Origin of the sequence: Pararhizobium sp. (assembly GCF_035497515.1) — a bacterium.
Taxonomy (GTDB): Bacteria; Pseudomonadota; Alphaproteobacteria; order Rhizobiales; family Rhizobiaceae; genus Pararhizobium.
The window spans coordinates 1-56,849 of the sequence record NZ_DATJDJ010000152.1; the positions used below are offsets into that span (position 1 = coordinate 1).

The window sequence follows — 56,849 nt, forward strand, 5'->3', positions numbered from 1 at the left end:
GTGGGAAAGTGGCTCTCGCCAGCGCCCCGTTCGGCGGTTTTTGCCCACGCACTTTTTCCGCTACGGCCTTATCGGCCCTCTGTGCATCGCACGCCCGCAGCAGCAACAGCCTGCGGAGGGGAAATTTCGCCTGGACCCCGACTATGGGGACTTCCGTCCTTTCCCCAAACCCGGCGCCGGCCCCGCCTCGCTGCCACGGCTGGCAGTGTATCCGTGGCGGGACGAGGGAGAGTATGGCATGGTGGATGGGGGCGGGGATGAGCGGGGATGTATCGTTTTTTTGTTCCGAGAGTTCGCGGAATCTAAAGAATTGAACTTCTAAAACACATTCTGGTTGAAGTTGAAAGTTCGTATCAATTATATGATGTAAATATGCTTGGGGATGAGGATTGGGAAATTGAGTGTTCGCATTTGTGGATGAGACCGGGAACACAGGTTCCAATATTTTCGATGAGGCGCAACCGGATTTTTTTACCGGCGCACTCATTACAAAGACTAACTTCGACTTGCTTTACACGAGGGCAATACGCGAAATCTGCCGACGACATAGATTAGATTCTCTGCATGCTTCCGTTCTTGGATTCGGTCCGATCGAAGACTTAGCGCCCGAAATCCTTTCACTTCTGAAAAAAATCGACGCTAGGTTCTTCTTGTCTAGAGTTGAAAAGCGTTATCTTGTTGCAACAAAGCTCTTTGATACGTTTTTTGACTCAGGCGAAAATCCCGCCGCATCGTGGAACGCCTACAATATCAGGCCGCTAAAGCTGATCCTTTGCTTCAAGGTCGCAACATTACTTACCGAGGATATTGCGCGGCAATTCTGGGAAATGTTGATGGCGCGTAATGAACGACAGGCGCGCTTAATGATTCCCGGTATTTGCCATGCAACTCTTGAACGCGTGTCGATGCTGAAAGATCAAAAGTCTCGTCAGATTGTAACTGAGACCTTGTCTTGGGCTCGCGACCATCCGCAAGCTCTCGACATTTTTATTTCTGGCCGGCAAGCGAAAAACGGACACATGCCTAACATGGTTGCTTTTGGAAATTTGCTAGATGGCTTGGAGGGATTTTCAAAACGATGGAATCGCCCACTGAAAGAGATTGTTCATGATCGTCAGTCCCAGTTTGAAGGCTCCTTAGCCGAATGGCATCGGATATTTTCGAATGCCTCAGATGAACCCATCCATCGTCCTGGCGAGACAATCGTTTTTCAAAAAGTCGCTGGTTCAACGTTTAAGGTTTCGACATCGAAAGACAGCGCCGGAATTCAGATCGCCGACCTAGTGCTTTGGCTGTTTCGACAGTATCTTTCTGGAAAAACGCTGCCGAAACACTCTGCTGGCATTTTACGGTATGTTTTCAAAAAGGGCTATCAACACGATTTCTCTTTTGATGGAGTGGGGACGCAACTTGAACAACAATACCGAGAGATAATGGCAAAGGATATTCCTCCCGAAGCTTTGGCAGAGGGACGTCGTATTATCGAAGGGCAGGAAAGGCGGCGGCAGGAGCTTATTACGCTCTACGAAGAGGATGGTTTGATGCCCTATGAACGTCTGCCTGCTACAATCGTATCGCCCACGGACGACTAAACCAGCCGTAAGGTATCCGCTTTAGAAGCCAAGGTTTATGCCAAGTTCCATCGCTTTACCGGCATCCATTCTCAATCAGACGGTCTCATCTCTTTTATAGGTTAGAGCTATCCCCCTCACCAAGTTCGCCTCGCCAATCGGCTTCGCCTCTTGGGGCGAACTATCCTCTCCCACGAGGGGAGAGGTAAGGGCTCCGCGTTTACGGTCGGCTCTTGTTTCAATCTGGGCGTTCGGCGGGCTCCCTTGGTGGGAGAGGAAGCAATTTCAACGCTCAGCTTCAGCTAAGTGTTAGAAATTGCAGGTGAGGGGGTAACGCCGGGGTTTGCCGCCGTTCACTGCCCCGGCCGTCCTGTCTTGCCCTTTGTCCTTCCCTTGCGTTTCTGTTCGCCCGGATCCTCGTAGGAGCCGGCGCCGATCTTGCCGCGGAGGAGGGGGCGGGGGTCGTCGGAGCGGGTGGGGCCCTCATCCGCCCTGCGGGCACCTTCTCCCCGCTGGGGAGAAGAGGAGTCAGTCTGCCCCGCCCTTAAGCTCCTCCTTGCGTCGTCGCTGGCGGGGACCCCGCGTTCCGGCTGGCCTTCCAGCAGCGGCGAGAAGCGTTTGCTGGATTTGGCGGCGTCGGGTTTTTCCGGCAGGCTGCCGCGGGTGTTGAGCGGCTTTTCGGTGCGGCCGACGGTCATTTCGTCGAGGCTGTTCTTGCGGAACAGCGACTGGCTGTCGTCGGTCTTTCGGGCGGGCGTGGCGATGTCGCGGCCCATGGCGTCGAGGGCGGGCTTGGTGAAGGTGGACGGTTTGCGGGCCGGGCGGGTCATGTCGGTGCCCGGTCCCATATTGTCGAGATCGGGCTTGGCGAAGAGGCTGCGCCCGGGTTGATCTCCCCCCTTGTGGGGGAGATGGCCCGAAGGGTCAGAGGGGGGTATGGCGGCAAGTTCGGAGGTCGAGGTGGGCCTACCCCCCTCTGTCCTGTCGGACATCTCCCCCACAAGGGGGGAGATCGACTCGCGGCTGGCTTTGCCGCTCTTCTTTGTACTTCCACCTTCCATCGCCCTGGCCTCTTGCCGTGCCATGGGATCATCCATGACGGCGAGTTCGGCGGCCTTGAGGCGTTTGATTTCGTCGCGGAGCCGAGCGGCGGTTTCGAAGTCGAGGTCGGCGGCGGCGTTGCGCATCTGTTTTTCGAGCGCTTCGAGATGGGCGGCGAGGTTGTTGCCGACCAGGCTGGTGACGCCGCCCTTGACGCCCTTGATGCCGATATCGGCGCGGACATGGTCCTTTTCGTAGACGGAGTCGAGAATGTCGGAAATATGCGCCTTGACCGATTCCGGGGTGATGCCGTTGGCCTCGTTATAGGCCATCTGCTTTTCGCGGCGGCGGGTGGTTTCCTCCATGGCGCGGCTCATCGAGCCGGTGATCTGGTCGGCATAGAGGATGACCTTGCCGTCGACGTTTCGGGCGGCGCGGCCGATGGTCTGGACCAGCGAGGTCTCCGAGCGCAAAAAGCCTTCCTTGTCGGCATCGAGGATGGCGACGAAGCCGCATTCGGGAATGTCGAGGCCTTCGCGCAAGAGGTTGATACCGACGAGCACGTCGAAGGCGCCGAGACGCAGGTCGCGGATGATCTCGATGCGTTCCAGCGTGTCGATGTCCGAGTGCATGTAGCGGACGCGCACCCCCTGTTCGTGCAGGTATTCGGTGAGGTCCTCGGCCATGCGCTTGGTCAGCACGGTGACCAGCGTGCGGTAGCCGGCCTGGGCGGTCTCGCGGATTTCACCCAGGACATCGTCGACCTGGGTTTTTGCCGAGCGAACCTCGACCGGCGGATCGATCAGGCCTGTCGGGCGAATGACCTGTTCGGCGAAGACGCCGCCGGCCTGTTGCATCTCCCAGGCCGCCGGGGTGGCAGAGACGGCGATCGTATCGGGGCGCATGGCGTCCCATTCCTCGAAGCGCAGGGGCCGGTTGTCCATGCAGGAGGGCAGGCGGAAGCCGTATTCGGCCAGCGTCGCCTTGCGCCGAAAGTCGCCCCGGTACATGCCGCCGATCTGGCTGACGGAGACATGGCTTTCGTCGATGAACAGCAGGGCGTTGTCGGGGATATATTCGAACAAAGTCGGCGGCGGCTCGCCGGGCTGGCGGCCGGTGAGGTAGCGCGAATAATTCTCGATGCCGGCGCAGGAGCCGGTCGCTTCCAGCATCTCGACATCATAGCGGACCCGCTGTTCCAGCCGCTGCGCCTCCAGCAGGCGGCCGCCCTTCTCGAGTTCGGCCAGACGGCCCTTCAGCTCCTCCTTGATCGACTTGATCGCCTGGTTGAGCGTCGGGCGCGGGGTGACATAGTGGGAATTGGCGTAGATCTTGACGCTCTTCAGGTCGTCGGTCTTCTGGCCGGTGAGCGGATCGAATTCGGTGATACTGTCGATCTCGTCGCCGAACATCGAGATGCGCCAGGCGGCATCCTCCAGGTGGGCGGGGAAGATTTCAATGGTATCACCGCGCACGCGAAAACTGCCGCGCTGGAAATCCATGTCGCGGCGCTTGTATTGCTGGGCGACGAGGTCGGCGAGCAACTGGCGCTGGTCGAGCGTATCGCCGACCGTCATCTGGAAGGTCATGGCGGTATAGGTCTCGACCGAACCGATACCGTAGATGCAGGAGACGGAGGCGACGATGATGACGTCGTCGCGCTCGATCAGCGAGCGGGTGGCGGAATGGCGCATCCGGTCGATCTGCTCGTTGATCGAGGATTCCTTCTCGATGAACGTGTCCGAGCGGGGGACGTAGGCTTCCGGCTGGTAATAATCGTAGTAGGAGACGAAATATTCCACCGCGTTGTCGGGGAAGAAGTTCTTGAACTCGGAATAGAGCTGTGCGGCCAGCGTCTTGTTGGGCGCCAGGATGACGGCGGGCCGCTGGGTGGCCTCGATCACCTTGGCCATGGTGAACGTCTTGCCCGAACCGGTGACGCCGAGCAGGACCTGGGAACGGTCGCCGTTCGACAGGCCTTCGACGAGGTCCTTGATGGCGGTCGGCTGGTCGCCGGCGGGCTCGAAATCCGACTGCATGCGGATGGCGATGCCGCCTTCGGATTTTTCCGGGCGGGCAGGCCGGTGCGGCGTCCACAGCTTGCCGTCCTTGAACAGGGGATTGCCGCTCTCGATCAGCGCCGACAAAGCCTCGACGGTGGCGGTGACGCTTGAGGACGCCAGGCTGCCGGCCTCCTCGAGCGAGATATCGAGGCCGGAAACCGGGTTGAGCCCGGCGGCGGCGCGGGTTTTCGGGTCAGTGCTGCCGCCCATCGAGGTGCCGCGACCCGAGCGGCTGGCGGTGACCCCATCGCCGGCCTTTGCCGTTTTCGCCTTTTGCGCCTCGATCTCGACTTTCTTGCGGTGCTTGCCGGCCCTGGAGGCGACGTCGTGGCGGGTCTCGATCGTCTCGGCCTCGGCTATGCGCTGCAGTTCCTCGGCCCAGTCGGCGACGTTGGACGATAGAGGGGGCAACGACAGGGGCGCGCCTTCGAACGAGGCCTGCGGGGCTTCCTCGAAGCCGTCGGGGGCGGGGCGGAGGGATTTTTTCGGTGCTTTCGACATGGGCGGAATATGGAGAGAGTCCGGGCGAAAGTGAAGGGGTGGATGAGTACAAAAAGGCAACGAGAGGGCGGCATACTGCCAGTTTTTGACCTGTCGCGGATGCGCGCAGACGGTCCACCGCCCTTCGCCCGCGACGGCCCGACGTCCCGTTCCGGACGCCGTGCCATCATGTTAGCATGAATGCATGGACGGTTCCCGCGAATTTAATCCGCGGGACGGCCGTCCTTGAACAGGAGGTGTGTTCATGAGCGATCAGGCATTCGACGAAGCCAGGGTGGTGCCGGACGAGGCGGCGCTGGTTGCGCTGCGCACGGCGATCGGTGACTACAACGATGCGCGGCCTCGCCTCGAGCGAGCGATGGAATGGCGGCTGACGGTCGTCATGGGCGTCTATGCCGTCGCCGCCGTGACGGTTTTCTTCATGCTGGTCAACGAGATTGGCTGGGGCGAAGGGCTGGGCGCGGTGGTCGCCATCCTGTTCGGCATCGGCTGGGGGCTCTACAATGTCTGCATGAAGCCGGTCCGGGATTTTCAGCAGAACCTGCGCAATCGCATGCTGCCGCTGATCTTCGGCTTCGTCGAGGAGATGCGCTACACCAAGGGCCTTGTTCCGCGCTTCATGGAGAAGTTTCCGAAATGGGCGCTGCTGAAATACGGCGTTGCGGAGCATGACGATGCGATTTCGGGACAGTACGACGGCATGCATTTCATGCTGTCGGAAGCGGAACTGAAGACCGGCGGCAAGAACAAGACGACGCTGTTCGACGGCGTGATCTTCCATTTCTATCTCGACCGGCCGTTTCCCGGTATCCTGGCGGCGGCCAAGCGGCCGACCGGCATGCAGAAATTCGCACAGGAACTGTTCGGAACGGGCGACCTGCGCATCATCGAGAGCCACGACCCGACGATCGACGCGACGCATGAATTCCGCACCGACAACACGATGGCCGCGCGACCCCTGATCGAGGGGCCGCTGGTCAAGGCGCTCGATTATCTCTCCGACGTCTGGCGCGACGATGTCGTGCGCATTGCGCTCTCCAACCACGAATGCTTCCTGCTGGTGCCGACCAAGCGGAACTTCTTCGAACTGCCCGACATTGCGCATGACATCGATTTCGACCGGCATGTATCACCGATGATCCGGGATCTGGTGACACTGCTGGTCACCGCGCGTCTCGTCAGCCGGATCGGGATGGAGGAAGCGGCGAAAGCGCAGCACGACGCGGGGGCGAATTGACAAAGGGCATAACCTGATCCGATCATCGCCCCTGGGAGCGGGCGCGGTATCCGTGACCGATCGTCAAGCTATTCGCGACACGCTTCAGGGACCGGCATCCGGCGCATAGACCACCACCCGATTGCGCCCGTTTTCCTTCGCCCGATACAGCGCCACGTCAGCGCGCTTTTGCAGGCGCTCCGCCGACACGGCCTCGGAATTATGCGCCAGCACCGCCACGCCGATGCTCACGGTCACATACGGGATGACGCTGGAGGCGGGATTGGGAAGCGCCGCGGCTTCAATCTCGCGGCGAATTCTTTCGGCGACGGCTCTCGCCGCCTGTTCATCGGATCCCGGCAACAGGATCAGGAATTCCTCTCCGCCATAGCGGGAAACCTGATCGATCCCATCCCGCAAGCAGGCGCGAATGAGCTTTGCGACCGCGACCAGGCATCGGTCTCCCTCGGCATGTCCGAGACTGTCGTTGAGCCGCTTGAAATGATCGATATCGCACATCAGCATGGCGACGCCCTTTCCGTTCCCGATATTAGCGGTCCAGAAGGCGTGGAGCGATTGTCCCATGGAGCGCCGGTTGGCAACCCCGGTCAGGGGATCGGTTCCGGCGAGACGTTCAAGTTGCGTATTCGCGTCGGTGAGATCGGCGAGGCGATTGCGATCCCGCAATTCCAGCAGGAACGTTTTGTGCGCGAGGATATTGGCGGTTCGCCGCGCGACTACGGTCGCGAGCACGCCGATCGAGAAGAACAGCGTGTCCGAAAGGGCGCTGCCGGTCCCGATTGCCGGATTTTTGAGCTGAAACACGAGACAGAGCCCAATCGAAAAAACGGCTGTCGCCACGGCGAATAGGAGCGGAAGTGGAAATATGATGATGGCCGTCACCGCTACGAAGAGCATGATCGTCAAGTGCCGCTCATGAAATTCCGCACCGGCATCGACGCCCAAGCGGGCCAGGCAAAGGAGGATGACAAACAGGCCCGAAAGAGCCGTAAGTCTTCGCTTCCGAAGAGATGCAGGTCTGGTGAAAGCCACTGCTGTCGCAAGAGCGACCGGCGGAACGATCAATGCGGGAAGAAACATCGACATGACTGTCTCCGCCGGGAGCAGGATGGCATTGATGCCCAGCGTCAGGATATCGATGACGGCGACCCAAATCATCCAGGCGCGGATGATCTTGGAAGCCTGTGGCCACGACCGTTGCCGAAACAGTTCGGCCAGTTCCTTGTTGAGGTGAATATCACGCGTTCGACCGGCGAGTTGTCGCTCGACCTCGGCCGCCAGGGCAGGGCTCAGTTGTTGGGGTGTGTTCAGCGCTGCCACTGCTGCCGGCATGACGAAGTTCGCATTGTTCTTCACGTCCATTGCTTAGAATTAACACATGGAGATAGGTCTGGGCGACTTCTGTTCCACTAACGTAATTGCATTCTTTTTCCTGTTGCAATCTGAAACACCATAAGGGCACCAGAAAGCCGTTAGCGTGACTGCCCACCGGCGGCGCAAGTCACGGCATCGACCGACGTTCCGGGCACCGCGCCGGGATCGCTGGCCATTCGCTGGTCATGGCATGCAATTGGCTGGCAATCCCCCACGAATCCATCTTGAACTCGCGGCTGACGGAGGTACATGCTTCGCGCCGTTCACCTCGTCTCCAAGGATTCGCCCAATGCCATTTTCGCTGAATGCGGCCGCCGTCTGGCCGGTCCTGCTGTTGCTGCTGTCCAACGTCTTCATGACCTTCGCGTGGTACGGGCATCTGAAATACACGTCCTCGCCGCTCTACATGGCCATCATCGCCAGCTGGGGAATCGCGTTTTTCGAATATTGCCTTGCCGTGCCGGCCAACCGGATCGGCCACACCGTCTATTCGGCGGCGCAACTGAAGACGATGCAGGAAGTCATCACGCTTGTGGTCTTTGCCGGTTTCTCGGTGTTCTGGCTGAAGGAATCGTTGACCTGGAACCATGCCATCGGTTTCTGCCTGATCGCCGGCGGCGCGGCCTTCGTCTTCAAAGGTTAAATTTCCGCAAGGTTTCGGTTGATCCGCAGAATTGCCACAAGCATTCTCTATTCCTGACCGGGATGAAAGGGGCAAGGGCCGATGAGTCTGACGTTTTCAACCATGGCGGCGATACGCTTCGGCACGGGTTTTCGGCCGGGGCAGGTGCCACCTGAGAATGTCGAGGACATCCTCATGCAGCTCGATGCCGGGCTTCGCGCGCCTCCCGTTTTTCCGGCGGGCGGACTTGCCGCCGGGCGGCAGCGGATTTCCGATGCGGTCGCCGAACTGGCAGCCCTGCGAGAGTTCAACAAGACCGTCGACGATGTCACCAAACGCCAATATCGTGTTCGCTTCCTGACTGGCCTGAACAACACGCTGGCGAAGGACGAGCATGCCCGCTTCATGCAGGCCGTATTGTCGCCGAACGGCTTCAACGAGCGGCTGGCTTCCTTCTGGCTCAATCATTTCAGCGTCAGTTCCCGCAAGGAAGACTTTGCGCGGCTGCTGGTGTCGGTCTACGAGGCCGAGGCGATCCGGCCCCATATGGCCGGCCGCTTTGCCGATCTGGTCAAGGCGGCGGTGCTGCATCCGGCCATGCTGATCTATCTCGATCAGGTGAAATCCTTCGGGCCGTCCTCGCCGCTGGGGATGAAGCGCAAGACCGGACTCAACGAGAATCTCGGCCGCGAACTGCTGGAACTGCATACGCTCGGCGCCGGCAGCGGCTATGACCAGTCGGACGTGCGCAATGCCGCCTTCATCCTCACCGGCATGACCGTCGATCGCAGGACGTATCGGGCGCGGTATGCGGTAAACATGGCGGAACCCGGCGAGCGCACGGTGTTCGGCAAGACATATGGTGGCGATGGGCGCGGCCAGCGCGAAATCGGCGGCATGATCGAGGATCTTGTCGCGGCGCCTGAGACGCGCAGACATATCTGTCACAAGATCGCCCGGCATTTCCTCGCCGACGTGCCGCCCAGGGAAGTCGTGGATGCGATGACGACGGCCTGGGAGCGCAACGATGGCGATCTGACCGCCGTCTATGCCGCCATGCTGAAGCATCCGGCAAGCTGGCATGATGAGGGGCAGAAGGCCAAGCTGCCGTTCGATTATGTTGTGTCCGGCCTGCGGGCGCTGGGGGCGGACGAGGATGCCATGCGTGATCTGGGCCTTACCAAACCGCGGTCGGCGAATCCTGCCATGGATGAGGGGATGAAGCCGGCGCAGGCGGAGAATGTCGATCCGATGCCGGCCGATCCATCGATCCGCAAGGTGCGGCCCAACCCGCTGACCGTGCAGGCCGTGGCCCGGCTCGGGCAGCCGCTCTGGCGGCCGCCGAGCCCGGCCGGGTTCGACGACGGTTTTGCCGCCTGGATCGCCGGCGGGCCGCTTGCCGACAGGATTGCCTGGGCGCGGCTGGCGGCCACCAGACTGGGTGGCGACCACGATCCGCGCACTTTTCTGCGGGAAGCGCTGCGGGATGCGGCCCGGCAGGATACGATCGATATCGTCTCGAAGGCGCCCAATCGGCAGATGGGGCTGGCACTCGTGCTGGCGTCGCCGGAATTCAACAGGAGATAGGCCCGATGGAGAGCAAAGACCGGATGACGATCAGCCGCCGCGCTTTCCTGACCTCGGCCTGCTGTGCGGCCGCCGCACCGCTGATGACATCGATGACGCTGGCCGCAGCACCCGGCGACAAGCGGCTGATCACCATCATCCTGCGCGGCGCCATGGACGGGCTGCATCTGGTCCAGCCTTACGGCGATCCCTTGTTGCGGCGTTATCGCCCGACACTGGCGATGACGCCGGATACGGGCCTGATCGATCTCGATGGCTTCTATGGGCTCAATCCGCATGCGAAGGACCTGCTGCCTCTGTGGAAGCGCGGTGAACTGAGCTTCGTGCAATCGGTCTCGACGCCCTATCGTGACGCCCGCAGCCATTTCGACGGGCAGGACGTTTTGGAAAATGGCGGCATTAGCGTCGGCGACGAAAAGACCGGCTGGCTGAACCGGGCGCTGTCGACCATCCCTTCCGCCTCGTCGCGAAAAGCCATCGACGTCAACAGTTCGGCCGAGCTTCTCTTGTCGGGCGTGAATGATGTCGAGGTCTGGTCGCCGCGCACCGATTTGGCAATGCAGACGGACGAACGGAACTTCTTCGAGCGGCTTTACCGCAACGATCCCCCGTTCGCGAAGGCAATGGCGGATGCCGGTACCACCGATTTTTCCGCCGATGCACTCTATGCCGACGTCAAGCGCGGCGCACGGGCCGCCGACGTGGCGCGGCTGGCGGCGGGCATGCTGATGCAGGATTACCGCATCGCCAGTTTCTCGATCACCGGATGGGACACCCATGCGGGCCAGAAGAACGCCTTCAGGGCGCCGGCGGCGGAACTGACGACCGCGATCCAGACGATCCGCCAGACCCTGTCGCCGGATGTCTGGCGCCAGACGATCGTCGTCGCCATCACCGAATTCGGCCGCACCGTGCATGAAAACGGCTCCGGCGGCACCGACCACGGCACCGGCGGCATGGCGGTGATCGCCGGCGGCGGCATCGACGGCGGCAAGGTGATCGGCCGCTGGCCGGGGCTGGACGAGGCCAGCCTGCTCAACGGCCGCGACCTGATGCCGACCGGCGACGTGCGCGAATTGGCGGCGGCGATGTTGCACCGTCAGTTCGACATCTCGCCCGGCAGCCTGACCGGCACGATCTTCCCCGGTCTCGATTTCAACCGGTCGTCGATCTATCTCAAGTCGGTGTAGCGGGGCTGTCCGCTCAATCCAAAAGATCGAACGCCCGAAAAATCCAGATGACCTGATAGGTGAGGCCGGCCATCAGGAAGACGGCGTGGAAGCGCCTGTTCGGGATGATCGCGGCGATGATGCACAGGGCGATATAGGCGGCGTTGCGCAGCGGATATTCCAGCCCGTAGGACAGGAAATAAGCCTTGCCCTTCAGCGCGGTGTCGATGAGATCGAGGGTGTAGGCGAGCGCAAGGAACCCGAAGAACCAGGCGCGGCGGGACATGAAATAGTGTTCGTAACCACTGTAATCCTCCATGGTCGTCGGAAACAGGAGGACGCAGAGGAAGAAGAAGATGCAGCAATAGGCGATGACGAACAGATAAACGCTGAAGTCGATCACCGGCACCATGTGCAGCCGGTATTCCCACCACCAGAAATAGATCAGGTACAGGAACATGAAGAGCACCCAGCCGAGGTGCAGCCAGTAGATCCTGGTCTTGCCGGGGTGCTGGACGAAGATGGCGAGCCCGCTCAGAAGCCGCGCCATCGACAGGCTGATGACCATGCCCATGACAACGCGGATATGGGAGAAGATTTGCGGATCGACGGGCTGTTCCATCGCTAGGGTCCCTCGCTATCTGGCTGGGTTCAGGCTTCCGGGGGAACCGGTTTCGGATGGCCGTTCTCGTCGAGCGCCACCATGACGAACAGCGCGTCGGTGACCTTGTCCATGCGGTCGGAGAGATAGCGCTGGGCCCAGGCCTCGACCTTCAGCGTCATCGAGGTGCGGCCGACCTTGACGACATCGGTATAGATACAGAGCGTATCGCCGATCTTCACCGGCATTTCGAAGGCCATTTCCTTGACGGCGGCGGTGACGACGCGCCCGCGGGCGCGCTCGGCGGCGCGGATGCCGCAGGACAGGTCCATCTGCGCCATGACCCAGCCGCCGAAGATATCGCCGGCGGCGTTGGCGTCGGCCGGCATTGCCAGCGTGCGTAAGGTCAGGTCGCCGTTCGGCTTGGTCATGTCCATCATCTCCGTTCGAATCCGATGTAACCCGAGGGGACGGGATCGGAAAAGACCCTACAGCGCCGCGCGGCAAATATGACGCGCGAAGGTCGCTGTAGCACTTTAAATATGCAGCAGGCTGAAATATCCGCCGGCAACGGGCGCCGATGATCATAACGGGCAGGATTTGCATGTTTCGGCCGCCCGGGCGGAGGGGGCGGAAACGATTGCCAGCACTGCCCCCACGAGGATTCCACGGCCAATGACAACTTCTGATATTCGCCGATGGCGGGGAGGATGTATCCCTGGATTGAACCTTAACGGAAGGTAAGCGAAAACACATCAATTTTAGCAGTCATCCGTTAGGAAGTTGGCAAATTCCGGTCCGTATCCTTCGCCTTACGAAGATTTGAGGGGGGATTGGGTTCAATGAAATATTTCCGCATTTCCGTGCGCCTTTATGCGCTGGTGGCTTTGGCGCTTGTGACCATGGCCGCCGTCATGACGCTCGGCCTGTTCCAGGAGCAGGACAAGCTCGTGGCACAGCGCAAGGCCATGCTCGAAGCCATGAACGAGAACGCGGTGACCGTTTTCGAAGCTTATTACAAACAGCAGCAAGCCGGCACGCTCAGTCAAGCGGATGCGCAGGCACGCGCCATCGAGGCCATCAGCGCGATGCGCTACCAGGATAGCGGATATTTCTGGATCAACGACATGCATCCGAAGATGGTGATGCATCCGATCAAGCCGGCGATGAACGGCACCGATCTGACCGAAAACAAGGATCCGAACGGCAAGCATCTGTTCGTCGAATTCGCCAATACGGTGAAGGCTTCCGGCAAGGGCTTTGTTGACTACTACTGGCCGAAGCCCGGCGCCGAGGAGCCGGTCCTGAAATATTCGCATGTGGCCGGCTTTGCGCCCTGGGGCTGGGTGGTCGGTACCGGCGTCTATGCCGATGACCTGGCGGCCATGTTCCGCGAGGGACTGATCCGGGTCGCGGTCATCTGCGCGGTTGCGGCTCTCATCATCCTGCTTGCCGCCCTCTCGATCGTGCGCAGTGTCGTCGGCCCGGTCGAGCGCCTGAAGGCTTCGATGCGCGCCATCGCCGACGAAGATGTTTCCGGCGATGTTCCCGAGACCGACCGCAAGGACGAGATCGGCCAGATGGCCGGCGTGCTGGTGGTTCTGCGCGATTCGGTCAAGGAGCGCATTGGCCTGCGTGAACGTGAAGCCGAGCAGCAGAATCGTCTCGACGACGAGCGCCGCATCAACGAAAATCGCCTGCAATCCGGCGCCCAGGCACAGGCCGATGCCATGGCCACAGTCGGCGGAGCGCTCGAAAAGCTGGCGAGCGGCGACCTGACGGCGGAAATTGGCCGGATCGCGCCGGAATATTCCAAGCTGCGCGACGACTTCAACACGGCGGTCAACGCGCTGCGTGGCGTCATCCAGTCGATCGCCCAGTCGACCGACGTGGTGTACGAAAGCGCCGGTGACATTTCGGAAGCGGCCAACAACCTGTCGCGCCGGACCGAACAGCAGGCCGCTGCACTCGAGGAGACGGCCGCGGCCCTCGACGAAATCACCTCGACGGTCAGGAGCGCCTCCGAACGGGCTTCCGAAGCGCGCGAAATGGTCAACGAGACCAAGGGAAGCGCTGCAAAGTCCGGCGACATCGTGCGCAATGCGGTCGCCGCCATGAGCAGGATCGAAGGTTCGTCGACCAAGATCAGCCAGATCATCGGCGTGATCGACGAGATCGCCTTCCAGACCAACCTTCTGGCGCTGAATGCCGGCGTCGAGGCGGCGCGTGCCGGCGAAGCCGGTCGTGGCTTCGCGGTCGTGGCGCAGGAAGTGCGCGAACTGGCGCAGCGTTCCGCCGGTGCGGCCAAGGAGATCAAGGAACTGATCCGCAATTCCGCCACCGAAGTCGAGACCGGCGTGTCGCTGGTGCGCTCGACCGGCGACGCGCTGATGGAGATCGAGGGCCTGGTCAACCGCGTCAACGAGCATGTCGCGTCCATTGCAACGGCGGCCCGCGAACAGGCGACCGGCCTGGCGGAAGTCAACACCGCCGTCAACAGCATGGATCAGATGACCCAGCAGAACGCCGCGATGGTCGAGGAGACCACGGCGGCGAGCCAGACGCTGGCGCAGGAAAGCCGCGAGCTGAAGAGCCTGCTGCAGACCTTCCGCCTCTCCGGCGACGCAAGCCAGAAGGGCTACAGCCGCGCAGCCTGATCATTCAAAAGACGGAAATGCCGATTGCCCGCGTTCGAAAGGACGCGGGCTTTTTCTTGGGTTCCGACACCTGGCGCTGCCGCATTGTCCCGAAACCGGATCGCGATTTTGCGTTACGCGCCTTGACGCTGCTCCAATTGCCGGGAGAATGGCGCTGTGATTCAAGGAGTTGCGGCGGCCGATCCCATGAAAACGGGAGACGCCTTCATCCAAAGGGAGGACTTTTCATGGTGCCGTTTCAACGCGCCCTTATCCGCATCGGCGCTTTGGCTGCGCTGTCGCTGGCGACACTCACGGCCTGCACGGTTGTCGATGAGGGCGGTGGTGGTCCGCGTCCTCGCCCCGAGCCGTCTTTCCCGCAGATGTGCACGATGGAATATGATCCGGTCTGCGCCAGCGATAACGGACGGCGCCGGACATTCTCCAATTCCTGCCAGGCGCGAGCCGACGGCTATCGCATCGTCGGGCGCGGCGAGTGCCGCCCGGAGCGTCCCGATTTTGGCAATGATCGGCCGCAGGTCTGCACCCGCGAATATGATCCGGTTTGCGCGCGCCAGGGTCGGCGCGAGCAGACATTCTCGAATGCCTGCATGGCTGAAGCGCAAGGGTTCCGGGTGATTTCCAACCGTGAATGCCGAGGTGCGGATACGCGGCCGGTCGATGACAGGGACATGCGCCCACCGGAAAGCCGGCCGGGCCGAAATCCCGAAAGCCGTCCGCAGCGGGCCTGCACGCGGGAATTTGCACCGGTCTGCGCCCGTCAGGGCCGCCAGCGTCAGACCTTCCCGAATGCCTGCACGGCCGAGGCGGAAGGTTTTCGCGTGATCGACAACAATCCCTGCCAGTAAGGCCGGACTTTTGTTGAAGCCAGGCCGTCTTCCATCTCGGGAGGCGGCTTCTTTTCCATGATCTCGGGATCCATGCAATGCGCATCCTTTCGCTGAACACCTGGGGTGGAAGGCTGCATGAGCCGCTGGTCGACTATCTCGCTCGTGTCGATGCGGATGTGCTCTGCCTGCAGGAAGTGGTGCGTACGCCGGACAGGCCGGCTGGCTGGCTCGCCTATCGCGATATCGATGTCGAACTGCCGCAGCGGGCCGCGCTGTTCGAAGAGATCGCCGCCCTGTTGCCTGACCACCAGGCTTTTTTCGCACCCACCGCACGCGGGCTTCTGCATGATGGCGATACACCGGTTTTCTCGGAATTCGGGCTCGCCACCTTCGTGCGCAAATCGCTGGCGGTGATCGGTCAGGCGACGGATTTCGTCCTTGGCGCGTTTTCGCCGGATGGCTGGGGACCACATCCGCGGGCCCGCAACGCGCAGTGCCTGCGGCTGTTCGACTATGACGACGGCTTCGCGATCACCGTCGCGCAGATGCATGGATTGCGGGATCTGGCCGGCAAGGGCGACACGCCGGCACGCGACGCTCAGACCAGGGCTCTGATGGCGCTGATCCGTCGCATCTGGCCGGGCGACGAGCGGCTGGTCGTCTGTGGCGATTTCAACATCCTGCCCGATAGCGCCATGTTTCCCGCCCTTGCAGAACTGGGGCTGACCGATCTCGTCGTGCCGCGCGGCCACACGGATACACGGACATCCTATTATATGAAGCCGGGCCGTTACGCCGATTACATGCTGGTGACGCCGGACGTGGAGGTCATCTCGTTCGATGCCGTGGCGCAGCCGGAAGTGTCCGATCACCGGGCCTTGCTGCTGGAGATGCGGTAGGGGCGGCTTACCGAACCCTCCGAGCATGCCATTGCTGGTACCGGTGCCGAAAGGCTTCGTTTACCCTGTTTGCATAAAATCCTCAGCCATGACGGCCTTTCGCGGCCCGCGCCCGCCTTTCGACACAGGCGGCAAGCAGGCTGGAGAAGGCGTGGGGCGAGTGCGGATGATGCATTTCGATGCATCTTTAGAGGCGGCAATCAGGTATGGCGTATGTTTCCCTTTTCCGTCGGCCGGTACTGGCTGTCGTGCTGTCGCTTTCGATGGCTGGCTGCTCGACCGATGATTTGAGCCCGTCCGCCCGGATCGATTCATCCGCGCGGGTCAGCGCCATTCCTCCGGTGCGCGAGGGGCGGGTGCCGCGCGAAGCCGCCTATCCTGTACAGGAAGCGCCGGTCGCGACCTTCTCGGAAAATTCTGACGATGCCGTGCCTGTCGATTCGCGGGCGCAGGCGACCAGCCAGCGCCTGCCGATGATTGACAGCGAGCCCGACAATGGCGGCCGGCAATCGCTCGGTGCGACGCAGTCGATGACCGTGCCGCCGGAGGGCGTCAACATGGATGCGATGCTGGGTGTCGCGCCGGCATCGCAACCGGTTGTCGGTCTTGCCGAGGAGCAGAACCGTGAAATCGCCGAGGGCAACGCCAGCCAGCCGGTCGTCGGAGGTATCGGCAGTGAGAATGTCGCGCTCCTGAGCGGGCAGCAGGCATCTCAAGGCGCTGTCGATGCCGATCCGGGTTACGATCCCGACCTGCCGCCGCTGAGCCCGGAGAAGATTGCCGCCGAGGAAGCGCGCAAGGCGCAGTTCCTTGACCAGCAGCAACGCGTCATGCTGCAGAAGCGTCAGGTACAGGAGGAGCGGCAGGTCGCTTTCCTGCCGCGCGCCGAAAACCCGGTTTCCGAGCCGGATTTCACCGGCCGCATGCCGGCCTCCGAAGTCGCCTGCCGGCAGCGGCTGAAGAAGCTCAAAGTCGAATTCACCGACATCCCGCGCATTTCCAACGGCAAGGCCTGCGGCATCGATTATCCAGTCGAGCTTACGGGCCTGTCAGGCGGCATCGAGGTCAAGCCGGCGGTCAAGCTCAATTGCGAGGTGACGGAAGCCTTCGCCAAGTGGGTGAAGAACGAATTGGCGCCATCGGCACGCTATCGCTACCTCTCCGGCATCAAGCAGATCAAGCCGCTCGGCGGCTACTCCTGTCGGACGATGAACTCGCGGCGCGGCAATCCGATGTCGGAACACGCCCATGGCAACGCCATCGACGTCGGCAAGTTCGTGCTCAATTCCGGCAAGGAAATCGACGTGCGCAAGCCCGGCTTTTTCGCCTTCCGCGAAAAGGGACTGCTCAAGGCGGTACGCAGCGACAGCTGCAAATATTTCAACACCGTGCTCGGCCCCGGCAGCGATCCGCATCACAAGGACCACTTCCACTTCGACCTCAGAAGCCGCAAGTCCGGCTACCGCCACTGCGACTGACGCCTGGATGCGCAAAAAAATGGCCGGCATCGCGCCGGCCGAAATGAACCTGCCCGAAGGGGGGACTGCGGATCGGTTCGTGCAAATCATACGAGCGTAGAATGTGTTCCACGAAGCGAACATGCGATATGACCGTCACGGTTTGATGACAGATGCGGGGATCGTGGGTGCCTGTGTCGGGTGCGAATTTTTTTTCGATTCTTTCTCATTTTTCAGCTGAAATTCGCTGCGGGACGCCCCATATAAGGCACTCCTTCCGCACCCGTCCCCTCCGGAATCCCGTTTCATGGCCCCCATCGTTTCCGTTTCCAATCTCGTGAAGACCTATGCATCCGGTTTTCAGGCGCTGAAGAATGTCAGCCTGGATATCGAGGAGGGAGAGATTCTCGCGCTGCTCGGGCCGAACGGCGCCGGCAAGACGACGCTGATCTCGATCATCTGCGGCATCGTCAATCCGTCCGGCGGCACGGTGCTGGTCGGCGGCCATGACGTCGTCAGGAATTTTCGCGCGACGCGGTCGATCATCGGCCTTGTGCCGCAGGAACTGACGACGGACCAGTTCGAGACGGTCTGGAACACGGTTTCCTTCTCGCGCGGCCTGCACGGCAAGAAGCCGGATCCGGCGCATATCGAGAAGGTGCTGAAGGATCTGTCGCTCTACGACAAGAAAGACAACATGCTGCGCGAGCTCTCCGGTGGAATGAAGCGCCGCGTGCTGATCGCCAAGGCGCTCTCCCACGAACCACGCATCCTGTTTCTCGACGAGCCGACGGCGGGCGTCGACGTCAACCTGCGCAAGGACATGTGGAAGGTGGTCGAGACGTTGCGCGAGACCGGCGTCACCATCATCCTGACGACCCATTACATCGAAGAGGCCGAGGAGATCGCCGACCGCGTCGGCGTCATCAACGGCGGAAAGATCCTCTTGATCGAGCAGAAAACGGAGTTGATGAAGAAGCTCGGCCGCAAGCAGTTGCGCGTCGATCTCGCCGAGCCGATCGCGGCCATTCCAGAGGCGTTGTCCTCCTACACTCTGACGATCGAGGACGAGGGGCATTCGTTGATCTACGACTACGACACGTCTGGCGAGAGGACCGGCATCACGACGCTTTTGACTGCATTGGCTGAGGCGGGCATCCGGCTCAAGGACATCTCGACGCGACAGAGTTCGCTCGAGGATATTTTCGTGGAACTGGTGGGAGCGCAGGCATGAATCTCGAAGCGGTCAAGTCGATCTATTTCTTCGAGATGGCGCGCACCCGGCGCACGCTTTTGCAGAGCGTTGTTTCCCCGGTCATCTCCACCTCGCTCTATTTCATCGTCTTTGGCGCTGCCGTCGGGTCGCGTATCCAGGAGATCGAAGGAGTGTCCTACGGAGCCTTCATCACGCCAGGCCTGATCATGCTGACGCTCCTGACGCAGTGCATCGGCAACGGTTCCTTCGGTATCTATTTCCCGAAATTCACCGGCACGATCTATGAACTCCTCTCCTCGCCGGTGTCGATGACGGAGATCGTGCTCGGCTATGTCGGGGCGGCGGCGACCAAGGGCATGATGATCGGCCTGATCATCCTCGCAACCGCCTGGTTGTTCGTCGATCTGTCGATCGCCCATCCGTTCGTCATGCTGTTGTTCTTCGTACTGACGGCCGTGACCTTCAGCCTGTTCGGCTTCATCATCGGCATCTGGGCCAAGGATTTCGAGCAGCTGAACCTGATCCCGATGCTGGTCATCCCGCCGCTCGTCTTCCTCGGCGGCAGCTTCTACTCGATCGACATGCTGCCGCCCTTCTGGCAGGCGGTCAGCCATTTCAACCCGGTGCTTTACCTGATCAGCGGCTTCCGCTGGAGCTTCTTCGAAATCGCTGACGTCAATCCGGTGATCAGCCTCGTAATCATCATCGGGTTTCTGGCGGTGCTGATGGGATTGCTGACGTGGATATTTAAGACGGGGTATCGGCTGCGGAACTGATTGGGTGCTTGTTGAAATGTTGAGGTCAGGGACAATCCGGCTTCAGCGGTGTTCGATTCGATAGCTGGATATACCGATGGCCGAGACTGAATTTGCCGTTGCTGAACAGCGGTTGATGGATATCCTCATTGCCGTTTTTTCCATAGCGAGCATCGCCATCCACGATAAGAGCAGTTTGGTCGAGGATGTTTCCGAACTGCACGACCGTCTGATGAGGGCTCGCCGCAATTTTTTGTAAAATCCCGCTCCTTTTCCAAAGAAGGTTTTTTGATCAAATGGATTGAGCCAAAGAGCGGTTTCTCAAGATATACCGTTGATCAATTTGCGGGGGACGGTCATCTGACACTGCGGACGGTGCCTCTCCAGATTTCGGATAAGACCATCTTCAAACTGTCGGTCTCCTATCAAAGTTTTTTTGTCAATTATCACGGCACTCATGTCGGCCCTTCGGACGAATTGAAATTGTTCTACAAGAACCTTGTTAGAGATGCGTCCAAGAAAACCAAAAATACAGAGATCTGGCCGGGCCGATTTATGAGCATTCAAAAGGATTTGCTGGAAGAAAATCCTGCTGTCTTAGAGACAATACTGGCGCCGTTTCGGCGGTCATAGCTAAGCCGGCTAACGCTTCGCGATCATCATCGCGTTTTTGGCGGTGCTTGAGACGCCGTCGATATGGATTTTTCGGGCGGTCTATCGACGGAATTGAGTAGGCCGTGGCCTATCTCCCCCTTGGCGGGGAGAAAGCGATTTCAGCATCTTAGTTTGAGCTAAGTGCTGGAAATTGCAAGAGAGGGGGTAGGTCCGGAAACAGGAACGATCCCCTCACCAACAAAATCTAACACTTAGCCTGCGGCTAAGGTGTTGATTTTGTATCCTCTCCCGCAAGGGGAGAGGACCTCAATCCCGCAACCGCAATTCATCCGTCTGCATCTGCAGGAAATCCAGTGTCGAGAGGAAGCTCATGCCGAGCAGGCTCTGGTCGAGCATCCCGTCCTGCGTGATCATGGCCTTGACGTCCTTACGCACGATCGGGCCGATCGAGACTTCGGCGAGCGTTACCGGTGCTGCAAGAGCAACACCGTTGGCAGTCGTAACGAATTGCGTGAAGGAAAGGTCGCTCTGACTGTAGCCGAGCTTCATGGCGTCTTCCCAGGACAATGCGATACTGCTTGCCCCAGTATCCACCAGCATCGACACCGAGCGCCCGTTGATTGCGACATTCGTTTCGAAATGACCATTTTGCAGCTTGTGCAGCACCACCTCTTGAATGCCCTCGCTGTCGGTAAACACCGTGGCCCGGCCGGGAATGATACCGGCAATCATTCGGCTGCTGACGTTTTCGAGGTCTGACCTATAGATGTAGGCGGCCATCAAGGCCAAGACGATAAGAACCCACAGACCAAAGCTGCGAACCTTGGTTCCAAGCTCGTCGCGACGCACTACGCCTGCAGCTATCACCGCGCCCACAATGCCAAGCATCACCAATCGTCCAAATTCGTCGTTGGTCAGCCCGAAAATTTTGCCGTTTTGATGATTGTAGAGAAGCACGAGGAAGCCAATAGCGAGGGCAGCGAATACGAATATCAAGCGCATTATTCGTTTCCTACCCGTTCGCGTGCCATGCGCGTCCGGCGTGTCTCACGGCGCGGCTTGCGTTCGACCGTTTCCAGCCGCGCGGGCAGGCTTGCCATGATGGAGCGGCGTTCTTCCGATGTGTAGAGCGTCCAGGCGCCGATCTCGTCGCTGGTGCGACCGCAGCCGAAGCAATATCCGGTTTTCATGTCGATCGAACAGACGAGAATGCAGGGCGATTCCATGGAGGCGTGGCGTCCGGACTGAAGAGCAGTTTCAAACTATATCGGCGTTTCAGAGGGCCAGTGCAAGGGCGGCGAGAACGGCGATTTCCGTCAATTGTTGTGTGGCGCCGATTGTATCGCCCGTATGGCCACCGATCTTGCCGTCGACGATTTCGCTGAAGGCGGGCACGGTTGCGGCAAAAGCCGCGATGGCCAGCACTGCCGACAGCAGCGACGCGCCGGACAGGAACAGGAGGAGGGCCGCTGAAACCACGCCGATCACCAGCGCCGCCGTGACCGATGAGGCGTCCGGTTGGCCGGCGGAAGCCGCCACGCCGTCGCGCCGGGCGGGCGGTAGGCGCGACCAGTGCCAGACCATGGCCGTGCGGCTGAGCGCCGCCGTTGCCAGAACGAGGAGACCGGCGCCACTCGGGGTCACCAGCGGCAGGACAGCCGACAGGGCGGAGACGCGCAGGCCGAAGGACAGGATGAGGGCGACTGCGCCATAGGAGCCGATGCGGCTGTCCTTCATGATCAGAAGCGCGCTTTCCTTGGTCTTGCCGCCGCCAAGGCCGTCTGCCGTGTCGGAAAGTCCATCCTCATGCAGGGCGCCGGTGATCAGCGCCTGGATGGCGACAGCGACGAAGGCGGTGAACAGGGGCGACGCGTTGATGGCGGTGAAGATCGATACGATCGCCGCCGCCGGCAGCACGATCAACAGCCCCGCGATCGGAAAGGCGCGGACGGCCCGGCTGAGGCGGCCGTCGAAATTGACGAAATGGCGCTGCGGCATGTGGATGCGGCTGAGAAACGCAACCGAGCGTGCCACATCATCGATGAAGTCGCGGATATCGAACATAGATGCTCCCACATGGCCGTTTCGCGCCCGCGAATCGGTGATTTCAAACCGATCATGCGACGGCGACACGAAGCGGCGCAAATGCCGTTGCCGGAATTGCCGGCGCGCTCTATGAGGAAGCACCTTCGCGGAGCCTGACGCCCGCCGACGACGAGACGAGACAAGGATAGAATCATGAGTGCCAGCGGCCTGCCGTTCGACGATTTCCGGGAACTGTTGCGCAACCTGCCGGGTCCCGACGGCGCGGCTCTGGCGACGGCGCGCGATCGCGATGCGCAACTGACCAAGCCGCCGGGCGCGCTCGGGCGGCTCGAGGAAATCGCCTTCTGGCTGGCGGCCTGGACGGGCAGGGCGCCTGCGGTCAACCGGCCGCTGGTGGCGATCTTCGCCGGCAATCACGGCGTCACCAAACAGGGCGTCACGCCATTCCCGCCGTCGGTGACGGCGCAGATGGTGGAGAATTTCGCAGCTGGCGGCGCTGCCATCAACCAGATCTGCGTCAGCCACGATCTCGGGTTGAAGGTCTTCGATCTGGCGCTGGAATATCCGACCGGCGACATCACCGAAGAGGCGGCCCTTTCCGAGCGCGACTGTGCCGCGACCATGGCCTTCGGCATGGAAGCGGTGGCTGGCGGCACGGACTTGCTCTGCATCGGCGAGATGGGCATCGGCAACACGACGATCGCGGCCGCCATCAACCTGGCGCTCTATGGTGGCACGGCCGAGGACTGGGTCGGGCCGGGTACGGGATCGCAGGGCGAGGTGCTGGCCCGCAAGATCGCCGCCGTAGACAAGGCCGTCGCGCTGCATGCCGATCATCTGGGTGACCCGCTCGAAGTGCTGCGCCGTCTCGGCGGCCGCGAGATCGCCGCCATGGCCGGCGCGATCCTTGCCGCGCGCATGCAGAAGATCCCGGTCATCATCGACGGTTACGTCGCAACAACGGCCGCAGCCATCCTCAAGGCCGCCAATCCGGCCGCGCTCGATCATTGCCTGATCGGTCATGTCTCGGCGGAACCCGGACACATGGCAGCGATCGAGAAGCTCGGCAAGACGCCGCTGCTGGCGCTCGGCATGCGGCTGGGCGAAGGCACCGGCGCTGCCCTTGCCGCCGGTATCGTCAAGGCGGCGGCCGCCTGCCATTCCGGCATGGCGACTTTTGCGCAGGCCGGTGTCAGCAACAAGAGTTGACGTCTCGTCATTCGGCGGGAATCATGCATCCGACACCGTTAATCGCTGGCGTTGTGGGTTGTTCTGTCGTGCCGGGGCTTGATAGGTCCTGTCTTCTCCCCTATTCGGGTGCGGCATTGTCTATCAACTGCCGCATGCATCGTCCGTGTTCACGGCGCATTCAGGCTGATGTCAGTATCGCGTGTTTCCTGCAGCACTTGGCTGAGCGACGGAGCAAGCATGTATTCGGACAGGAACTATCGCGACATGGGCAGTGAAAAGCCGGTAAAAAAGCTGACGGGAATCCGGCATTTCTTGGCCGCCGCGACCTATTCCTTCGGCGGCGCCAAACGTCTTCTGGGCGAAGCGGCGTTTCGCCATGAACTCGGCGCCTTTGTCGTCGCGATGATCGCTTTCGTCATCAGCGGCGCGAACCTGTTTCAATATGTCGCGATGCTGGTGCTTTTCCTCCTGATGATTGCCTTCGAGGCGCTGAACACGGCGATCGAGGAAATCGTCGATCGTGTTTCCCCTGAAATCTCCGAAATGGGCAGGAACGCCAAGGATCTCGGATCGCTGGCCTGCCTTTGCCTGATCCTTGCCAATGGCGGGTACGCCATCTACGTCGTGTTCCTGTCCAACATCTTCGCCGTCTGACGCGGGAAAAACCCTTGGGCACAGGGTGAAAAGCCAGGTCGCGATCTTATTCCCTCTGACAGTCTCAAAATAATGTGAGAGGGTCGGGCGCCGGAATGGGTCGATCAAAGTTGACTATTCAAATCATGATTATATACCGGCTGCACCGGACATTCAGGGTCTGGATAAACTTTGAGAGGCTGTCATGAAAATTTCCTTCCCGCGTTCCGCCGGTTCCTTCTCGCTGTCGGCGACACTCATTGGTGCGTCGATGCTGGTGCTGGGCGCGACTGCCGCCCATGCCGACGACGATATCGGCATCGTGGTCTACAATGCCCAGCATGAAAGCCTCGGCGTCGCCTGGGCCGAAGCCTTCACCAAGGAAACCGGCATCAAGGTAACGTTGCGCAAGGGCTCCGACATGGAGTTCGCCAACCAGATCGTCCAGGAAGGTGCAGCATCGCCGGCCGACGTCTTCCTGACCGAAAATTCGCCGGCCATGGCGCTGGTGGATGGTGCCGGCCTGTTCGAGCCGGTCGCGGCCGAGACGCTGGCGCAGGTACCGGAAAACTTCCGTCCGTCCAACGGCCACTGGACGGGCGTTGCCGCGCGCTCGACCGTCTTTGCCTATGACAAGACCAAGCTGACCGAAGACAAGCTGCCGAAGTCGCTGCTGGATCTTGCCGATCCAAGCCGGAAGGGCCGCTGGGCCGCGTCTCCGTCGGGCGCCGATTTCCAGGCGATCGTCAGCGCGCTTCTGGCGCTGAAGGGCGAAGAGGCAACTGCGTCCTGGCTGAAGGCAATGAAAGAGAACTTTACCGCCTACAAGGGCAACTCGACAGCCATGAAGGCCGTCAATGCCGGCGAAGTCGAAGGTGCCGTGATCTATCACTACTATTATCTCGGCGACCAGGCGAAGACGGGAGAGAACTCGAAGAACGTCGCGCTGCATTATTTCAAGAACGAGGACCCGGGCGCTTTCGTCAGCATTTCCGGCGGTGGCGTGCTCGCCGCCAGCCAGCACAAGGAAAACGCCCAGAAATTTCTCGCCTGGGTGACGGGCAAGGGCGGGCAGGGCATCCTGCGTGACGGCACTTCGTTCGAATATGCTGTCGGCAACGGTGAAGCCTCCAACGCATCGCTGGTGCCGCTGGCAGACCTGCACTATCCGAAGGTCGATCCGGCCACGCTCAACAGCGCAAAAGTCACGGACCTGATGACGGCGGCCGGTCTGCTGTGATAGGCAGCCTTTGATCGATCGTAAACCTGAACGGAAATCTCCGCTTAGTTTTTGATCTTCGACTATAAAGGACATTCGCAGTCGCTCCCTGGAAGGCCGGCTGCGAATGTCGATTTCGTTTGAAAGCAGCCCCTTGAGCGCCAACGCGTTTCCCGCCGAATTGTCTTCCACTGCGCGCCGGTTGCTGACCGCCGCCCGTGGCAGGACGCGTGTCCCCTATCTCTGGGTCACCGTTGTCGCGGCGCTGGTTTCCCTCGTCAGTCTCGTGCCGCTCGGCTTCATCGCCGTCATCACCGTGCAGACGGGCTGGGAAACGGCGGCGAAGCTGGTCTTTCGCGGACGCGTCGGCGAATTGCTGATCAATACGGCACTCCTGGAAATCTGCACCCTGCCACTCACCGTCGTTTTGTCCGTGGCGCTCGCCTGGCTGACGGAGCGGACGGATCTTCCCGGCGCCCGCATCTGGTCCTGGCTGGCGGTCGCGCCGCTCGCTGTGCCCGCCTTCGTGCATTCCTATGCCTGGATGAGCCTCGTGCCCGGTTTGCATGGGCTGACCGGTGGCGTGCTGGTTTCGGTGCTCGCCTATTTTCCCTTTCTCTACCTGCCGGTCGCCGCACAGTTGCGGCGGCTCGACCCTGCGATCGAAGATGCGGCGGCTTCGCTCGGGCTCAATCCGCGGCAGGTCTTTTTCCGGGCGATCCTGCCGCAATTGCGGCTGGCCATCTGCGGGGGTTCGCTCCTGGTCGGGCTGCATCTTCTGGCCGAATACGGCCTTTACGTGATGATCCGTTTCGACACGTTTTCGACCGCCATCGTCGACCAGTTCCAGTCGGCCTTCAACGGACCGGCGGCCAACATGCTGGCCGGCGTGCTGGTGGCGTGCTGCCTGCTGCTGCTGATCATCGAGGCGATCCTGCGCGGCCGCGAACGGTACGCACGTGTCGGCTCCGGTGCCGCGCGTCCGGCCGACAAGCGTGTCCTCGGTTGGCTCGCGGTTCCAGCGCTGGTGCTGAATGTCGCAGTCGCGGCGCTCGCGCTCGGCGTGCCCTTCTTTACGCTCACCCGTTGGCTCTATATCGGCGGAACGGAGATCTGGCGGGTGGATCTCGTCGGCAATGCCTTTCTCCAGACTGTCATCCTGGCGATTGCCGGCGGCGTGCTGGCGACGATCGCGGCCGCGCCGATGGCCTGGCTGTCGGTCAGGGCGCCCGGCCGGCTACAGCGGGTCTTCGAGGCCTGCCACTATTATGTCGGTTCGCTGCCGGGCGTGGTCGTGGCGCTGGCGCTGGTGACGATCACCGTGCGGCTGGTCTTGCCGCTCTACCAGACATTCGCGACCTTGTTCGTCGCTTACATCATGTTGTTCCTGCCGCGCGCCATGATCGGCCTGCGCACCAGCATCGCGCAGGCGCCGGTCGAACTGGAGCGGGCTGCCATGGCGCTTGGCCGCACGCCGTTCCAGGCGGTGCGTCAGACGACGATGCGGCTTTCCGCACCCGGCGCGGCGGCCAGTATCGCGCTGGTGGCACTCGGCATCACCAACGAACTGACGGCAACGCTGATGCTGTCGCCGACCGGCGTCGAGACGCTGGCGACGAAATTCTGGTCGCTGACATCAGAGATCGACTATGTGGCGGCAGCGCCCTATGCGGTGATGATGGTACTTCTCTCGCTGCCGCTTACCTATCTTCTCTACGTGCAATCCAGACGGGCGACCGGACAATGACGTTTCTGACGATCGACGCCATCAGCAAATCCTATGGCGCGACGGTGGCGCTGGACGCCATCGGGATGAGCATCAAGGGGGGCGGACGAACCGCGATCGTCGGTCCCTCCGGTTCCGGCAAGACAACGCTGTTGCGCGTCATTGCCGGCTTCGAGACGCCCGACAGCGGATCGCTGACGCTCGACGGAAAGACGCTGGCCGATGACGGCCTGCTGGTGCCGGCCCACAAACGCGGTATCGGCATCGTGTCTCAAGACGGTGCGCTGTTTCCGCACCTGACCGTCGCCGGGAATATCGGCTTCGGGATGGACAAGCACGCCACCGACCGCGCGCAGCGCATCGCCGAACTGATGGACATGGTGGAGCTCGACGGCATCATGGCGACGCGCCGGCCGCACCAACTGTCCGGCGGCCAGCAGCAACGCGTGGCGCTCGCCCGTGCGCTGGCGTTGAAGCCGCGGCTGATGCTGCTCGACGAGCCCTTCTCGGCGCTTGACACGGGGCTGCGCGATACGATGCGGCGCACCGTGGCGCGAGTCCTGCGAGCCTCCGGCACGACCGCGATCCTCGTCACCCACGACCAGGCCGAGGCGCTATCCTTTGCCGATCAGGTGGCCGTGCTGAGGCAAGGCCGGCTCGTCCAGTTCGGACCGCCGCGCGCGCTCTACCGGCGGCCGGCGGATCGCGAGACGGCGACATTTCTCGGCGAGGCGATCCTGCTCGATGCCACCATCAATGACGGCCGCGCCGACTGCGCGCTGGGATCGCTGGAGGTCGATGGCGCTCTCAGGGCGGGCAGGGCAACGGTCATGCTGCGGCCCGAGCAGATCCGGCTGACCACGCAAGCCAGGGGCACGAAGCCGGAAAGCCCGTTCGGCCGCGTCGACGACGTGGAGTTCGGTGGCGGCAACTGCATGGTTCTAGTGCGGCTCGACCGCAAGGACCGCGCCATGCCGGATTTCCTGTCGATCCGCTGCGTCGGTTTCGAACTGCCGGAACCGGGCGATTTCGTGCGCATCTCGGTGCACGGCACAGCCCATGTGCTGGCGGATTAAAAGGATTTAAGCAAAACTCTTCTTGCGGCGTTCGATGGCCGGGGCGTCCTCGACGGCAGGGATGCTCTGCAGGACGCGCTTCGACGGCAGGATCGCGATGGCCTCGGTGCCCTCGCGCAGCTTGGAGCGCAGGATGAATTCGCCATTGTGCTTGGCGAGGATCGCCTGAACGATCGGCAGGCCAAGGCCGGTTCCCTGTTCGGCGCTCTTGATGGCGATGGAGCCCTGGCCGAAGGCCGAGAGCACGACCGGGATTTCGTCTTCGGGAATGCCGGGGCCGTTGTCCTTGATCGACAGATACTGGCCGCCGCCGGCCGTCCATCCGCATTTCACGGAAATCTCGCCGCCGGCGGAGGTGAACTTGACCGCGTTGGAGAGCAGGTTGAGCGTCACCTGGCGCATCGACTTCTCGTCCACCCAGACGGCAGGCATGCCGTGTTCGAATTGTTCGGTGATGGTGATGTTCTTGGTGCGCGCCCGCAGTTGCACCATGCCGATGCAATCCTCGGTGATTTCGACCAGATGGACGGACTCCTCGTTCAGGTCGTATTTGCCGGCTTCGATGCGCGAGAGGTCGAGGATTTCGTTGATGAGATCGAGCAAGTGCTGGCCCGAGCGGTGGATATCGCCGGTATATTCCTTGTAGATTGGATTGTTCAGCGGCCCGAGCACTTCCGTCGACATGACCTCGGAGAAGCCGAGGATGGCGTTGAGCGGCGTGCGCAATTCATGCGACATCGAGGCGAGGAAACGGGATTTTGCCAGGTTGGCCTCTTCGGCGCGGCGGCGCGCCTCGTCGGACATGGATTTGGCGACTTCCAGTTCGGCGATCAGGTCGTCCTTTTCCGACTGAACGGACAGGATGTGGACGTTGGCGCGGTGCATCCGGTTGGTCATGAAGACCAGGAAGATCAGCGAGGTCGTCAACACGGCCGTCAGCGCCATGTATCCCGGGCTTGCCGATTTGATGGTCAGGCCCGCAAGAGCCACGATCACCGGAAGAAAGGTGACAAGCAGGGCGTTGCGCAGCAGAAACGTGCCCATGGCGGTTGCCGCGAGCACGATCAGGATCACCGCGGCCTTGTAGAATTCGAAATTCACTTCGCCGCAGCTATCGCAACCCTGCAGAATGAAGGCGGCCCAGGAGATGCCGAGAGCGGCCTGCACGATCAGCAGGCGGCGGCGCCAGTAGGAAACCCGCTCGGTCGTGATGTCATCGCTCTTGGCCTTGCGTGCCACCAGGATGCCGATCGAATGAACGCAGAGCGCCATGATAGCCCAGGCGATGAGCGTCGTACGCTCCGAAAGGTAAACACCGACACCGGTGATCAGGAACAGGAAGAGAGGCATGCCGATCGCGCCCCGCAGCATCGCCTCGATGTGCAGCGCCAGCATCTCCTTGTCGAAGCCGGACGCGTTGGAGGGGCCCGATTGCAGGCGTTCTCTGGTCGTGCGCACGGCTTTCGACACAGCCGTGTTGCGATGGCTGCGCGATTTATCGACGATGATCTTGTCTGTCGAGGTGCTGACGCCCTTGCTCATGATCTCAAACGCTGGAACTGAATCGCTTGAAGTTTAAGGGCGAATCCTTAAGAAGTTGCTGCTTTTGCAAGTCTTTGCACCCTCCTTCCGTTACGTGAACCGGCACCGGAGTGCCACCGGAAAGACCATGAACCGTACCGCTCGCGTCATCCGGGACCTGTTTCTGACGGCGCTGATTTTCCTGTTTCTCGGGCTTGTCGTGGTTCGTCTCGACGTGCGCAACAGCGAGGCGCCGAGCGGACAGGCACGCGTCGTCGATGGCGACACGCTGGTGATGGGCGGTCAGCGTATCCGGCTGGTCGGTATCGATGCGCCGGAACTGCGCCAGGTCTGCGAACGCGACGGCCAGCCATGGGCCTGCGGTCGAGCGGCGAAGGATCACCTGGAGGCGCTGATCGGCGAGGACAGGGCCGCCTGCGCGGCTGATGGTAGCGACCGCTACGGTCGGCTTCTGGCCATCTGCCTGATTCGCGATCTCGATCTCAATGCCGCCATGGTCGGCAGCGGCTATGCCGTTGCCTTCGGTGCATACGAGGCGGAGGAGGAGATGGCGAAACGCAATCGGCTGGGGCTCTGGGCCGGCACGTTCGATGCACCGCACACCTGGCGGCGGACCCATGGCGGAATGGACGAACTGCCACATATGCCGACTGGGACGTTGCGGATAATGCTGTCGCGACTTGGCGACTGGATTGCGGGAATTTGGAATGACTGACGCTGAGGACGAACGGTTGGAGGATTTGCGCCTGGCGATCGCCGCTTGCCGGATCTGTCGGGACGCGCCGGCGCGCGGGCCCGAATATCGATTGCCGCATGAACCGCGGCCGGTGGCGGTGATCTCGTCGAAGGCGCGCATCCTGATTGCCGGGCAGGCGCCGGGGCTGCGCGTCCACGAGAGCGGGCTACCGTTCGACGATGCGTCGGGAAACAGGCTGCGCGACTGGCTCGGCGTGACGCGCGAGCAATTCTACGATCGCGACCTGTTTGCCATCGTGCCGATGGGCTTCTGTTTTCCCGGCTATGACGCCCATGGCAGCGACCTGCCGCCGCGCCGGGAATGCGCACCGCGCTGGAGGCAGCCGGTGATCGACGCCATGCCGCAAGTCGAGCTGGTACTGGCGATCGGCCAATATGCGCAGGCCTGGCATCTGGGGGAACGAAAGGCGGCGTCAATGACCGGGACGGTGCGCAACTGGCGCACCTATCTGGGATCAAATACCGGGCAGGCGGTTCTTGCCCTGCCGCATCCCAGCTGGCGCAACACCAGCTGGCTGAAGAAAAATCCCTGGTTCGAGGCCGAGGTTCTGCCGGTCCTGCGGGAGCGGATAAAAAATCTGTTATCCTGAAACAATTTTCTTTCGCGCATCTTTTTTCGCGCTATAGAGAGAATATTATTCGAAGGGGGCTTCTCTATGGATCGTCTTGATCGCAAAATCCTGCGTCTTCTGCAGGAGGATTCAACACTCGCGGTGGCGGACCTCGCCAAGAAGGTCGGCCTGTCGACGACACCGTGCTGGCGCCGGATCCAGAAGATGGAAGAGGACGGCGTCATTCGCGGCCGCGTGGCGTTGCTCGATCCGGTCAAGGTCAACACCAAGGTCACCGTCTTCGTGTCGATCCGCACCAACACCCATTCGATCGAATGGCTGAAGCGTTTTTCCGAAGTGGTCGGCGAGTTTCCGGAAGTGGTGGAGTTCTACCGCATGAGCGGCGATGTGGATTATCTGCTGCGCGTCGTCGTTCCGGATATCGCGGCTTACGACGCTTTCTACAAGCGGATGATCGCCAAGATCGAAATCCGTGACGTCTCGTCTGCCTTCGCGATGGAACAGATCAAGTATACGACGCAGCTGCCGCTCGATTACATGCAGATCGATCAGGCGAAGTCGGGCGAAGATTAAGCCGAAAATCAGGTTGCGCCGCTGCGGTTCCAGCAGCGCAGCCTGACGTCGTATCGTTCTACTTCTCCAGCCGCGACAGCAGCGAAGACGTGTCCAGCCGGTTGCCGCCCGCTGCCTGCACGTCCGCATAGAACTGGTCGACAAGCGCCGTCACCGGCAATCTCGCACCATTGTTGCGCGCCTCGGTCAAGACGATATCCAGGTCCTTGCGCATCCAGTCGACGGCGAATCCGAAGTCGTATTTTCCGGCATTCATGGTCTTGTGGCGGTTTTCCATCTGCCAGGAACCGGCCGCACCCTTGGAAATGACCGCGATGACATTCTCGATGTCGAGCCCGGCTTTCTTGCCGAAATGGATGCCTTCGGCGAGCCCCTGGACGAGGCCGGCAATGCAGATCTGGTTGACCATCTTCGTCAATTGCCCGCTGCCGGCCGGTCCCATCAGGCCAACCATGCGTGCAAAGGCGTCGATGACCGGTCTCGCACGCTCGAAGACCTCGGGATCGCCGCCGCACATCACCGTCAGGACGCCATTTTCGGCACCTGCCTGGCCGCCGGAGACCGGGGCGTCGATGAAATGGGCGCCGCGCGCCGTGGCGGCGGCATCGAGTTCGCGGGCGACTTCCGCGGAGGCGGTGGTGTTGTCGACGAAGATGGCGCCGGGCTTCAAGGTCTCGAACGCGCCGTCCTTGCCGGTGGTGACGGAGCGCAGGTCGTCGTCATTGCCGACGCAGCAGAAGACGAACTCGGCGCCGTCGGCGGCTTGCGCGGGCGTGGCGGCGGCCTGTCCGCCGAACTCAGCCACCCATTGCCCGGCCTTGGCGGCGGTACGGTTATAGACCGTGAGCTCGTGACCGCCCTTGACCTTGAGATGCCCGGCCATCGCATATCCCATGACGCCCAGACCAATGAATGCGACTTTTGCCATTCCAAACTCCTGAAATTCCTCTGCCCGAGACTTAGCCGATGATGGCTGGGCGGGGAAGAGCCTTTCCCTCGACGACGGGTCGCAGTGGTGGATCCCAGGTGGTTGCCGATGGCGAAAACGGCGCTTTGACGGCACCGTTTTTTGAAGAGAACTTATTGTCCGTTGACCTGTGCTGGAGGTTGATCCGGTGGAGTAGCCGCTCTCGTTCTTTCTTCCGCATCCTTCGCTTCCTGTTCGTCCCTGGCTTTCTGTTCCTCTTTTTCTTTCTACTCCTGTTGCGCCTGCGCGTCGGGATCGATGCCGTCTGGCAGGGCAATGGATTCGACTCCAAGGCTTGCGGAAATATCGAGCCAGAGCCGGCGAAGCCGACGGACGTGGAGATCGTCGGCGATCCATCTGAGGACGTGTTGCGTCGCGGTCGAATCGTTGTCACGGACCATGCGCCTGCGTGCCCAGAGGCAGAAGGCGTCCGCTTCCATGGCCTCCGCCTTTCCATCATCGACGGCAATGGGTTTGGTGACGCTGATCCGCACCGTTTCACGCATGCTGCTGGTCGGGGCCAGAAGCACGCCGGAGCAGATCTCGTCGAATGCCGTGACCGAGTATTTGCTGTTGATCGCGCGTTCGAGATCGAAAATCGTGCGGATGTTCAATTCCCGGAAGATCAGGAACTTCTCCGGCCCGAGGATATGGCAGAGCTGCGCCTGCGCGATCCAGTCGAAGACCTGGTAGATACCATAGGGCGATTCGATATGCAGCATGATCGGGTTGTAGGTTGCCAGGTTCTGGACGTCGTAGATGCCGCATTCCTCCAGCCGGAAGCGGGTTTCGTAGTCGATCCCATCGATGATATCGAGCGACACGATCTTGGTGACGCTGATGAAACGGTCATCCGTGGTCTTGATCCAGTTGATCAGCGACTGGAACTTGATCAGCAGGAACTTGGTCGCGCTTTGCGGTATGAGGCCGAGAAGCGGAGCAAGGCCGAACCAGATGGGCTGGATATGCTCTCCCGTTGCATTGCCTGCACCGGCTGTCGCGGAGTTGGCGGTGGTCGCACCGGGCATGATCCTCGCGACGAGGTCGGTGATATAGCTCATGGGGTCGCGAAACACGGCGAAGAGGACGATCGTGAAGATGACCGAGGCGACAATCTCGGCCGTATGCCGCAAGAACGTATATGGTGACAGGTCAAAGACCGCTACCGACCGAACGAAATTCCGGATGGCCGCAACGAAGGCACCGGCAAATGCGAGGGAGCCGATCACGGCAAGCTGGCCCCAATTGCCATAGGTTTCGGCGGTTTGGATTCCTGCTGCATCTACCGTCGGCTGGAGGCAACTGCTGGTGTTGGCTCCCAAACCGCAGATCAGCGTCTGGTGCAGGGCGGAGAAGCCAAAATAACAAAGAAGCACAAAGCCGAAGGCCGACAGGGATATCTTCCAGTCATTGCGAGAACCGAAGCGTCCGATGCTCTTGATGATCCAGTCGATCTGTTCGATGTCGTTCATCTGGTTGAAGGTCTTGCCCTCAGCGGGGTCCTTGACCTGCAGGTCGGAAATGTACTTTGATTTCACGAATTCAAAGGACGGATTGTTGGTCAGCCGGGTGTTGGCGGCGGTCCGGGCCACTTCCACCTGTTTGAGATTGGGGATTGGGACGGTGCGGTTGACGGCACCGGTTTCCCGGTCGTCTGTTTTCGCGTCTGCCGTGATGGCATTCGTGCTGAAAGACAGCAGAAAGTCCTTGATCGAGCGCAGGCGTCGAAGCCGGACCTCATGTCGCGCATAGAGCAGAAGCGTGGGCGTCACGATCGTCAGCAGCAGGGCGATTGCGTCAAGTCCGAGAAAATTTTCGATGAACGTGACGACGAGCCCGAAAATCCCGCCTGCTGCGGTAAGCCAGGTCAGAAAGGTATTCATGGAACTTCCCCCTTAAGTTGTGTTTGCAACGTAAGAGCGGAATTTTATCAGTGTCCATAAATCGACTGCATCAAATGGTTGCATTGTCTATTTAAGATTGTATTTGGATGAAATAATCTCTTTCGGCATGTGAAGGCTGTGGCGGATTGCAGGTGCGGTGCGCTTGAAGCGGCGTCCTTGCGCCGTATGTCTCTGCCATGAACGCCGCGGATGTGGCGTTCGACACATATTTCCCGACCCGGAGGACCGTTTCCATGGCTGAACGACTGAGTGCTTCCTGCCGCTGCGGCGGCGTCAAGTTTTCCATTCCGGCGGAATCGGCAGGCGTCTTCTGCTGCCATTGCGGCGATTGCCGCAAGGCGCATGGCAATTACATGGCCGTCATCGGCGCACCGCGCAATGACGTGCGTTTCGAGGCAGACGGAACGCTGCAATGGTGGGGCTATTCGGACAAGGCTCGCCGTGGCTTTTGCGCGACCTGCGGCAGCCGGTTGTTCAAGGACAATATTGGCACGGACCTCTTGATGGTGTCAGCCGGCGTTATCGACGGCGATACCGGAAAGCGGATCATCAAGAACATCCTGACGGAGTTCAAGGGAGACTGGTACGACATCCCCGAGGCGCACGACGCCTGACAGGTGCCCTCAACGCAACTTCGCGATTACCAGATGGCCGGCGATCGGCTGGCCGTCCTCCATGCGTACGGTGATATCCGTCAGTTCGACGACATCGAAGCCGATCGCGTTCAACCGGTTGCGGACATAGGACTGCGCATGAGCGAAGCGCTGGTGCGGGCCGACCATGAAGGTGCGTCCGTTAAAGATTTCGTCGGGCAGGGTTTCGCTGGAGAAGATCAGCAGGCCGCCGGGGTTCAAGTTTTCCGCGACGCCGAAGAACAGGGCTTCGAGAGCGCCGAGATAGGGCAGGACGTCGGTTGCCGTGATCAGGTCGAAAGGTTCGTCGTCATTGTCCTCGAGGAAGTCGACGACCTCGGCAACGTAGAGCGTTTCGTAGAGGTCCTTTTCATGGGCGATCTCGACCATGTTTTCCGACAGGTCGATGCCGGTGATATCCTCCGCCATGTCGCGCAGCGCGCCACCCGTCAGCCCCGTGCCGCAGCCGAGATCGAGCACGCGGGCGAATGGCCCAAGGCCAAGCGCCTGCAGCCGCTGGCGCACCAGAAGCGGCACATGATAATCGAGTTGCTCGACGAGAACATCCTCGAATACTTCGGCATGCTGGTCGAACAGCGTCGCGACATAGGCGTCCGGCGCCCTGTCCGGCGTTTCGCCACGCCCCATCGACGCGATGCGGACGGCCGCCCCGCCATGATCGTCGGGATCGATGGCGAGCACCTCCTCATAGGCTTTCACGGCCGCGTCGATATCGCCGGATTTCTCCAGCGCAAGCGCGCGGTTATAGGCTTCGGCGAGGGCTTCTTCATCGATCTTCTGCATGGTCGCGTCTTTACGGTTCTGCTTCTTGTTTGGCAATGCGAAAACCCGATTTTGCAGGCGTTCGCGGCGTGAAAATCGTTTCTTCAAGGCGAAATCGGGCGCATGATGTCGAAAACAACAAAATCCGGAGGAATGACCATGGCTGCGGAATTCAGCCCGCTCGGGCTTTTGAAGGACAATGCCGAACCGAAGAGCCCACCCTTGCCGGCGACCTCGTCGGAGACGATCACCGCGCTCATTCACTACTATCGTGGCGAAATGGCACGCATGGCGGGCTGGCGCGACCGGATCGACCGAACGTCGAACTGGGCCATCACTGTGGTCGCGGCGCTTCTCTCCGTTTCCCTCTCAACGCCATCCTCGCATCATGGCGTGCTTCTGTTCGCGATGCTGCTGATCACGCTGCTCCTGTTCATCGAGGCGCGGCGCTACCGGTTCTTCGACGTCTACCGCGCCCGTGTGCGCCAGATCGAGCGCGGCTATTTTGCCCAGATGCTCTGTCCGCAGGCGACGTCCACGGCCACCTGGGCGGCACCTATCGCCGACAGCCTGCGCCGCCCGGCCTTCCTGATGAGCTATCACCAAGCCGTCTGCCGACGGCTCAGACGCAATTATTGCTGGATGTACCTCATCCTGGCGCTCGCCTGGGCGCTGAAGATCTCCTCGCCGGTGCTGCAGGCCGAGGGCGGGGCGCCGCGTGCCGTGTCCTCGCTGCGTGAGGTCGTCGCCAATGCAGCGCTCGGTCCGGTTCCCGGCTGGCTGGTCATCGCCGTGGTCGCCGTCTTCTATGCCGTGATGGCCTATGCGGCGGTTCACAGGGAACCGGGCGAGGGCGAACTGGCGCATGGCGAGGTGCATGTCTGACATGCGATCTTAGCTGGCACGCCTTGGCGATCGGTCAGTTGATGATGAACTCGCCCTTGAGCGCGCGCCAGTCGGAGGCCGAGATCAGCTTGCGATGGACGTAGCGCACGGAATGCAGGGGGCCTTCCAGCGTCTCCTGCCAGAATTTCAGGAAGCTCTTCATTTCCGGAAAATGCGGCGCGAGATCGTAGTGCTGCCAGATATAGGTTTGCAGGAAGCTTTGATGATCGGGCATGCGGTAGAGGATCTGGGCCGTCGTCAGGCCGTAGCCCTTGAGCTGTAGTTCCAGTTCGTTCGTCATGTGGACCTCATTCTGCTCAATGATGGTCCCTGCAATTGAAGCGCCCGATTGGTTAATCAAGCGTGAACGGATGATTTAGGTGTCGAAAATATTTTCGTGATTACAAGGGATTGGCAGTATTCTCCTGCGAGTGCTGCCAAATCCGGCATCAACGCTTCAGGTGGCGGGTGAGACGAAGTTCGATCCAGGCCCAGAGATTGCGCAGCATTTCCACCATGATGAGATAGAGAATCGCGGCCCAGAGATACATCTGGAAATCGTAGGTGCGCGAGAAGGCGCGCCGCGTTTCGCCCATCAGGTCGAAGACGGTGACGATGGCGACAATGGCCGAGCCCTTGATCATCAGGATGATCTCGTTGCCATAGGGGCGCAGTGCGACGATCATCGCCTGCGGCAGGATGATCTTGAAGAAGGCGATGCGCTTGTGCAGCCCAAGGGCTGCAGCGCCCTCGTGCTGGCCGCGCGGCACGCTTTCGATGGCACCGCGCAGGATTTCGGCCTGGTAGGCGGCGGTATTCAGCGTGAAGGTCAGGAGCGCGCAGAACCAGGCGTCACGGAAGAAGGTCCACAGGCCGATGGCCTCGAGATAGGGGCGGAAGCTGCCGAAGCCGTAGTAGACCAGGAAGAGCTGGGTGATCAGCGGCGTGCCGCGGAAGAAGTAGACATAGATATAGGCGATCCACGACAGGATCTTGTTCTTGCTCATCCGGCCATAGGCGATCGGCAGGGACAGGATACCGCCAAGCACGATCGAGATGCTGACCAGCGTCAGCGTGACGCCAAGTCCGGAAATGAAGTTCGGTCCGTATTTGGCAAGCTTCTCGAGGCTCCAGCTTTGGACGATAAAGAGAAAGATGCCGACGGAAGCGGCCAGCCAGAAGCCGAGCGCGACAATGCCGATATAGTGGGAGAGAGACGTGCGCCGCATTGCCCCGGGCGGTGGCGGCAGGGCCGGCAGCATGGTTTCGCGGTGGCTCATCGCCCGACCTCCGAGCGTTTGGTATGTCGTTCGAGCGCGGAAAAGACGACGGACGAGACCATTGCAAGGACCAGGAAGAGCAGGCAGGCCATCGAGAAGAACTCGAAGGCGTGTTTGGTGACGCGTGCCGCGACGCCCGTCTGGCGCAGGATGTCCGGCAGGCCGATGATGGAGACGAGCGCCGTGTCCTTCAAGAGCGCCATCCACAGATTGCCGAGGCCGGGCAGGGCAATGCGCACCAGTTGCGGCAGGATGATCAGCCGCATGGTCCGGCCACGGTGGAAACCGAGCGCATCGCCGGCCTCATACTGCCCGCGCGGGATGGCCTTGAAGGCGGAGAGCAGGACTTCGGAACAATAGGCTGAGAAGACGACGCCAAGCGCGATCATGCCGGCGACGAAGGTGTTGATCTCTACCGGACCTTCATAGCCGAAGCCTGCCATGACCTGTTGCACGACGATCTGCAGGCCGTAATAGACGATGAACAGCGTCAGGAGCTCCGGCAGGCCGCGAAAGATGGTGGTGTAGATGTTGGTGGCCAGCCGCAGCGATCTTTCCTCGGACTGTTTGGCAAGGGCAATGAAAAAGCCGAGGAAGAGGCCGACCGGCAGCGTGCAGATCGCAAGGCTCGCGGTGATCATGAAGCCGTAGGCGATCTCGTCACCCCAGCCAGCGTCGCCGCAGGACAGAAGTGAATCCGATAACAGAAGCTGGAAGATTCCCACAGGCCCGCAGAACGGATCAAACCACGAGACAAAAGAAGAGAGGGCAGCGAAAGCAGCCTGCATATGTCCGATTTCCCCTGCGCGGCCTTGAGGCTCGTTTCTTGTTATTATGTTTGTCCGGCAAAAATGGCGGAAGGGCAAGCCTTCCGCCATCGTATTTTAGCGACGGATGGAGATTAGCCGCCGTAAACGTCGAAGTCGAAGTACTTGTCGTTGATTTCCTTGTACTTGCCGTTCTCGCGGATCGCCTTGATGGCGGCGTCGAACTTGCCCTTCAGTTCGGTGTCGCCCTTGCGCACGGCAATGCCGGCACCGACGCCGTTGATCTCCGGATCGGGAGCCAGAGCCTTGAGCAGCTTGCAGCAGGCGCCGTCTTCGGTCTTCAGCCAGGACGACAGCACGACGACGTCGTCGATGACGGCATCGACACGGCCGTTTGCCACGTCAAGCTTGTACTCGTCCGGGGTCGGGTACAGCTTGAGCTCGGCATCCTTGAAGAAGTGTTCGGCATAGTTGGAGTGGGTCGTCGACGACTGCGCGCCGAGCGTCTTGCCGGCCAGCCCTTCGGCCGTCGCGTCGGTGATGGTCGAATCCTTCGGCACGACGATCGCCGGGCCGGTGTTGTAGTACTTCTCGGTGAAATCGACCTTTTCCATGCGCTCCGGCGTGATCGACATCGAGGCAACGATCGCGTCGAACTTCTTGGCCAGTAGGGCCGGGATGATGCCGTCCCAATCCTGGGTCACGAAGGTGCACTCAGCCTTCATTTCGACGCAGAGCGCCTTGGCGATGTCGATGTCGAAGCCGGTCAGGGTTCCGTCGGCTTCGAGATTGTTGAACGGCGGGTAGGCGCCTTCCGTCCCGATGACGATCTTTTCGCCGTCGGCCATGGCGGTGCCGGCCATGAGCGCGAAAACGGCTGCCGAAGCGGCCATGGCGAGACGTCTTGAAATACGCATGTTGATCCTCTCTGTTTGGCTGGCGCCCGGTTTCTTTCTTATTCGCGGGCGCCCTCATCCCTGCCATCGTTGTGGCGGGTTGGGCGGATATTCCTACGCTTTAATCGGAAAAATCAACAGAAAACCAATATCCGCCTGATGAAATCCCTGCACATCTTCACGTCCCGGGCTGGCTTCCGGCAAAAGGCTGCCTATGTCCCTGACAGATGAACGGAGCGTTCATCCCGAGTTAATACAGGTTTCGCTAATCGTTGATGGCTGATTTGAACCGGTGCGCCTTTTTTGCCTGCTTGGGTCTACCCCCAAGGAGTAGGTGAAAAGAAGGCTGGGTCGTCCCGCCGGTTGAATACGACGAAACAGACCTCTGAAGGAGGAAGACATGACTATCCGATCCAGACTTTTCGCGACCGTGGCGTTTCCGATGCTGTCGATGTCCATTGCCATCCAGCCGGCGCTCGCCGACAGCCTGATGAAACCGTTCGAGGTCGCGCAGGAAGACGGCGCCGCGCAGGCGGATGGCGGCGGTGAGCAGGTGCCGGAGGAATTGCTGCGCAAGAAGCGCAAGCAGCGCGCCGAGCAACCGGCGGAAGAAGCGCAGCCCGCTGGGGAGGCGCAGCCGCAGGAGGAAAAGCCGCGCCGCAAGAAGCGCCAGGAAGCAGAGCAACAGCAGGAACAGCAGCAGGAAGCCCAGCCAGCGGAAGAAGAGCAGCCGAGCCGTGCCGAGCGCAAGAAGCGCCAGCAGGCTGAACAGCAACAGCAACAGCAGGAGAAGGCGCAGCCTTCCGCCGACGACGAAGCGGCAAAGGCTGCCGAGGAAAAGGCCAAAGCTCGCGCCGAACGTAAGAAGCGCCAGCAGGCTGAACAGCAACAGCAAAAGGAAGCCCAGCCCTCTGCTGATGACGAAGCGGCAAAGGCCGCCGAGGAAAAGGCCAAGGCTCGCGCCGAGCGCAAGAAGCGCCAGCAGGCAGAGCAACAGCAGACGGAGGAAGCACAACCTTCCAACGATGACAAGGCCAGCCAGAAGGCTGCCGAAGAGCGCAAGCGTATCCGTGCCGAACAGAAGGCCCGTGCCGACGCCGAGCAAAACGACCAACAGCCGGTAACCGAGGATGGATTGCGTCCCGCCACCGACGAGGACGAGGCCAACCAGGAAGGCCGCAAACCGCGTGATCGCCGTGAGCCGATCCCGAAGGTCGTGGATACGCGCACGAAGGAAGAAAAGCAGAAGATCGCCCGTGATCCGTCGAAGACCGACGAGACGGTGGTGTTGCCGGTCGATAATGGCGCGGCTGTGCTCGACAGCGACAAGGAAGCCGATAATTCCGGTGACACCGGTGCGCGTGAGAAGCGGCGCAAGCAGCGTGAACGTGTCCGCACCGAAGAGAACCAGAATGTCGAGGTTCCGAAAAGCGACGAGGAAGCCCAGCGTGGCCGCAAGGATCGCCGGCCGAGCCGTGATGAACTCGAAGCCGCGACACGCGAAAAGGGCCGCCGGGTCGATGATGTGCCGGCATTCAACATCCCCGACCTGATCGATGCCTTCACCGGCAATGATCGCCGCCGCCCACGGATCGACGACACGCGCGACGATCGGACGGTGCTGGATTTCGGCGACAAGATCATCGTCCGTGGCGACGACCGGCCGCGTCTGCGCCGCAATGCGACCGAGACATACTATGAAGAACTGTCCGGTGGACGGTCGCGCGAAACGATCGAGCGTGCCGGCGGCATTCGCGTCGTGACGATCTACAACCGCTATGGCGACATCATCCAGCGCTCGCGCATCGATGCGTCCGGCCGCGAATATCTGATGATCTATGCGCCGGAAGCCGATAGCGGCCCGCGTCCGCCGGCTTTCGATGCCGGCGAGGACCTGCCGCCGATGCGTCTGCGGGTTCCCGTCGAGGATTACATCATCGACACGTCGAGCGAGCCGGACCGCGACTACTATGAGTTTCTGGCCGAACCGCCGGTGGAACAGGTCGAGCGGACCTATACGATCGACGAGGTGAGGAGCTCCGCCCGTATCCGCGACAAGGTGCGCCGTATCGACCTGGATACGATCACCTTTGCGACCAACAGTGCCGAAGTTCCGTTGTCGCAGGCAAAAACCCTGCGCAAGGTCGCCGACGCCATGCTCGAAGTCATCGAAAAGGATCCGGGTGAAACCTTCTTCATCGAAGGCCATACCGATGCTGTCGGTGGCGACGAGCCGAACCTGGTGCTATCGGACGAACGGGCCGAATCGGTCGCCTCGCTGCTGACGGAAGTTTATGACATCCCCGCGGAAAACCTGGTGCCCCAGGGGTACGGAGAGCGCTTCCTCAAGGTCCGCACGCTGGAAGCCGAGCAGCAGAACCGCCGCGTGACAATCCGTCGCGTGACGCCGCTGGTTCGGCCCGTGGCCCAGAATTAGCCATCATTCGGCGTCTCATAAGGTCGCCACTACAAACGGGCCGGTGCGCTCTGCACCGGGCCGTTTGCTTGACTTCCTATCCCTTCCGGCAGCCCTTGCCGATATCGATCTTCGAGACGTCCATGAAAACCATCCTTGCCGCCCTCGCACTGGCCGTTTCCGCCGGTTCGGTTTCCGCTGCCAAGACCCGGCTGGTGGAGCCGCAACTGAAACTCGAGGCGCATGAAAAGGCCGAAGGCGCCAAGCCGCGTGTGGCGCTGACCTTCGACGCTTGCAGCGGCAAGACCGACGAGCGCATCCTGTCGACGCTGATCGACAACAATATCCCCGCGACGATTTTTGTCACCGCCCGCTGGCTGAAGCGAAACGGCGCGACGCTCGCCCGGCTGAAGGCGCGGCCGAACCTGTTCGAGATCGAGAATCACGGTGCGATGCATGTGCCCGCCGTCGACCAAGTCGTTTCCATCTACGGCATTGGGGCGGCAGGCAGTCCCGCAGCCGTCGAGGCCGAAGTGGCGGGCGGGGCTGCGGCTATATCGGCAGAAGGATTGACATCGCACTGGTTTCGCGGCGCGACAGCGAAATACAGCCTGTCGGCGATCGGCCAGATCCGCCGGATGGGTTTTCGCATTGCCGGTTACTCGATCAATGGTGACGGTGGTTCGCTGCTAGGGGCTGCCCAGGCCGAGCGTCATATTGCCCGCGCGAAGGATGGCGACGTGATCATCGCCCATATCAACCAGCCGACCCATGAAGCCGGCGTCGGCGTGGTCAGGGGCATCCTTGACCTCAAGGCCAAGGGCTTTGAATTCGTCCGTCTCGACGACGCGACGGAAGATGGCAGCGATGATACCGTCAACTGACGGCGCGGTTACAGGCTTTTGCGAGCGAGGCCGGTCGTGGTTTCGATGAAATCGGCGATCGCCTTGGTGTCATCCAGATCGAAGACTGCGAGCGCAGTATCTTCCACCGGATGATCGGCGGCGATGGCGAGGATGTGCGGATCGGATGGGGCGAGCGGCTCACGGTTTTTCGATTCCAGCCGGCGGGCCTCGATCTTCGGGATCGGTTCGCGCTTGTAACCTTCGATCAGCACGAGGTCGCAGGGCGCCAGACGCGCAAGGATTTCCGCAAAGCTCGGCTCGGACGCGCCGCGCAGTTCGTGCATGATCGCGTAACGCGTGCCGGACACGATGGTTACTTCATGAGCACCGGCTTCGCGGTGGCGAAAACTGTCGGCGCCGACCTTGTCGATATCGAAGTCGTGATGGGCATGCTTGACCGTCGAGACACGATAGCCGCGCGCCGTCAATTCCGTGACCAGACGCACGGCGAGGCCGGTCTTGCCGGAATTCTTCCAGCCGGCAATGCCGAAGATCTTGGGCGCTTGCCCGTCGGGTAGGGTCATCGTTCACTCTCCCGGATCAGGGGCAGCCAGCGTTCGGCCGTTTCCAGGTCCGCCGGCGTGTTGATGTTGAAAAACGGATCGATCGGTCCATCAGCGGTGTCGAGCGGCGCGAAGGTGACGGCGGCCATCGGGTGACGTTCGATGAAACTGCGTACCCGGCGTTTTTCGTCTGTGATCAGCCATGTCTCCAAAGCGTCGGCGAGGGCAATGGGCCACAGGGCAAAGACCGGATGCATGGTCTCGCCGGAGAAGGCCACGGCGATCTCGTCGGGCTCCCTGATCGCCGCCTGCAGTCGGACGACGAGGTCGCTGGGAAAGAACGGCGTGTCGGTCGGAACGGTCGCGACATGGCTTGCCGTCGGGGTCTGGGCGCGCGCTTGGCGCATGGCCGCCAGCACACCGGCCATCGGTCCGACATGGCCCGGCACCGTATCGGCAAAGACGGCGATGGTCGGGGCAAAGTCAAGCTTGTCGATGATGTTGCTGTTGACGCCGATAATGGAGGTTTGCGGCGCAAACCGTTCGATCACGTGCTGCAGCAGCGAGACGCCGCCAAGCAGGCGTGCGGACTTGTCGCTGCCCATGCGTGACGAGCGGCCGCCGGCAAGGATGACGCCGGGCAGATGGTCGGAGTGTCCGGCTGCGGGATATCCAGTGGTCATGGCGAAGCCGGCTCCGATTCCTGCGCGGGTGTCGCCATGCGTCGGTTTCTTTCACGTGCGAATGTATAGAGGCCCGAGGCGACGATGATGGCGACGCCGGTCACCATCCAGATATCCGGCTCTTCGGAAAAGAACAGGATGCCGATGCCGATCGACCAGATCAGGCTGGTGTAGCGGAAGGGGGCGATGATGCCGATTTCGCCGTTGCGCATCGCGAGCACGATGAACTGATAGCCGACCAGAAGCAGGATGCTGGCGGCGGCGAGCGTGCCGACTGTTGCGGCCGACATTGGCTGCCAGCCGCCGAGCGGCACGATCATGAGGGCGCCTGTGGCTGTGATGACCGTCGCGGTGATGACCGAGATGAACAGCGACGGAATGGCGTGATCGATCCTGCGGGTGCAGAGATCGCGGATGGCGGCGAAGACGACGGAAGCAATGACGCTCAAGGCGGCGCCGGTGAAACCATCCGGACCGGGGCGAAGCACGATCAGCACGCCGAGAAAACCGATGAGGATCGCCAACCACCGGCGCCAGCCGACCGGCTCGGACAGGAACAGGGCGGCTCCGAGCGTCACCGCCAGCGGCAGGGCCTGCAGGATGGCGGAGGCATTGGCGAGCGGAAGCTGACCGAGCGCACTGATATAGGCGATGGAGGCGGCGACCTCTGCCGCGATCCGCATTGCCACCGCCGGCGAGAGGACCAGCCGGAAGGAGCGCATGGCACCGAAATGGCGCGCCAGCAACAGGACGAGGATGGAGGTGAAGAAGCCGCGTACCAGCATGATCTGGCCGCTGTTCATGACCCCGGTCACGGACTTCACGAGGGCGTCGTTGCAGGTAAAGCCTGCCATGGCCAGGCACATGAAGATCGCGCCGCGAAAATTGGCGGTGGAATGCATTATTTTTTCAGGTCCGTTCTGGCCGCCGTCTTTATGCAAGCCGGCGATTCTGCAGCCTCGACCGGTCTGCGTCGCCGTTGATGCCCATCTGTAAAGCATCGGCATTTCTTTTATGCAACCGCTAACCTTCGGGGGGCGCTTTTCGGCTAAAATTCGGGCAAAAACCAAATCAATTCAGTTGTTGCGAATATGATGATATGCCTTCGCCCATTTCCGCCACATTTGCCTAAACCACCGGATTTTTGGCGAAATATTAAGCTTCCGTGCCTATCTTGCCCATATTCCGCTACCCGTCGCATGACGCGATTATGGTTGACGTAACGTGAAGTCTTCACGTTCAGAGCAACCGGATGACAGCCCGGACAGGCGCCATGACGCGTCCCGGTTTGTCCGTTCTCCACTCCGGAGGACAGTCTGGCGGGAATGTCCGGTTTGCTCAATATCTGGAGTTCGGAATGTCCCTGATCGATCGTTCTTTGCAGCGTCTGCGCATCGTCACCAAGGTTCTGCTGTTCGTCGTGCCGCTGGTTGCCCTCATCGCCGGTATTGGCCTTGTCGGCTATTTCACCGCGAGTACGCTGAACGGCCACATGACCGTGACGCGCGAAACGATCAACAATCTCTCCGATTTCCAGGCGCTGCGCACCAGCCTGCAGAGCTTTGTCGATGGTCCGGCGGAAGAGACGCGCAACGTGCTGAAGAGCCGGATCGACGATCAGGAAGCCGGTATCCGGGCGCTGAACGATCTTCTGACGGCGGATGCCGACAAGGCCAAGGTCGCCACCGTCGTCGCGCTCGGCGAAACGATGCGCGGCCAGGAGGAGACGCTCTGGACGATCAAGACCGAGCGCGACAGCGTCACCGCGTCGCTGGACGCCGCCATGGCCGACATGACCGCGCAGGGCAATTCCGCCTACAAGCAGATCGATATCGTGCGCAAGGAATCGGGCGACAAGGAGGCCTTCGCCAAGGCGATGCTGTTCGACGCCGCCGCCTACCAGGGCCTGGCCGAGCGCATCAAGAAATTCCGCCTGCCGGTCACCATGGCGATCGCGCCGGACGCCAAGGTCGAGCAGGCCACCAATCTCCTGCCGCATCTGCTGAAACAGATTGCTGAAGCTGAAAAGATCGCGTCTGACAAGGTTCAGAAACAGATCGCCGAGATGAAGGTCGATACCAAGATCATCCAGGACATCCTGGCAAGCGGCGATACCAATGAGGTCAAGAAGGGCCTGCTCAGCGGCGCGTTGATCAAGCTTTCCAAGTATGAGGCCGATTTCGCCAAGCAGGCCGTGACCAATTCGGATGCCGCCGCAAAGCGCTTTGTCGGCATGGATAATGAAATCTCGACGCTGAAGACGCTGATCTCGTTGATGAACGACACCTTCAAGGGACTAGACTATACCCGTCTGCATATCAGCGAACTGCACCGCAAGCTCGATTCCGTCAGCCGCGACAGCGTCATTGCCGACATCGGCGCCGTTCGCGAAAGCGTCGCCAAGCTTTCGGAACTGGGCGCGAAATATGCCGCCCTGCGCGATCTCGCCGGCAAGCTGACGCCTTCGCTCGCGGCCATCGATACCGGTACCGCGCAATTGATCGACGTCGGCGCACGCTGGCAGGCCGCAAAGGCCGAGGCTGCGACGCTGGTCGCCGATTCCAGCCAGACGCTCGAAAACTTCGTCAGCAGCGCCCAGGAAGCAGGCAAGCAGGACAGCCAGCGTTCCGCCAATGTATCGATCATCGCCATGGTCGCCGGCACGCTGCTTGCCATTGTTGGCGGCCTGATGCTGATCGAGACCCTGCGCGGCCCGCTGAAGCGCGTTACCGAGACGATGACGCGGCTTGCCAATGGCGACCTCGAGGTCGCGATCGAAGGCCGTAACCGTGGCGACGAAATTGGCGACATGGTCCGCTCGGTCGCGGTCTTCCGCGACAATGCCGTCGAAAATGTCCGCCTGGGCCAGGAGGCTGAAGCCGCCCGTACCCGGACGGCCGAAGAGGAAGCCCGTCGCCGCCAGGAACGTGCCCGTATCGAGGCCGACCAGATGGAAGCGCTGACGGCCTTGTCCGACGTGCTCGCCAAGCTTGCCGACGGCAACCTGGAGGAAGGCATGGCCGAGGATCTCTCGGAAGACTACATCGTCATGGCCCAGACCTATAACAATGCCGTCGAGGCCCTGCGCGCGACGCTGATCGATGTGCGCGGCGTGACCAACGAGATCACCAGCGGCACCGGCAATCTCGCCTCGTCCGCCGACGACCTCGCCCGCCGTACCGAGCAGCAGGCGGCAGCCCTCGAGGAAAGCTCGCGCGCTCTGCGCCAACTCACGGAGATTGTCCGCTCGACGGCCGAAAGCGCCCGCAAGACGACGGTTTCGGTCGATGAGACCCACAGCTACGCCCGGCATTCCGGCGAGGTCGTTGCCAAGGCGATCGACGCGATGGCCGCGATCAACAGGTCATCGGACAAGATCTCGACGATCATCGGGGTCATCGACGAGATCGCCTTCCAGACCAACCTCCTGGCGCTCAACGCCGGTGTCGAGGCGGCCCGTGCCGGTGAAGCCGGTCGCGGCTTTGCCGTCGTCGCACAGGAAGTTCGCGAGCTTGCCCAGCGTTGCGCCGGTGCAGCCCGCGAGATCAAGGGCCTGATTTCCGACAGTTCGCAGCAGGTTCGCAGCGGTGTCGAGCTGGTGCAGGAAACCGGCACAGCGCTCACGGTCATCAACAACCACATCTCGACCATCCACCAGCTGGTCAGCAATATCGAGGCCGCCGCCGCCGACCAGTATCGTGGTCTCAACGAAGTCAACCAGGCTGTCCACGAGGTCGAACTGCTGACCCAGCAGAACGCCGCCATGGTCGAGGAAAACACCGCCGAGATCCACGGCCTGCGCCAACAGGTGGATATCCTCAACGAGAAGATTGAGCGCTTCAAGACCGGCACCAGCCGTTCGATCACCGGTGGCAGCATGCACGGCTACGGCCGCAGCTACGCGGCCTGACAGTCTTCGGTAATGTGCAGAAGACCCGCGCGGGGAAACCGGCGCGGGTCTTTTCGTTTCAGCCGGAGAAGCCAGCCTTTGGTTATTGCGGATAGACGACGGTGGCTTCCTGTTGTCCGGACAGGTCGCGTCGTCGGAGGCGGATCGATATTTTTAATGCCGTCAATCCCTTCGGGAGGACTTCACCCGCCGGTGACGCTCATATGTCTTGCGACGGCTGGCTTGTTGCGGGTGCGGTCGATGATGAAGTCGTGGCCCTTGGGCTTGCGGGTGATGGCCTCGTCGATGACGGCGGACAGGTAGGCATCGTCGCCGGAGGCCCGCAGCGCGGTGCGCAGGTCGGCGGCGTCGTTCTGGCCGAGGCACATGTAGAGCGTGCCGGTGCAGGTGAGGCGGACGCGGTTGCAGCTCTCGCAGAAATTATGGGTCATCGGCGTGATCAGGCCGAGCTTGCCGCCGGTCTCGGCGACCTCGACATAGCGTGCCGGGCCGCCGGTCTTGTAGGCGATGTCCGACAGGGTGAACTCACCGGCGAGACGGTCGCGCATCTCGCTGAGCGGCATATACTGGTCGGTACGATCCTCGTCGATCTCGCCCATCGGCATGGTCTCGATCAGCGTCAGGTCCATGCCACGACCATGCGCCCAGCGCATCATCTCGGGAATTTCAGCGTCGTTGAAGCCCTTCAGTGCCACGGCGTTGATCTTGACATGGATGCCGGCCGCCTGCGCCGCGTCGATGCCTTCCATGACCTTCGACAGGTCGCCCCAGCGGGTGATCTGCTTGAACTTGTCAGGCTGTAGCGTGTCGAGCGAGACATTGATGCGGCGAATGCCCGAATCGGCCAGTTCGGCGGCGAATTTCGCCAGTTGCGAGCCATTGGTCGTCAGGGTCAATTCGTCGAGCGTGCCGGCATGGACATGCTTGCCGAGTTCGCGAATCAGGAACATGACGTTCTTGCGCACCAGCGGCTCGCCGCCGGTGAGCCGCAGCTTGCGCACGCCCTTGGCGATGAAGGCGGAACAGAGACGATTGAGTTCCTCGAGTGTCAGCAGGTCCTTCTTCGGCAGGAAGGTCATGTTTTCCGACATGCAATAGGTGCAGCGGAAGTCACAGCGATCCGTCACCGAAACCCGCAGATAGGTAACGGCGCGCCCGAAGGGGTCGATCATCGGGGCCGTGTCATCGGCCAGCGGTTGAACGCCGGTCCTGTCGATGGTGACGCTATTCAACGCAATTCTCCCTGTCCCGCCAATGTCGTAAGCAAAGGCGTCGGCGTCAAGGCGCAAGCTGTCAAAAGCATCAGAAAACCCGCCAGAAACAGTTTCCTCCCATCGGGGGAAGGTGTCGATATGCCGCAAGTAATTCCCTCAGAGGGGAATCTGCGCTAGTGCTCCGGCAAAACAATGGAGACCGCATAACATGAGCGACATCTGGCCGACAGAACTGCGCGTGTCGAAGGATCGTCACCGGCTGACGGTTGCCTTCAACGATGGCGCCTCCTTCGATCTTTCGGCCGAGATGCTGCGCGTGCTATCGCCCTCTGCGGAAGTGCAGGGTCATGGACCGGGCCAGGGTCTGACCGTGCCCGGAAAGCGCAATGTCTCGATCATCTCGATGACGCCGACCGGCAATTACGCTGTGCGCATCGGCTTCGACGATACCCACAATACCGGCATTTTCACCTGGACCTATCTGCGCGAGCTCGGCGAAAATGGCGAGACGCTGTTTGCGGCCTACGAGAAGGATCTCGCCGACAAGGGCATGACCCGCGACAAGGCGGAAAAACCGCGCTAAATTGCACGGTGTCCTGGCTGTTCAGTCTGCGTCGCCTTCGTCCTTCATCAGGATACCGATCAGCCTTTCCATCGACTGGGCGACGATCATGCATTCCTCGACCGGCGAATCTTCCATCGATTTGTCGATCACCTTCGTCTGGATGTCCATCGCCTGTTCGCTGAGCGCGCGGCCGCTGTCGGTCAGTGACAGGCGCAGGACGCGCTTGTCCTTGTCGTCGCCGCGCCGCTCGATCAAGCCGCGTTTTTCCAGTTGCGGCAAGAGCATGCTCATGTTCGAGCGACCGACCAGCAGTTTTCGCGCCAGTTCCTGCTGGGTGATGCCGTCGAAGCGATAGAGATTGACCAGGATATCCAGATGCGGCGGCTTGATGTCGAGATCGGCCAGCGCGCGCGTCAGGGTTTGCTGCATCAGCTGGCAGGCACGGGCGACGGCGATCCAGCTGCGAAAACGCGGGTGGTCCCACGGGAAGTGATGCTGTTCGATGGGAGCTTGCTTTTTGTTCATCGTTGCACAATAATGTTCATCATTGAACATTTATAGAGAGACTCCCACTATGGCATCCTTTGCGATCGAGGTCACCCGTCTCGTCTTCAAAACCCTGTCGGTCTTTTCCCCGCAGACGGCGGGGCAACTGGCTTTCCGGCTGTTCAGCGTCACGCCCGGACGCAAGCCGAAGAATCCCAAGGAAAAGGCCCTGCTAACCGCAGCAGCCACCGTCATGGCGCGAGGAAAGCCTGTGTCGCTCTCGTTTTCCGGCGGCTGGGCCATGGCCCGGCATTTCGAGGCCGAGCCCGGACGGGTGGCGGCGAAACGCATCCTGCTGGTCCACGGCTGGGGATCGCGCATCGATTATCTGGCGACGATGATCGACGGGCTGGTGGCCGGCGGCGCCGACGTGATCGCGCTTGACCTGCCGGGACATGGCGCATCGCCAGGGCGAACGCTGACCATGCCGGCGGCGGTGAGGGCCATCGACGCGGCCTGGCGGCATTTCGGTGGCTTCGATGTGTCGGTCGGTCATTCCTTCGGCGGGGCGAGCCTTGCCTGTGCAGCCGGAGGGCTCGTCTGCGACGTGCCCTCGCACGCTGCCCGGCGCATCGTGCTGATCGGCGCGCCGAGCGAGATGAAGTGGCTTTTCAAGGATTTCGGGAGATATCTTCGCCTTTCCCCCAAGGCACAGGGCGCGCTTGAAGGCATGGTCGTGCGTCTGTCCGGCCGGCGCATAGAAGAATTTGACGCCGCCCATGTGCTGGGCATGCTGACCGTACCGACGCTGGTTGTTCATGCGCAGGACGACAAGGAGGTTTCCGCCGACCACGCCCGGCGTTATGCCGCCGCAGGACCGAATGTCGAACTCCAGTGGGCAAATGGCTTCGGCCATCGCCGGATTGTCTCCGCCGCTCCGGTGATCGAGCGCATCAACGCCTTCATTCACGCGCAAGACCGGCAGGCGGCCGCCTGATCGATTTTTTCGCGAGGTTGTCATGAGGGTGTCATGCTATCCGTCGAAAGCAACGCCTCGACGGAAGGGAACATGGTGGCATGACGATCATTCGCACGGTTGAGGAATTGAACACGCTGTATGGCGGCGCCAGCGAGGCATCGCTGGTCAAGGTGACAAACCGGCTGACGCCGGACTATGCCACGATGATCGAGGCCTCTCCATTTGCCGCGCTTGCGACCGTCGGGCCGGAAGGGCTCGATTGTTCGCCGCGCGGCGACGACGCCTGTGTCGTGCGCATTGCCGATGACAAGACGGTGCTGATGCCCGACTGGCGCGGCAACAACCGGATCGATTCGCTTGCCAATATCGTCCGTGACCCGCGCGTGGCACTGATGTTCCTGGTGCCGGGCTCGACCACGACGATGCGGGTCAACGGCACGGCGGTCGTCAGCGTCGATCCGGATCTGACCGCATCCTTCACCGTCGACGGCAAGCATCCGCGCAGCGTCATCGTGGTCACCATCGGCGAGGTCTATTTCCAGTGCGCCCGGGCGCTCATCCGTTCGCAATTGTGGAATGCCGAACGTTTCGTCGATCCGCAAAGCCTGCCGACGCCGGGAACGCTGCTGAAGGCCGCCAAGGCGGATTTCGACAACGAGACTTATGACCGGGAATGGCCGGAGCGGGCCGCAAAGACGATGTGGTAGGCTCGCTCCATCCTGCTGCCAAGTGCAGCATGGAATGTTCCGGCGGGGCGCCGATCAATCCCCGAAACGTCCGTGGCCCGTCGGCCTACTGCATAATTCCTTAAACCGGAATCGATTTAAGGATGAAATTATGCAGCATATTTAAAGTGTTAGAGCGACCCTTGCGCGTCCTGTTTGACGCGCGGCGCTGTCGCCGGCAACGGCAGGCGTTTCACCTGCCGCTGAGGTCTGCGCGTGATCGTGATCAGTCGCGGACGATGACCTGAGTGCCGATCGTGACGGCGGCGTAGAGGTGTTCGACATCCTCGTTGGCCATGCGGATGCAACCTGACGACATCGCCTTGCCGATCGAGGACGGCTGGTTGGTGCCGTGGATGCGATAGATGGTCGAACCCAGATACATGGCGCGGGCGCCGAGCGGGTTGTTGATACCGCCCTTCATGCTGACGGGCAGGAAATGGCCTTTCCTGGCTTCGCGGGCGCGCATTTGTGCCGGCGGGTTCCAGGTCGGCCATTCGGCCTTGCGGCTCACCGTGTTGCTTCCGGTCCAGATAAAGCCGGCGCGGCCGACGCTGACGCCGTACTGCATCGCAATGCCGTTGCCGAGCACATGGTAGAGGCGGCGGTCGGAATTGTCGACGATGATCGTGCCGGGCGCGGCCTTCTCGTTGAAGGCAACCAGTTGGCGCTGGATCGGTGACAGGTTGATATTGGCCTTGGTGGACTTCGCCTTCGGATCTGCTCCCGACAAAGCCGGCAATGCGCTGGTCTTCGATGTCGCCGACTGGATCGAGGCGACTTCGTAGGAACCGTCGATATTGGCGGCCTGTGCGGTGGTGCCGACGAGGGTGGTGATGATGAGTGCTGCGAAAATGGTCTTCATGGTCTTGTCTCCCGTTTGTTCCGGGAGATCTTCCGGTTCATTCCGGTGCGCTCCCTGTATGGAGCCTTTCTAGACAATCGCTTTTGGGCCGGCTGTTTCCTTTGGAACGGGGCAAAACAAAGAGGCGCCCGATGAGCGCCTCGCCTTGTCTTGATCTTGACCGGATTATTTCCGGTAGATCAGCCAGTTCTTGCCGGTATCCTTCTTCATGCCTTCCTCGAACAGGATGGTCTTGTTGCGGCCGGCGTTCTTGGCGCAATAGAGCGCCACGTCGGCCTTGTTGTAGAGGTCGATCGGATCGTCGGCATGCGAGGCCTGGCAGACACCGACGGAAAGCGTGATCGGACCGTAATTGACGCCGGTCTTCGAATTCTTGAACGGCGTCGTCGCCAATGCGTTGCGGATGCGCTCGGCTACCTGCAGGCTGTCCTCGACGCCGCTGTCGTTGAGGATGATGGCGAATTCCTCGCCGCCCGTGCGGGCAACGAAGGCATCGCGGCGCAGGTTGGAACGGATGACGGTGCCAACGGTCGCAAGGATCTTGTCGCCGACCGGATGGCCGTAGGTGTCGTTGACCTTCTTGAAATGGTCGATGTCGACGATCAGGAGGCCGGTACAGGTGCGCAACTGCTCGGAATTGTAGACACCCGCAAGCTTCTCGTCGAAGGCACGGCGGTTGGCCAGGCGCGTCAGCGAATCGGTATTGGCGATCCGCTTGTACTCATCGAGTTCCTGCCGGATGACCTCCATCTCCACGGATTTCAGCGAGACGTTTTCAACCCTCTCCTTGCCCTGGTTCATCGTGTCGGCGGTGGCTTCCGTGAGGATGCCCACCGCCTGGCGCAGGATTTCAACGCTGGAATGGCTCTTGCTGCTGATGTTCTGAAAGGTTTCGTCGAGCACGCGATTGTAGTTTTCGAGCGCGAACTGCTCTTCCTTCAGGAGTGTGAGCAACGCGACAAGTTCTGTTGCAAGATGCGTGTGGACGCGATCGACGCCGACGGCGTGGTGGTGATGGGCAAAATAACGCGCGCCGATCGAATCCAGTTCTTCCTGGGTCGCCCGGCTGCCAAGCGCCGCCAGTTCCTTGGTCAGCTTCGGATTGGAGCCGATATAGGCTTCGTAATAAAGCTCGTAATTGCGCGGGAGCGGCGCGATGCCCATGATGCGCATCGCATAGGTCACCTGCGCGGCGATATCGGGAATCTGCACCTTGTTCGAAGTCGCTTGCATGGCAAGCTCCTGTTGTCCGGTTATGTCCAATCGCTAGTTCTAGGGATAAAACATTTTGGAAGACTTAACGTTTGGCAAAACAGAACGCTAAGATTCGACAGGTCCGGTGGCTGCAGGCCCCAAAACGCATTCGGGGCAGCGTTTCCGCCACCCCGAATGTCGTAAAGCTACAGATTGAAACCCTCAGGAGGGGCTGATCATCGTTTCCGGGCGAACGTACTGGTCGAATTCCTCGTTCGTCAGGTAACCGCCGCCGACGGCTTCCTCGCGCAGCGTCGTGCCGTTCTTGTGCGCGGTCTTGGCGATCTTGGCGCAGGCGTCGTAGCCGAGCTTCGAATTGAGCGCGGTGACCAGCATGAGCGAGTTCTCGACGCCCTTCCGGATGTTGTCTTCGCGCGCCTCGATGCCGACGACGCAATTGTCGGTGAAGGAAACCGCGGCGTCGCCGAGCAACTGTACCGACTGCAGGAAATTGTAGGCCATCATGGGATTGTAGACGTTCAGCTCGAAATGGCCCTGGCTGCCGGCGAAGGTCAGTGCGGCATGGTTGCCGAAGATGTGGGCGCAGACCTGGGTGAGGGCTTCCGACTGGGTCGGGTTGACCTTGCCCGGCATGATCGACGAGCCCGGCTCGTTTTCCGGCAGCGACAGTTCGCCGAGGCCGGCGCGTGGACCGGAGCCGAGGAAGCGTATGTCGTTGGCGATCTTGAACAGGGCGGCGGCGGCGGCGTTGATGGCGCCGTGCGAAAAGATCATCGAATCATGCGAGGCGAGCGCCTCGAACTTGTTCGGCGCGGTGACGAAGGGCAGGCCGGTAATCCTGGCGATCTCGTCGGCGACCTTTTCGGCAAAGCCGATCGGGGCATTGAGGCCGGTACCAACTGCAGTGCCGCCCTGGGCGAGCTTGGACAGTGCCGGAAGCGTCAGTTCGATATTGGCGATCGCCGAGCCGACCTGTGCGGCATAGCCGGAAAATTCCTGGCCAAGCGTCAGCGGCGTCGCATCCTGGGTGTGGGTGCGGCCGATCTTGATGATGTGCGCGAAGGCCTTGACCTTGGCTTCGAGCGCCTGGTGCAGGTGCTTCAGCGAGGGCAGGAGGTGATGGGCGATCTGCTCGACGCAGGCGATGTGCATGGCCGTCGGATAGGTGTCATTCGACGACTGGCTCATATTGACGTGATCGTTGGGGTGCACGGGCTTCTTCGAGCCCATGACGCCGCCGAGCATTTCGATCGCCCGGTTGGAGATCACTTCATTGGCATTCATGTTCGACTGCGTGCCCGAACCGGTCTGCCAGACGACGAGCGGGAAATGCTCGTTGAGTTTGCCGTCGATGACTTCCTGGGCCGCGGCGATGACGGCGTTGCCGATCGCCGGGTCAAGGCGCTGCAAATCCATGTTGGTGCGCGCGGCGGCCTGCTTGACGATGCCGAGCGCCCGGACGACGGCGAGCGGCTGCTTTTCCCAGCCGATCTTGAAATTGCCGAGCGAGCGCTGCGCCTGTGCGCCCCAGTAGCGGTCGCTTTCGACGTCGATGGGGCCGAACGTATCTGTTTCCGTGCGCGTGGATGTCATCGTGTTGCCTGCTTTCGTCATGCGGTGTCGAAACCGGAAGGGAATACGGCCGCGATCAGGCGGCCAGTCTAAGCCTTGATGCCGTTCTCTCTGGCCCAGGTGCCGGGTGGTTGTAAAGGGGCTCGACGCCCACGTTCCATGCTACAACCGTTTAAATGCCGGGCGTTGCGACGACATGGCGCGCTCCTCAAGCGCCGGCTGCGGCGCCATCGGACGCAGCACAGGCTTCTGTGCCTTTTCAGACACAAGCAGGGGGATAGTTTTGGCGCTTCAGGGCGATTTGGGATCGGCGGCGGCTGGTTTCTCCCAGATTTGAAAAAAATACGCAGGAAATTCAAATTTTTGCCTGTGCTGGCCCGTTTCCTTACAGCGCCGTCTCTCACGGATTTGTGACACCCGAAGAGTGGGCTGGATGAGTACCGTTTGCTTTTCATTCACCATCCTTTCTTATAAGTACGAAAGCTCGGTGGCATGAAGGACATCGGGCGCGAACCGCGAATAGCGGCAATGCGATACAGGGACATTGACACCGATGAAATTGATCAGAACTGCAGCAATCGTGAGCCTTTTGACCGGGTGCGCGTTCACGTCCTTTGGTGTTCAGCAGGCCGAGGCGCTGAACCTTCTCGATCTTTTTCGCAAGAAGAAGCCTGTCGCCGTCGAGGAATACCTGCCGCTACCGGGCGTCGCGCAGGGACAGCCGGCCCAGAAGCAGGTTGCCAAGCCGCTGCCGAAGGTGAAGTCGCCGCAATATTACACCTACAAGGCCGAACCGATGCGCCGCATCGCGACCGCCAAGATCGCCGATCCGGTCGTGACCGGATCCGTGCAGAAGGTCGTGCTGCCGCCGATGCAGCGTTCCTCGCTTGCCGATGCGCGCCAGTTCCTGCCCGATGTCACGGCCTATGCGCCGGGCGATATCGCGAAGGCCGTCGAGACCTTCTATGCCGAGCACGATGGTTTCGTCTGGATCGACGGTTCCGGCCCGAACGCCGCTGCCAAGGCTGCCCTGTCGGTTCTTGGTCAGGCCGCCAGCGTCGGCCTCGATCCGCTCGACTATGCAGTCACCGTACCCTCCGATGACTATGACCGCGGCGACCTTTTGGCGCGCGAAAAGACGCTGGTGGAATTCGAAATCCGCCTGTCG

The 56,849-nt window shown here is 61.2% G+C and carries 54 protein-coding genes (1 of these 54 running past the window's edge); 31 read left to right on the forward strand and 23 right to left on the reverse strand.

Features of this window, described 5'->3' with window-relative positions; translation table 11 throughout:
* A partial coding sequence (locus VL202_RS14955) for a hypothetical protein (protein ID WP_325464888.1) occupies positions 1-322 on the forward strand: 322 nt, incomplete at its 5' end.
* Positions 323-401: 79 nt separating this feature from the next.
* Complete coding sequence (locus VL202_RS14960) at positions 402-1,592, forward strand: DUF3800 domain-containing protein (RefSeq protein WP_325464889.1); 1,191 nt, start codon at positions 402-404, stop codon at positions 1,590-1,592.
* Between the two features lie 332 nt (positions 1,593-1,924).
* Here VL202_RS14960 and uvrB read toward each other — a convergent pair whose 3' ends face one another.
* Positions 1,925-5,176, reverse strand: a complete 3,252-nt coding sequence (gene uvrB / locus VL202_RS14965; RefSeq protein WP_325464890.1) for an excinuclease ABC subunit UvrB — start codon at positions 5,174-5,176, stop codon at positions 1,925-1,927.
* 244 nt (positions 5,177-5,420) lie between these two features.
* Here uvrB and VL202_RS14970 point away from each other — a divergent pair, with 244 nt between their 5' ends.
* A complete protein-coding gene (locus tag VL202_RS14970; RefSeq protein WP_325464891.1) occupies positions 5,421-6,413 on the forward strand; it encodes a DUF3137 domain-containing protein in 993 nt (330 codons plus the stop codon).
* 84 nt (positions 6,414-6,497) lie between these two features.
* Here VL202_RS14970 and VL202_RS14975 read toward each other — a convergent pair whose 3' ends face one another.
* On the reverse strand, positions 6,498-7,775 hold the full coding sequence (locus tag VL202_RS14975) for a GGDEF domain-containing protein (protein WP_414692871.1): 1,278 nt from the start codon (positions 7,773-7,775) through the stop codon (positions 6,498-6,500).
* A gap of 301 nt (positions 7,776-8,076) precedes the next feature.
* On the opposite strand from VL202_RS14975, the gene VL202_RS14980 reads away from it, so the two are divergent.
* The 3 genes from VL202_RS14980 to VL202_RS14990 all read left to right on the forward strand — a co-directional run bounded on the left by VL202_RS14980 (position 8,077) and on the right by VL202_RS14990 (position 11,186).
* Positions 8,077-8,430, forward strand: coding sequence for a DMT family protein (locus VL202_RS14980; protein ID WP_325464892.1), 354 nt, complete (start codon positions 8,077-8,079; stop codon positions 8,428-8,430).
* Between the two features lie 81 nt (positions 8,431-8,511).
* Entirely contained in the window at positions 8,512-9,996 is a 1,485-nt protein-coding gene (locus tag VL202_RS14985) for a DUF1800 domain-containing protein (protein WP_325464893.1), read from the forward strand.
* A gap of 5 nt (positions 9,997-10,001) precedes the next feature.
* Positions 10,002-11,186 (forward strand): DUF1501 domain-containing protein, encoded by a 1,185-nt coding sequence (locus VL202_RS14990; protein WP_325464894.1) that lies wholly within the window; start codon positions 10,002-10,004, stop codon positions 11,184-11,186.
* 13 nt (positions 11,187-11,199) lie between these two features.
* Here the strand turns inward: VL202_RS14990 and VL202_RS14995 are convergent, their stop codons facing one another.
* On the reverse strand, positions 11,200-11,787 hold the full coding sequence (locus VL202_RS14995) for a hypothetical protein (protein ID WP_325464895.1): 588 nt from the start codon (positions 11,785-11,787) through the stop codon (positions 11,200-11,202).
* A gap of 29 nt (positions 11,788-11,816) precedes the next feature.
* A complete protein-coding gene (locus tag VL202_RS15000; protein ID WP_325464896.1) occupies positions 11,817-12,206 on the reverse strand; it encodes an acyl-CoA thioesterase in 390 nt (129 codons plus the stop codon).
* Positions 12,207-12,608: 402 nt separating this feature from the next.
* Here VL202_RS15000 and VL202_RS15005 point away from each other — a divergent pair, with 402 nt between their 5' ends.
* From VL202_RS15005 to VL202_RS15040, 8 genes are all read left to right on the forward strand, one after another.
* Positions 12,609-14,423 carry a methyl-accepting chemotaxis protein gene (locus VL202_RS15005; protein ID WP_325464897.1) on the forward strand — a complete coding sequence of 605 codons (1,815 nt, stop codon included), beginning with the start codon at positions 12,609-12,611 and terminating at the stop codon, positions 14,421-14,423.
* Between the two features lie 227 nt (positions 14,424-14,650).
* On the forward strand, positions 14,651-15,271 hold the full coding sequence (locus tag VL202_RS15010; protein WP_325464898.1) for a Kazal-type serine protease inhibitor domain-containing protein: 621 nt from the start codon (positions 14,651-14,653) through the stop codon (positions 15,269-15,271).
* Between the two features lie 77 nt (positions 15,272-15,348).
* Complete coding sequence (locus VL202_RS15015; RefSeq protein ID WP_325464899.1) at positions 15,349-16,152, forward strand: endonuclease/exonuclease/phosphatase family protein; 804 nt, start codon at positions 15,349-15,351, stop codon at positions 16,150-16,152.
* A gap of 206 nt (positions 16,153-16,358) precedes the next feature.
* Complete coding sequence (locus VL202_RS15020) at positions 16,359-17,630, forward strand: extensin family protein (protein WP_325464900.1); 1,272 nt, start codon at positions 16,359-16,361, stop codon at positions 17,628-17,630.
* A 286-nt stretch (positions 17,631-17,916) separates the two neighbouring features.
* Positions 17,917-18,843: an ABC transporter ATP-binding protein gene (locus VL202_RS15025; protein WP_325464901.1), complete on the forward strand. Its 927-nt coding sequence runs from the start codon at positions 17,917-17,919 to the stop codon at positions 18,841-18,843.
* Positions 18,840-19,601 (forward strand): ABC transporter permease, encoded by a 762-nt coding sequence (locus VL202_RS15030; protein WP_325464902.1) that lies wholly within the window; start codon positions 18,840-18,842, stop codon positions 19,599-19,601. Before VL202_RS15025 ends, VL202_RS15030 begins: the two co-directional genes overlap by 4 nt.
* A gap of 76 nt (positions 19,602-19,677) precedes the next feature.
* Positions 19,678-19,839, forward strand: coding sequence for a hypothetical protein (locus VL202_RS15035; RefSeq protein ID WP_325464903.1), 162 nt, complete (start codon positions 19,678-19,680; stop codon positions 19,837-19,839).
* 29 nt (positions 19,840-19,868) lie between these two features.
* Positions 19,869-20,213, forward strand: coding sequence for a hypothetical protein (locus VL202_RS15040; protein ID WP_325464904.1), 345 nt, complete (start codon positions 19,869-19,871; stop codon positions 20,211-20,213).
* Between the two features lie 288 nt (positions 20,214-20,501).
* On the opposite strand, the gene VL202_RS15045 is transcribed toward VL202_RS15040, so the two are convergent.
* The 3 genes from VL202_RS15045 to VL202_RS15055 are packed head-to-tail and all read right to left on the reverse strand — an operon-like array spanning position 20,502 to position 22,259.
* On the reverse strand, positions 20,502-21,200 hold the full coding sequence (locus VL202_RS15045; protein WP_325464970.1) for a TIGR02281 family clan AA aspartic protease: 699 nt from the start codon (positions 21,198-21,200) through the stop codon (positions 20,502-20,504).
* Entirely contained in the window at positions 21,197-21,421 is a 225-nt protein-coding gene (locus VL202_RS15050; protein ID WP_325464905.1) for a DUF1289 domain-containing protein, read from the reverse strand. The genes VL202_RS15045 and VL202_RS15050 overlap by 4 nt, the downstream gene beginning before the upstream one ends.
* Before the next feature lie 49 nt (positions 21,422-21,470).
* Positions 21,471-22,259: an adenosylcobinamide-GDP ribazoletransferase gene (locus VL202_RS15055; RefSeq protein WP_325464906.1), complete on the reverse strand. Its 789-nt coding sequence runs from the start codon at positions 22,257-22,259 to the stop codon at positions 21,471-21,473.
* Between the two features lie 174 nt (positions 22,260-22,433).
* Between VL202_RS15055 and cobT the strand changes: the two genes are divergently transcribed.
* The 5 genes from cobT to VL202_RS15080 all read left to right on the forward strand — a co-directional run bounded on the left by cobT (position 22,434) and on the right by VL202_RS15080 (position 28,086).
* On the forward strand, positions 22,434-23,450 hold the full coding sequence (gene cobT / locus VL202_RS15060) for a nicotinate-nucleotide--dimethylbenzimidazole phosphoribosyltransferase (protein WP_325464907.1): 1,017 nt from the start codon (positions 22,434-22,436) through the stop codon (positions 23,448-23,450).
* Positions 23,451-23,669: 219 nt separating this feature from the next.
* A complete protein-coding gene (locus VL202_RS15065) occupies positions 23,670-24,086 on the forward strand; it encodes a diacylglycerol kinase (protein WP_325464908.1) in 417 nt (138 codons plus the stop codon).
* Positions 24,087-24,270: 184 nt separating this feature from the next.
* Positions 24,271-25,305: an iron ABC transporter substrate-binding protein gene (locus tag VL202_RS15070; RefSeq protein WP_325464909.1), complete on the forward strand. Its 1,035-nt coding sequence runs from the start codon at positions 24,271-24,273 to the stop codon at positions 25,303-25,305.
* Positions 25,306-25,411: 106 nt separating this feature from the next.
* A complete protein-coding gene (locus VL202_RS15075) occupies positions 25,412-27,031 on the forward strand; it encodes an iron ABC transporter permease (protein ID WP_325464910.1) in 1,620 nt (539 codons plus the stop codon).
* Complete coding sequence (locus tag VL202_RS15080; RefSeq protein WP_325464911.1) at positions 27,028-28,086, forward strand: ABC transporter ATP-binding protein; 1,059 nt, start codon at positions 27,028-27,030, stop codon at positions 28,084-28,086. The genes VL202_RS15075 and VL202_RS15080 overlap by 4 nt, the downstream gene beginning before the upstream one ends.
* A gap of 6 nt (positions 28,087-28,092) precedes the next feature.
* Here the strand turns inward: VL202_RS15080 and VL202_RS15085 are convergent, their stop codons facing one another.
* A complete protein-coding gene (locus tag VL202_RS15085; protein WP_325464912.1) occupies positions 28,093-29,628 on the reverse strand; it encodes a HAMP domain-containing sensor histidine kinase in 1,536 nt (511 codons plus the stop codon).
* A 127-nt stretch (positions 29,629-29,755) separates the two neighbouring features.
* On the opposite strand from VL202_RS15085, the gene VL202_RS15090 reads away from it, so the two are divergent.
* The 3 genes from VL202_RS15090 (at position 29,756) to VL202_RS15100 (ending at position 31,529) form a co-directional block, all read left to right on the forward strand.
* Positions 29,756-30,343, forward strand: coding sequence for a thermonuclease family protein (locus tag VL202_RS15090; protein ID WP_325464913.1), 588 nt, complete (start codon positions 29,756-29,758; stop codon positions 30,341-30,343).
* Positions 30,336-30,974 (forward strand): uracil-DNA glycosylase family protein, encoded by a 639-nt coding sequence (locus VL202_RS15095; RefSeq protein WP_325464914.1) that lies wholly within the window; start codon positions 30,336-30,338, stop codon positions 30,972-30,974. The genes VL202_RS15090 and VL202_RS15095 overlap by 8 nt, the downstream gene beginning before the upstream one ends.
* Positions 30,975-31,040: 66 nt before the next feature.
* Positions 31,041-31,529: an Lrp/AsnC family transcriptional regulator gene (locus VL202_RS15100; RefSeq protein ID WP_325464915.1), complete on the forward strand. Its 489-nt coding sequence runs from the start codon at positions 31,041-31,043 to the stop codon at positions 31,527-31,529.
* Positions 31,530-31,587: 58 nt separating this feature from the next.
* Here the strand turns inward: VL202_RS15100 and VL202_RS15105 are convergent, their stop codons facing one another.
* Together VL202_RS15105 and VL202_RS15110 are read right to left on the reverse strand one after the other, a co-directional pair.
* Positions 31,588-32,592 (reverse strand): NAD(P)-dependent oxidoreductase, encoded by a 1,005-nt coding sequence (locus VL202_RS15105; protein ID WP_325464916.1) that lies wholly within the window; start codon positions 32,590-32,592, stop codon positions 31,588-31,590.
* A 131-nt stretch (positions 32,593-32,723) separates the two neighbouring features.
* Positions 32,724-34,379: a hypothetical protein gene (locus VL202_RS15110; protein ID WP_325464917.1), complete on the reverse strand. Its 1,656-nt coding sequence runs from the start codon at positions 34,377-34,379 to the stop codon at positions 32,724-32,726.
* 254 nt (positions 34,380-34,633) lie between these two features.
* Between VL202_RS15110 and VL202_RS15115 the strand changes: the two genes are divergently transcribed.
* Complete coding sequence (locus tag VL202_RS15115) at positions 34,634-35,014, forward strand: GFA family protein (RefSeq protein ID WP_325464918.1); 381 nt, start codon at positions 34,634-34,636, stop codon at positions 35,012-35,014.
* A gap of 9 nt (positions 35,015-35,023) precedes the next feature.
* Here VL202_RS15115 and VL202_RS15120 read toward each other — a convergent pair whose 3' ends face one another.
* Complete coding sequence (locus VL202_RS15120) at positions 35,024-35,836, reverse strand: class I SAM-dependent methyltransferase (protein ID WP_325464919.1); 813 nt, start codon at positions 35,834-35,836, stop codon at positions 35,024-35,026.
* A 138-nt stretch (positions 35,837-35,974) separates the two neighbouring features.
* On the opposite strand from VL202_RS15120, the gene VL202_RS15125 reads away from it, so the two are divergent.
* Positions 35,975-36,700: a DUF2270 domain-containing protein gene (locus VL202_RS15125; RefSeq protein WP_325464920.1), complete on the forward strand. Its 726-nt coding sequence runs from the start codon at positions 35,975-35,977 to the stop codon at positions 36,698-36,700.
* Positions 36,701-36,734: 34 nt separating this feature from the next.
* Here VL202_RS15125 and VL202_RS15130 read toward each other — a convergent pair whose 3' ends face one another.
* The 4 genes from VL202_RS15130 to VL202_RS15145 all read right to left on the reverse strand — a co-directional run bounded on the left by VL202_RS15130 (position 36,735) and on the right by VL202_RS15145 (position 39,664).
* Positions 36,735-37,001, reverse strand: a complete 267-nt coding sequence (locus VL202_RS15130; RefSeq protein ID WP_325464921.1) for an aspartate-semialdehyde dehydrogenase — start codon at positions 36,999-37,001, stop codon at positions 36,735-36,737.
* Between the two features lie 148 nt (positions 37,002-37,149).
* On the reverse strand, positions 37,150-37,980 hold the full coding sequence (locus tag VL202_RS15135) for an ABC transporter permease (protein ID WP_325464922.1): 831 nt from the start codon (positions 37,978-37,980) through the stop codon (positions 37,150-37,152).
* The gene (locus tag VL202_RS15140; protein WP_325464923.1) at positions 37,977-38,768 is read right to left on the reverse strand and encodes an ABC transporter permease; all 792 of its coding nucleotides are present in this window, start codon (positions 38,766-38,768) and stop codon (positions 37,977-37,979) included. Before VL202_RS15140 ends, VL202_RS15135 begins: the two co-directional genes overlap by 4 nt.
* A 113-nt stretch (positions 38,769-38,881) precedes the next feature.
* Positions 38,882-39,664 (reverse strand): ABC transporter substrate-binding protein, encoded by a 783-nt coding sequence (locus VL202_RS15145; RefSeq protein WP_325464924.1) that lies wholly within the window; start codon positions 39,662-39,664, stop codon positions 38,882-38,884.
* Positions 39,665-40,043: 379 nt separating this feature from the next.
* Between VL202_RS15145 and VL202_RS15150 the strand changes: the two genes are divergently transcribed.
* A complete protein-coding gene (locus VL202_RS15150; RefSeq protein ID WP_325464925.1) occupies positions 40,044-42,080 on the forward strand; it encodes an OmpA family protein in 2,037 nt (678 codons plus the stop codon).
* A gap of 122 nt (positions 42,081-42,202) precedes the next feature.
* Positions 42,203-42,943, forward strand: a complete 741-nt coding sequence (locus VL202_RS15155; RefSeq protein ID WP_325464926.1) for a polysaccharide deacetylase family protein — start codon at positions 42,203-42,205, stop codon at positions 42,941-42,943.
* An 8-nt stretch (positions 42,944-42,951) separates the two neighbouring features.
* Here VL202_RS15155 and mobB read toward each other — a convergent pair whose 3' ends face one another.
* The 3 genes from mobB to VL202_RS15170 are packed head-to-tail and all read right to left on the reverse strand — an operon-like array spanning position 42,952 to position 45,052.
* Positions 42,952-43,488 (reverse strand): molybdopterin-guanine dinucleotide biosynthesis protein B, encoded by a 537-nt coding sequence (gene mobB, locus VL202_RS15160; protein ID WP_325464927.1) that lies wholly within the window; start codon positions 43,486-43,488, stop codon positions 42,952-42,954.
* Complete coding sequence (gene mobA / locus VL202_RS15165) at positions 43,485-44,150, reverse strand: molybdenum cofactor guanylyltransferase MobA (protein WP_325464928.1); 666 nt, start codon at positions 44,148-44,150, stop codon at positions 43,485-43,487. Before mobA ends, mobB begins: the two co-directional genes overlap by 4 nt.
* Positions 44,147-45,052 (reverse strand): DMT family transporter, encoded by a 906-nt coding sequence (locus VL202_RS15170; RefSeq protein ID WP_325464929.1) that lies wholly within the window; start codon positions 45,050-45,052, stop codon positions 44,147-44,149. The genes mobA and VL202_RS15170 overlap by 4 nt, the downstream gene beginning before the upstream one ends.
* 455 nt (positions 45,053-45,507) lie before the next feature.
* Here VL202_RS15170 and VL202_RS15175 point away from each other — a divergent pair, with 455 nt between their 5' ends.
* Positions 45,508-48,060, forward strand: coding sequence for a HAMP domain-containing methyl-accepting chemotaxis protein (locus tag VL202_RS15175; RefSeq protein WP_325464930.1), 2,553 nt, complete (start codon positions 45,508-45,510; stop codon positions 48,058-48,060).
* Positions 48,061-48,242: 182 nt separating this feature from the next.
* On the opposite strand, the gene moaA is transcribed toward VL202_RS15175, so the two are convergent.
* On the reverse strand, positions 48,243-49,292 hold the full coding sequence (moaA, locus tag VL202_RS15180) for a GTP 3',8-cyclase MoaA (RefSeq protein WP_325464931.1): 1,050 nt from the start codon (positions 49,290-49,292) through the stop codon (positions 48,243-48,245).
* Between the two features lie 190 nt (positions 49,293-49,482).
* Here moaA and VL202_RS15185 point away from each other — a divergent pair, with 190 nt between their 5' ends.
* Positions 49,483-49,857 carry a DUF971 domain-containing protein gene (locus VL202_RS15185; RefSeq protein ID WP_325464932.1) on the forward strand — a complete coding sequence of 125 codons (375 nt, stop codon included), beginning with the start codon at positions 49,483-49,485 and terminating at the stop codon, positions 49,855-49,857.
* Between the two features lie 21 nt (positions 49,858-49,878).
* On the opposite strand, the gene VL202_RS15190 is transcribed toward VL202_RS15185, so the two are convergent.
* On the reverse strand, positions 49,879-50,364 hold the full coding sequence (locus VL202_RS15190) for a MarR family transcriptional regulator (RefSeq protein ID WP_325464933.1): 486 nt from the start codon (positions 50,362-50,364) through the stop codon (positions 49,879-49,881).
* 49 nt (positions 50,365-50,413) lie between these two features.
* Between VL202_RS15190 and VL202_RS15195 the strand changes: the two genes are divergently transcribed.
* Both VL202_RS15195 and VL202_RS15200 read left to right on the forward strand, forming a co-directional pair.
* The gene (locus tag VL202_RS15195; RefSeq protein ID WP_325464934.1) at positions 50,414-51,322 is read left to right on the forward strand and encodes an alpha/beta fold hydrolase; all 909 of its coding nucleotides are present in this window, start codon (positions 50,414-50,416) and stop codon (positions 51,320-51,322) included.
* 80 nt (positions 51,323-51,402) lie between these two features.
* Complete coding sequence (locus VL202_RS15200) at positions 51,403-52,011, forward strand: pyridoxamine 5'-phosphate oxidase family protein (RefSeq protein ID WP_325464935.1); 609 nt, start codon at positions 51,403-51,405, stop codon at positions 52,009-52,011.
* 244 nt (positions 52,012-52,255) lie between these two features.
* Here the strand turns inward: VL202_RS15200 and VL202_RS15205 are convergent, their stop codons facing one another.
* The 3 genes from VL202_RS15205 to fumC all read right to left on the reverse strand — a co-directional run bounded on the left by VL202_RS15205 (position 52,256) and on the right by fumC (position 55,723).
* Positions 52,256-52,894, reverse strand: a complete 639-nt coding sequence (locus VL202_RS15205; protein ID WP_325464936.1) for a L,D-transpeptidase — start codon at positions 52,892-52,894, stop codon at positions 52,256-52,258.
* Between the two features lie 165 nt (positions 52,895-53,059).
* On the reverse strand, positions 53,060-54,127 hold the full coding sequence (locus VL202_RS15210) for a GGDEF domain-containing protein (RefSeq protein WP_325464937.1): 1,068 nt from the start codon (positions 54,125-54,127) through the stop codon (positions 53,060-53,062).
* A 183-nt stretch (positions 54,128-54,310) separates the two neighbouring features.
* Positions 54,311-55,723, reverse strand: coding sequence for a class II fumarate hydratase (gene fumC, locus VL202_RS15215; RefSeq protein ID WP_325464938.1), 1,413 nt, complete (start codon positions 55,721-55,723; stop codon positions 54,311-54,313).
* Between the two features lie 511 nt (positions 55,724-56,234).
* On the opposite strand from fumC, the gene VL202_RS15220 reads away from it, so the two are divergent.
* Positions 56,235-56,849 carry the 5' portion of a murein L,D-transpeptidase gene (locus tag VL202_RS15220; RefSeq protein ID WP_325464939.1) on the forward strand. 1,266 nt of this gene lie beyond the right edge of the window, so the window shows 615 of its 1,881 coding nt (coding positions 1-615); the start codon lies at positions 56,235-56,237; the stop codon falls past the right edge of the window.

Coding starts and splice junctions, on each gene's coding strand:
- uvrB (WP_325464890.1), bottom strand. CDS start 5,176: ATGTCGAAAGCACCGAAAAAATCCCTCCGCCCCGCCCCCGACGGCTTC.
- VL202_RS14970 (WP_325464891.1), top strand. CDS start 5,421: ATGAGCGATCAGGCATTCGACGAAGCCAGGGTGGTGCCGGACGAGGCG.
- VL202_RS14975 (WP_414692871.1), bottom strand. CDS start 7,775: ATGGACGTGAAGAACAATGCGAACTTCGTCATGCCGGCAGCAGTGGCA.
- VL202_RS14980 (WP_325464892.1), top strand. CDS start 8,077: ATGCCATTTTCGCTGAATGCGGCCGCCGTCTGGCCGGTCCTGCTGTTG.
- VL202_RS14985 (WP_325464893.1), top strand. CDS start 8,512: ATGAGTCTGACGTTTTCAACCATGGCGGCGATACGCTTCGGCACGGGT.
- VL202_RS14990 (WP_325464894.1), top strand. CDS start 10,002: ATGGAGAGCAAAGACCGGATGACGATCAGCCGCCGCGCTTTCCTGACC.
- VL202_RS14995 (WP_325464895.1), bottom strand. CDS start 11,787: ATGGAACAGCCCGTCGATCCGCAAATCTTCTCCCATATCCGCGTTGTC.
- VL202_RS15000 (WP_325464896.1), bottom strand. CDS start 12,206: ATGATGGACATGACCAAGCCGAACGGCGACCTGACCTTACGCACGCTG.
- VL202_RS15005 (WP_325464897.1), top strand. CDS start 12,609: ATGAAATATTTCCGCATTTCCGTGCGCCTTTATGCGCTGGTGGCTTTG.
- VL202_RS15010 (WP_325464898.1), top strand. CDS start 14,651: ATGGTGCCGTTTCAACGCGCCCTTATCCGCATCGGCGCTTTGGCTGCG.
- VL202_RS15015 (WP_325464899.1), top strand. CDS start 15,349: ATGCGCATCCTTTCGCTGAACACCTGGGGTGGAAGGCTGCATGAGCCG.
- VL202_RS15020 (WP_325464900.1), top strand. CDS start 16,359: ATGGCGTATGTTTCCCTTTTCCGTCGGCCGGTACTGGCTGTCGTGCTG.
- VL202_RS15025 (WP_325464901.1), top strand. CDS start 17,917: ATGGCCCCCATCGTTTCCGTTTCCAATCTCGTGAAGACCTATGCATCC.
- VL202_RS15030 (WP_325464902.1), top strand. CDS start 18,840: ATGAATCTCGAAGCGGTCAAGTCGATCTATTTCTTCGAGATGGCGCGC.
- VL202_RS15035 (WP_325464903.1), top strand. CDS start 19,678: ATGGCCGAGACTGAATTTGCCGTTGCTGAACAGCGGTTGATGGATATC.
- VL202_RS15050 (WP_325464905.1), bottom strand. CDS start 21,421: ATGGAATCGCCCTGCATTCTCGTCTGTTCGATCGACATGAAAACCGGA.
- VL202_RS15055 (WP_325464906.1), bottom strand. CDS start 22,259: ATGTTCGATATCCGCGACTTCATCGATGATGTGGCACGCTCGGTTGCG.
- cobT (WP_325464907.1), top strand. CDS start 22,434: ATGAGTGCCAGCGGCCTGCCGTTCGACGATTTCCGGGAACTGTTGCGC.
- VL202_RS15065 (WP_325464908.1), top strand. CDS start 23,670: ATGTATTCGGACAGGAACTATCGCGACATGGGCAGTGAAAAGCCGGTA.
- VL202_RS15070 (WP_325464909.1), top strand. CDS start 24,271: ATGAAAATTTCCTTCCCGCGTTCCGCCGGTTCCTTCTCGCTGTCGGCG.
- VL202_RS15075 (WP_325464910.1), top strand. CDS start 25,412: ATGTCGATTTCGTTTGAAAGCAGCCCCTTGAGCGCCAACGCGTTTCCC.
- VL202_RS15080 (WP_325464911.1), top strand. CDS start 27,028: ATGACGTTTCTGACGATCGACGCCATCAGCAAATCCTATGGCGCGACG.
- VL202_RS15085 (WP_325464912.1), bottom strand. CDS start 29,628: ATGAGCAAGGGCGTCAGCACCTCGACAGACAAGATCATCGTCGATAAA.
- VL202_RS15090 (WP_325464913.1), top strand. CDS start 29,756: ATGAACCGTACCGCTCGCGTCATCCGGGACCTGTTTCTGACGGCGCTG.
- VL202_RS15095 (WP_325464914.1), top strand. CDS start 30,336: ATGACTGACGCTGAGGACGAACGGTTGGAGGATTTGCGCCTGGCGATC.
- VL202_RS15100 (WP_325464915.1), top strand. CDS start 31,041: ATGGATCGTCTTGATCGCAAAATCCTGCGTCTTCTGCAGGAGGATTCA.
- VL202_RS15110 (WP_325464917.1), bottom strand. CDS start 34,379: ATGAATACCTTTCTGACCTGGCTTACCGCAGCAGGCGGGATTTTCGGG.
- VL202_RS15115 (WP_325464918.1), top strand. CDS start 34,634: ATGGCTGAACGACTGAGTGCTTCCTGCCGCTGCGGCGGCGTCAAGTTT.
- VL202_RS15120 (WP_325464919.1), bottom strand. CDS start 35,836: ATGCAGAAGATCGATGAAGAAGCCCTCGCCGAAGCCTATAACCGCGCG.
- VL202_RS15125 (WP_325464920.1), top strand. CDS start 35,975: ATGGCTGCGGAATTCAGCCCGCTCGGGCTTTTGAAGGACAATGCCGAA.
- VL202_RS15130 (WP_325464921.1), bottom strand. CDS start 37,001: ATGACGAACGAACTGGAACTACAGCTCAAGGGCTACGGCCTGACGACG.
- VL202_RS15135 (WP_325464922.1), bottom strand. CDS start 37,980: ATGAGCCACCGCGAAACCATGCTGCCGGCCCTGCCGCCACCGCCCGGG.
- VL202_RS15140 (WP_325464923.1), bottom strand. CDS start 38,768: ATGCAGGCTGCTTTCGCTGCCCTCTCTTCTTTTGTCTCGTGGTTTGAT.
- VL202_RS15145 (WP_325464924.1), bottom strand. CDS start 39,664: ATGCGTATTTCAAGACGTCTCGCCATGGCCGCTTCGGCAGCCGTTTTC.
- VL202_RS15150 (WP_325464925.1), top strand. CDS start 40,044: ATGACTATCCGATCCAGACTTTTCGCGACCGTGGCGTTTCCGATGCTG.
- VL202_RS15155 (WP_325464926.1), top strand. CDS start 42,203: ATGAAAACCATCCTTGCCGCCCTCGCACTGGCCGTTTCCGCCGGTTCG.
- mobB (WP_325464927.1), bottom strand. CDS start 43,488: ATGACCCTACCCGACGGGCAAGCGCCCAAGATCTTCGGCATTGCCGGC.
- mobA (WP_325464928.1), bottom strand. CDS start 44,150: ATGACCACTGGATATCCCGCAGCCGGACACTCCGACCATCTGCCCGGC.
- VL202_RS15170 (WP_325464929.1), bottom strand. CDS start 45,052: ATGCATTCCACCGCCAATTTTCGCGGCGCGATCTTCATGTGCCTGGCC.
- VL202_RS15175 (WP_325464930.1), top strand. CDS start 45,508: ATGTCCCTGATCGATCGTTCTTTGCAGCGTCTGCGCATCGTCACCAAG.
- VL202_RS15185 (WP_325464932.1), top strand. CDS start 49,483: ATGAGCGACATCTGGCCGACAGAACTGCGCGTGTCGAAGGATCGTCAC.
- VL202_RS15190 (WP_325464933.1), bottom strand. CDS start 50,364: ATGAACAAAAAGCAAGCTCCCATCGAACAGCATCACTTCCCGTGGGAC.
- VL202_RS15195 (WP_325464934.1), top strand. CDS start 50,414: ATGGCATCCTTTGCGATCGAGGTCACCCGTCTCGTCTTCAAAACCCTG.
- VL202_RS15200 (WP_325464935.1), top strand. CDS start 51,403: ATGACGATCATTCGCACGGTTGAGGAATTGAACACGCTGTATGGCGGC.
- VL202_RS15205 (WP_325464936.1), bottom strand. CDS start 52,894: ATGAAGACCATTTTCGCAGCACTCATCATCACCACCCTCGTCGGCACC.
- VL202_RS15210 (WP_325464937.1), bottom strand. CDS start 54,127: ATGCAAGCGACTTCGAACAAGGTGCAGATTCCCGATATCGCCGCGCAG.
- fumC (WP_325464938.1), bottom strand. CDS start 55,723: ATGACGAAAGCAGGCAACACGATGACATCCACGCGCACGGAAACAGAT.